The organism is Streptomyces sp. GbtcB6, from assembly GCF_019091475.1.
GTDB lineage: Bacteria > Actinomycetota > Actinomycetes > Streptomycetales > Streptomycetaceae > Streptomyces > Streptomyces hyaluromycini.
The window spans coordinates 460,042-517,712 of the sequence record NZ_JAGXJL010000002.1 but is presented as its reverse complement, the minus strand read 5'-3'; the positions used below and the strand labels follow the sequence as shown (position 1 = coordinate 517,712).

47 protein-coding genes and 2 pseudogenes (2 of these 49 only partly in view) are annotated in these 57,671 nt (G+C 70.8%); 23 read left to right on the top strand and 26 right to left on the bottom strand.

Going from position 1 to position 57,671, the window contains the following annotated elements:
- Nucleotides 1–150, top strand: the 3' end of a protein-coding gene (locus tag KVT45_RS05135; protein ID WP_217545253.1) for an aldehyde dehydrogenase family protein. It extends 1,287 nt beyond the left edge of the window; 150 of the gene's 1,437 nt are visible here — the last part of the coding sequence; its start codon lies beyond the left edge, outside the window; it ends in the stop codon at nt 148–150.
- 35 nt (nt 151–185) lie between these two features.
- On the opposite strand, the gene trxA is transcribed toward KVT45_RS05135, so the two are convergent.
- The gene (gene trxA, locus KVT45_RS05130; RefSeq protein WP_217545252.1) at nt 186–566 is read right to left on the bottom strand and encodes a thioredoxin; all 381 of its coding nucleotides are present in this window, start codon (nt 564–566) and stop codon (nt 186–188) included.
- Nucleotides 567–700: 134 nt separating this feature from the next.
- Between trxA and KVT45_RS05125 the strand changes: the two genes are divergently transcribed.
- Nucleotides 701–2,128, top strand: coding sequence for an NAD(P)/FAD-dependent oxidoreductase (locus KVT45_RS05125; RefSeq protein ID WP_217545251.1), 1,428 nt, complete (start codon nt 701–703; stop codon nt 2,126–2,128).
- 121 nt (nt 2,129–2,249) lie between these two features.
- On the opposite strand, the gene KVT45_RS05120 is transcribed toward KVT45_RS05125, so the two are convergent.
- Nucleotides 2,250–2,894 (bottom strand): peptide deformylase, encoded by a 645-nt coding sequence (locus KVT45_RS05120; RefSeq protein ID WP_217545250.1) that lies wholly within the window; start codon nt 2,892–2,894, stop codon nt 2,250–2,252.
- A 123-nt stretch (nt 2,895–3,017) separates the two neighbouring features.
- Here KVT45_RS05120 and KVT45_RS05115 point away from each other — a divergent pair, with 123 nt between their 5' ends.
- The 3 genes and pseudogenes from KVT45_RS05115 to KVT45_RS05105 all read left to right on the top strand — a co-directional run.
- Complete coding sequence (locus KVT45_RS05115) at nt 3,018–4,460, top strand: PepSY domain-containing protein (protein WP_217545249.1); 1,443 nt, start codon at nt 3,018–3,020, stop codon at nt 4,458–4,460.
- A 62-nt stretch (nt 4,461–4,522) separates the two neighbouring features.
- Nucleotides 4,523–4,939: a BlaI/MecI/CopY family transcriptional regulator gene (locus KVT45_RS05110; protein ID WP_217545248.1), complete on the top strand. Its 417-nt coding sequence runs from the start codon at nt 4,523–4,525 to the stop codon at nt 4,937–4,939.
- 48 nt (nt 4,940–4,987) lie between these two features.
- Nucleotides 4,988–5,122: pseudogene (locus tag KVT45_RS05105) on the top strand (M56 family peptidase); the annotation flags it as partial.
- 46 nt (nt 5,123–5,168) lie between these two features.
- Here KVT45_RS05105 and KVT45_RS05100 read toward each other — a convergent pair.
- On the bottom strand, nt 5,169–5,540 hold the full coding sequence (locus tag KVT45_RS05100) for a tetratricopeptide repeat protein (RefSeq protein ID WP_217545247.1): 372 nt from the start codon (nt 5,538–5,540) through the stop codon (nt 5,169–5,171).
- Between the two features lie 167 nt (nt 5,541–5,707).
- Between KVT45_RS05100 and KVT45_RS05095 the strand changes: the two genes are divergently transcribed.
- Complete coding sequence (locus tag KVT45_RS05095; RefSeq protein WP_217545246.1) at nt 5,708–6,280, top strand: dihydrofolate reductase family protein; 573 nt, start codon at nt 5,708–5,710, stop codon at nt 6,278–6,280.
- 18 nt (nt 6,281–6,298) lie between these two features.
- On the opposite strand, the gene KVT45_RS05090 is transcribed toward KVT45_RS05095, so the two are convergent.
- From KVT45_RS05090 to KVT45_RS05050, 9 genes are all read right to left on the bottom strand, one after another.
- Entirely contained in the window at nt 6,299–7,153 is an 855-nt protein-coding gene (locus KVT45_RS05090) for an endo alpha-1,4 polygalactosaminidase (protein ID WP_217545245.1), read from the bottom strand.
- Nucleotides 7,150–7,818, bottom strand: coding sequence for a spherulation-specific family 4 protein (locus tag KVT45_RS05085; RefSeq protein WP_217545244.1), 669 nt, complete (start codon nt 7,816–7,818; stop codon nt 7,150–7,152). Before KVT45_RS05085 ends, KVT45_RS05090 begins: the two co-directional genes overlap by 4 nt.
- Nucleotides 7,815–8,708, bottom strand: a complete 894-nt coding sequence (locus KVT45_RS05080; RefSeq protein ID WP_217545243.1) for an NAD(P)-dependent oxidoreductase — start codon at nt 8,706–8,708, stop codon at nt 7,815–7,817. The genes KVT45_RS05085 and KVT45_RS05080 overlap by 4 nt, the downstream gene beginning before the upstream one ends.
- A gap of 7 nt (nt 8,709–8,715) precedes the next feature.
- The gene (locus KVT45_RS05075) at nt 8,716–9,429 is read right to left on the bottom strand and encodes a nucleotidyltransferase family protein (protein ID WP_217545242.1); all 714 of its coding nucleotides are present in this window, start codon (nt 9,427–9,429) and stop codon (nt 8,716–8,718) included.
- Nucleotides 9,430–9,472: 43 nt separating this feature from the next.
- Nucleotides 9,473–10,474, bottom strand: a complete 1,002-nt coding sequence (locus KVT45_RS05070) for a GDP-mannose 4,6-dehydratase (protein ID WP_217545241.1) — start codon at nt 10,472–10,474, stop codon at nt 9,473–9,475.
- A 40-nt stretch (nt 10,475–10,514) separates the two neighbouring features.
- A complete protein-coding gene (locus KVT45_RS05065; RefSeq protein ID WP_217545240.1) occupies nt 10,515–11,942 on the bottom strand; it encodes a hypothetical protein in 1,428 nt (475 codons plus the stop codon).
- Complete coding sequence (pelF, locus tag KVT45_RS05060) at nt 11,939–13,453, bottom strand: GT4 family glycosyltransferase PelF (protein ID WP_217545239.1); 1,515 nt, start codon at nt 13,451–13,453, stop codon at nt 11,939–11,941. The genes KVT45_RS05065 and pelF overlap by 4 nt, the downstream gene beginning before the upstream one ends.
- Before the next feature lie 113 nt (nt 13,454–13,566).
- The gene (locus KVT45_RS05055; RefSeq protein ID WP_217545238.1) at nt 13,567–15,699 is read right to left on the bottom strand and encodes a hypothetical protein; all 2,133 of its coding nucleotides are present in this window, start codon (nt 15,697–15,699) and stop codon (nt 13,567–13,569) included.
- Nucleotides 15,700–16,015: 316 nt separating this feature from the next.
- Entirely contained in the window at nt 16,016–16,543 is a 528-nt protein-coding gene (locus KVT45_RS05050) for a hypothetical protein (protein WP_217545237.1), read from the bottom strand.
- Nucleotides 16,544–16,942: 399 nt separating this feature from the next.
- Here KVT45_RS05050 and KVT45_RS05045 point away from each other — a divergent pair, with 399 nt between their 5' ends.
- A complete protein-coding gene (locus tag KVT45_RS05045) occupies nt 16,943–17,158 on the top strand; it encodes a hypothetical protein (RefSeq protein ID WP_089106243.1) in 216 nt (71 codons plus the stop codon).
- A gap of 140 nt (nt 17,159–17,298) precedes the next feature.
- Nucleotides 17,299–18,156 carry a chitosanase gene (locus KVT45_RS05040; protein ID WP_217545236.1) on the top strand — a complete coding sequence of 286 codons (858 nt, stop codon included), beginning with the start codon at nt 17,299–17,301 and terminating at the stop codon, nt 18,154–18,156.
- A gap of 75 nt (nt 18,157–18,231) precedes the next feature.
- Here KVT45_RS05040 and KVT45_RS05035 read toward each other — a convergent pair whose 3' ends face one another.
- The 4 genes from KVT45_RS05035 to KVT45_RS05020 form a co-directional block, all read right to left on the bottom strand.
- Nucleotides 18,232–19,215, bottom strand: coding sequence for a GNAT family N-acetyltransferase (locus KVT45_RS05035; RefSeq protein ID WP_217545235.1), 984 nt, complete (start codon nt 19,213–19,215; stop codon nt 18,232–18,234).
- A gap of 212 nt (nt 19,216–19,427) precedes the next feature.
- Complete coding sequence (locus KVT45_RS05030; RefSeq protein WP_089106247.1) at nt 19,428–20,234, bottom strand: SAM-dependent methyltransferase; 807 nt, start codon at nt 20,232–20,234, stop codon at nt 19,428–19,430.
- Between the two features lie 35 nt (nt 20,235–20,269).
- Complete coding sequence (locus KVT45_RS05025; protein ID WP_217545234.1) at nt 20,270–20,542, bottom strand: DUF397 domain-containing protein; 273 nt, start codon at nt 20,540–20,542, stop codon at nt 20,270–20,272.
- Nucleotides 20,539–21,414 carry a helix-turn-helix transcriptional regulator gene (locus tag KVT45_RS05020; RefSeq protein WP_217545233.1) on the bottom strand — a complete coding sequence of 292 codons (876 nt, stop codon included), beginning with the start codon at nt 21,412–21,414 and terminating at the stop codon, nt 20,539–20,541. Before KVT45_RS05020 ends, KVT45_RS05025 begins: the two co-directional genes overlap by 4 nt.
- Before the next feature lie 268 nt (nt 21,415–21,682).
- On the opposite strand from KVT45_RS05020, the gene KVT45_RS05015 reads away from it, so the two are divergent.
- From KVT45_RS05015 to sbnA, 7 genes are all read left to right on the top strand, one after another.
- Nucleotides 21,683–22,123: an ATP-binding protein gene (locus KVT45_RS05015; protein WP_217545232.1), complete on the top strand. Its 441-nt coding sequence runs from the start codon at nt 21,683–21,685 to the stop codon at nt 22,121–22,123.
- Nucleotides 22,124–22,198: 75 nt separating this feature from the next.
- Nucleotides 22,199–22,477, top strand: coding sequence for a hypothetical protein (locus tag KVT45_RS05010; RefSeq protein WP_308310647.1), 279 nt, complete (start codon nt 22,199–22,201; stop codon nt 22,475–22,477).
- Nucleotides 22,478–22,765: 288 nt separating this feature from the next.
- Nucleotides 22,766–25,342, top strand: coding sequence for a Pls/PosA family non-ribosomal peptide synthetase (locus KVT45_RS05005; protein WP_217545230.1), 2,577 nt, complete (start codon nt 22,766–22,768; stop codon nt 25,340–25,342).
- 13 nt (nt 25,343–25,355) lie between these two features.
- Nucleotides 25,356–28,637, top strand: a complete 3,282-nt coding sequence (locus tag KVT45_RS05000; RefSeq protein ID WP_217545229.1) for an amino acid adenylation domain-containing protein — start codon at nt 25,356–25,358, stop codon at nt 28,635–28,637.
- A gap of 39 nt (nt 28,638–28,676) precedes the next feature.
- Nucleotides 28,677–29,681 carry a TauD/TfdA family dioxygenase gene (locus KVT45_RS04995; RefSeq protein ID WP_217545228.1) on the top strand — a complete coding sequence of 335 codons (1,005 nt, stop codon included), beginning with the start codon at nt 28,677–28,679 and terminating at the stop codon, nt 29,679–29,681.
- Complete coding sequence (gene sbnB / locus KVT45_RS04990) at nt 29,678–30,748, top strand: 2,3-diaminopropionate biosynthesis protein SbnB (protein WP_217545227.1); 1,071 nt, start codon at nt 29,678–29,680, stop codon at nt 30,746–30,748. Before KVT45_RS04995 ends, sbnB begins: the two co-directional genes overlap by 4 nt.
- A 36-nt stretch (nt 30,749–30,784) precedes the next feature.
- Nucleotides 30,785–31,876, top strand: coding sequence for a 2,3-diaminopropionate biosynthesis protein SbnA (sbnA, locus tag KVT45_RS04985; RefSeq protein ID WP_217545226.1), 1,092 nt, complete (start codon nt 30,785–30,787; stop codon nt 31,874–31,876).
- A gap of 88 nt (nt 31,877–31,964) precedes the next feature.
- Here the strand turns inward: sbnA and KVT45_RS04980 are convergent, their stop codons facing one another.
- From KVT45_RS04980 to KVT45_RS04955, 6 genes and pseudogenes are all read right to left on the bottom strand, one after another.
- Nucleotides 31,965–33,170, bottom strand: a complete 1,206-nt coding sequence (locus tag KVT45_RS04980; RefSeq protein WP_217545225.1) for a cytochrome P450 — start codon at nt 33,168–33,170, stop codon at nt 31,965–31,967.
- Nucleotides 33,171–33,209: 39 nt separating this feature from the next.
- Nucleotides 33,210–33,977, bottom strand: a complete 768-nt coding sequence (locus KVT45_RS04975) for a hypothetical protein (RefSeq protein ID WP_217545224.1) — start codon at nt 33,975–33,977, stop codon at nt 33,210–33,212.
- Between the two features lie 266 nt (nt 33,978–34,243).
- Nucleotides 34,244–34,663: pseudogene (locus tag KVT45_RS04970) on the bottom strand (aminoglycoside phosphotransferase family protein); the annotation flags it as partial.
- Nucleotides 34,664–34,761: 98 nt separating this feature from the next.
- Nucleotides 34,762–35,508, bottom strand: coding sequence for a sulfotransferase family protein (locus KVT45_RS04965; protein WP_217545223.1), 747 nt, complete (start codon nt 35,506–35,508; stop codon nt 34,762–34,764).
- A gap of 4 nt (nt 35,509–35,512) precedes the next feature.
- The gene (locus KVT45_RS04960) at nt 35,513–42,637 is read right to left on the bottom strand and encodes a non-ribosomal peptide synthetase (RefSeq protein ID WP_217545222.1); all 7,125 of its coding nucleotides are present in this window, start codon (nt 42,635–42,637) and stop codon (nt 35,513–35,515) included.
- 184 nt (nt 42,638–42,821) lie between these two features.
- Nucleotides 42,822–43,133: an anti-sigma factor gene (locus KVT45_RS04955; protein ID WP_217545221.1), complete on the bottom strand. Its 312-nt coding sequence runs from the start codon at nt 43,131–43,133 to the stop codon at nt 42,822–42,824.
- Nucleotides 43,134–43,340: 207 nt separating this feature from the next.
- Here KVT45_RS04955 and KVT45_RS04950 point away from each other — a divergent pair, with 207 nt between their 5' ends.
- Nucleotides 43,341–43,553, top strand: a complete 213-nt coding sequence (locus KVT45_RS04950) for an MbtH family NRPS accessory protein (protein ID WP_217545220.1) — start codon at nt 43,341–43,343, stop codon at nt 43,551–43,553.
- Nucleotides 43,554–43,726: 173 nt separating this feature from the next.
- Here KVT45_RS04950 and KVT45_RS04945 read toward each other — a convergent pair whose 3' ends face one another.
- A complete protein-coding gene (locus KVT45_RS04945; RefSeq protein ID WP_254646293.1) occupies nt 43,727–44,089 on the bottom strand; it encodes a helix-turn-helix domain-containing protein in 363 nt (120 codons plus the stop codon).
- Nucleotides 44,090–44,285: 196 nt separating this feature from the next.
- Here KVT45_RS04945 and KVT45_RS04940 point away from each other — a divergent pair, with 196 nt between their 5' ends.
- The 3 genes from KVT45_RS04940 (at nt 44,286) to KVT45_RS04930 (ending at nt 49,474) form a co-directional block, all read left to right on the top strand.
- Nucleotides 44,286–45,326, top strand: coding sequence for a zinc-binding alcohol dehydrogenase family protein (locus tag KVT45_RS04940; protein ID WP_254646292.1), 1,041 nt, complete (start codon nt 44,286–44,288; stop codon nt 45,324–45,326).
- Between the two features lie 141 nt (nt 45,327–45,467).
- Nucleotides 45,468–48,602 (top strand): BTAD domain-containing putative transcriptional regulator, encoded by a 3,135-nt coding sequence (locus KVT45_RS04935; protein ID WP_217545219.1) that lies wholly within the window; start codon nt 45,468–45,470, stop codon nt 48,600–48,602.
- A 296-nt stretch (nt 48,603–48,898) separates the two neighbouring features.
- Nucleotides 48,899–49,474, top strand: a complete 576-nt coding sequence (locus tag KVT45_RS04930) for a sigma-70 family RNA polymerase sigma factor (RefSeq protein ID WP_217545218.1) — start codon at nt 48,899–48,901, stop codon at nt 49,472–49,474.
- A gap of 38 nt (nt 49,475–49,512) precedes the next feature.
- On the opposite strand, the gene KVT45_RS04925 is transcribed toward KVT45_RS04930, so the two are convergent.
- A complete protein-coding gene (locus tag KVT45_RS04925; RefSeq protein WP_254646291.1) occupies nt 49,513–52,587 on the bottom strand; it encodes a BTAD domain-containing putative transcriptional regulator in 3,075 nt (1,024 codons plus the stop codon).
- Between the two features lie 354 nt (nt 52,588–52,941).
- Between KVT45_RS04925 and KVT45_RS04920 the strand changes: the two genes are divergently transcribed.
- The 4 genes from KVT45_RS04920 (at nt 52,942) to KVT45_RS04905 (ending at nt 56,604) form a co-directional block, all read left to right on the top strand.
- Nucleotides 52,942–53,874, top strand: a complete 933-nt coding sequence (locus tag KVT45_RS04920) for a catalase family peroxidase (RefSeq protein WP_217545216.1) — start codon at nt 52,942–52,944, stop codon at nt 53,872–53,874.
- 288 nt (nt 53,875–54,162) lie between these two features.
- Entirely contained in the window at nt 54,163–54,999 is an 837-nt protein-coding gene (locus KVT45_RS04915; RefSeq protein ID WP_217545321.1) for an SGNH/GDSL hydrolase family protein, read from the top strand.
- 83 nt (nt 55,000–55,082) lie between these two features.
- Nucleotides 55,083–55,328, top strand: a complete 246-nt coding sequence (locus KVT45_RS04910; protein ID WP_217545215.1) for a hypothetical protein — start codon at nt 55,083–55,085, stop codon at nt 55,326–55,328.
- A gap of 181 nt (nt 55,329–55,509) precedes the next feature.
- Complete coding sequence (locus tag KVT45_RS04905; RefSeq protein ID WP_217545214.1) at nt 55,510–56,604, top strand: MBL fold metallo-hydrolase; 1,095 nt, start codon at nt 55,510–55,512, stop codon at nt 56,602–56,604.
- Between the two features lie 23 nt (nt 56,605–56,627).
- Here the strand turns inward: KVT45_RS04905 and KVT45_RS04900 are convergent, their stop codons facing one another.
- A complete protein-coding gene (locus KVT45_RS04900) occupies nt 56,628–57,203 on the bottom strand; it encodes a helix-turn-helix domain-containing protein (RefSeq protein ID WP_089106273.1) in 576 nt (191 codons plus the stop codon).
- Nucleotides 57,200–57,671, bottom strand: the 3' portion of a protein-coding gene (locus KVT45_RS04895; RefSeq protein WP_217545213.1) for a metal-dependent hydrolase. It continues 239 nt past the right edge of the window; the window shows 472 of its 711 coding nt (coding positions 240–711); its start codon lies off the right edge, out of view; its stop codon occupies nt 57,200–57,202. The genes KVT45_RS04900 and KVT45_RS04895 overlap by 4 nt, the downstream gene beginning before the upstream one ends.

Genomic DNA, 57,671 nt, shown 5'->3' with positions numbered 1-57,671 from the left:
CAGACCGTGAACGACGAGGCCGTGGCCCCCTTCGGCGGAGTCGCCGCCTCCGGCACCGGAGCCCGGTTCGGCGGCGAGTCCAACCTGGAGGCGTTCACGGACGTGCGGTGGACGACCGTACGCGGGGACGTGGCCCCGTACCCCTTCTGACGTCTGTTGGGAACTCCGACTCCCGTCAGGGGGTCTCACTCGCCCTGGGCGCTGCCCTGCTGTGCGGCGATGCTCTTGCGGACCTCGTCCATGTCCAGCTTGCGGGCCTGGCCGATGACGTCCGTCAGGGCGGCCTCCGGCAGGGCACCCGGCTGGGCGAAGACGGCGACCTGGTCGCGCACGATCATCAGGGTCGGGATCGACTGGATGCCGAAGGCCTGGGCGAGCTCCGGCTGCGCCTCGGTGTCGACCTTCCCGAACACCAGGTCGGGGTTGTCCTGCGCGGCCTTCTCGTAGACCGGGGCGAACATCCGGCACGGGCCGCACCAGGACGCCCAGAAGTCGATGAGGACGAACTCGTTCTCGGTGACCGTCTGGTCGAAGTTCTCCTTGGTGAGCTCCACGGTGCTGCTCATGCCTGATTCCCTCTTCCTGATGTGGGGGCGTCCCGGTGTGGGGCGAAACCGATCCCCACAACATGTCCGGCCGGGCAGGTATTCCGCCCCCTACCCGTGTGGCCCGGGCGCACACCACCGGCAAGACTGGCCCCATGACGGAATCGGAATCCATCGCTTACGACGTCGTGGTGCTCGGGGCCGGGCCCGTGGGGGAGAACGTCGCCGACCGCACCCGTGCGGCCGGCCTCACCACCGCGGTCGTGGAGAGCGAACTCGTGGGCGGCGAATGCTCGTACTGGGCGTGCATGCCCAGCAAGGCCCTGCTGCGCCCGGTCATCGCCCAGGCCGACGCCCGGCGCCTGCCCGGCCTCGCCCAGGCGGTCCAGGGCCCCCTCGACACCGCGGCGGTCCTCGCCCGCCGCAACTACTTCACCTCGAACTGGAAGGACGACGGCCAGGTCGCCTGGCTGGACGGCATCAGCGCCGACCTCTACCGCGGCCACGGCCGCCTCGCCGGCCCCCGCACGGTCACCGTGACCGGCCCCGACGGCACCCTCACCACCCTCACCGCCCGGCACGCGGTCGCCGTGTCCACCGGCACCCGCGCCCAGCTCCCCGACCTGCCCGGCCTCGCCGAGGTGAAGCCCTGGACCAGCCGCGAGGCCACCAGCGCCCAGGAAGCACCCGGCCGGCTGATCGTCGTGGGCGGCGGTGTCGTCGCCACCGAGATGGCGACCGCCTGGCAGGCCCTCGGCTCCCGGGTCACCCTGCTGGTCCGGGGCAAGGGCCTGCTCAACCGCATGGAGCCGTTCGCCGGCGAACTCGTCGCCGAGGCGCTCACGGAGGCCGGCGTCGACGTCCGCATCGGCACCTCCGTCGAGTCGGTGACGCGTGAGAACGGCACAGTCGTGGCCGTGACCAACGCCGGTGACCGCATCGAGGCCGACGAGATCCTCTTCGCCACGGGGCGCGTCCCGCACACCGACGACATCGGCCTCGACACGGTCGGCCTGGAACCGGGCTCCTGGCTGTCGGCCGACGACACCCTTCTGGTCGAGGGCACCGACTGGCTCTACGCCGTCGGGGACGTCAACCACCGGGCGCTCCTCACCCACCAGGGCAAGTACCAGGCAAGGATCGCGGGCGCGGCGATCGCGGCCCGCGCGGCGGACACGCCGCTTCTGGACGGGCCGTGGGGTGCGCACGTGGCCACCGCCGACCACGGCGCCGTACCGCAGGTCGTCTTCACCGAGCCGGAGGCGGCGGCCGTCGGGCTCTCCCTCGCGGAGGCGGAGCAGGCGGGGCACCGGGTCCGCGCGGTCGACGTCGAGTTCTCCTCGGTCGCCGGGGCGGGGCTGTACGCCGACGGCTACAAGGGGCGCGCCCGGATGGTCGTCGACCTGGACGCGGAGATCCTGCGCGGCGTCACTTTCGTGGGGCCGGGGGTGGGCGAGCTGATCCACTCGGCGACGATCGCCGTCGCCGGGCAGGTGCCGATCAGCCGGCTGTGGCATGCGGTGCCGTCTTATCCGACGTTGAGTGAGGTGTGGTTGCGCTTGTTGGAGGCGTACAGGGGGTGAGGGGCGGAGGGGGCGGGTTCTGTCGTGGGTCGGCTGCGGCGCCGTCGTGGCCGGTCGCGCAGTTCCCCGCGCCCCTATCGGGGCGCTGATGGGTACCGCGCCCCCGTGAAGTGCTGTCGGCCTACGGCAGATCGAAGCCCAGCGCCTCCGCCGCCGTCGCCGGGGTCGGCTGGGTCCAGCGCTCTGCCATCGCCTCGTTCGACGACAGTGAACGCAGCTCCGCCCGGTCCAGGTACAGCATGCCGTCGAGGTGGTCGGTCTCGTGCTGGACGATGCGGGCCGGCCAGCCCGCGAACACCTCGTCGAGTGCGCGGCCGTGTTCGTCCTGGCCGCGCAGCCGTACCTCGGCGTGCCGGGCCACCACCGCCTGCCAGCCCGGCACGCTCAGGCAGCCCTCGAAGAACGCGGCGCGGGCGCTGCCGACAGGCTCGTAGACCGGGTTGACCAGCACCCGGAACGGCTGCGGGACCCGGCCCCGGGCCGCCGCGACCTCCGCCGGCACCGGTGCCGGGTCCTCGATCACGGCGATGCGGAGCGGGACGCCGACCTGCGGTGCGGCCAGGCCCACGCCCGGGGCCGCGTGCATGGTGACGCGCAGCGCCTCGACGAATCGGGCCAGCAGGGCCGGGGCCAACTGGCCGTCGTACGGCTCGGTTCCACGTCGCAGGACCGGGTCGCCGGCCGCCACGATGGGCAACGGGCCGCCCAGGCCGAGGAGTTCCTCGATCCGTTCGGCAAGGGGTGCGTGATCGCGGGGAGATGCCATCGCGCCAGCATGCCATGGAGCAGAGTGTGACGCGGGTCACCTTGCCTGCCGGGAACTCGGTCCACGCACTCCCCGACTACTGGACCGTCACCGCTCAGCCACGAGTCCCCGGAGAGCCCGCCGATGTCCACCGCTTCCTCGACCTCCCCCGATTTCGGCTCCGCTCGATCGGGAGGACCCCCATCGGACGAGGCCCCGCAACCCACCGTCCCGGCCGCCTCCCCGAGCCGCTGGGCCCCGCTGCGCCCCCTCGTCCTGCGCCTGCACTTCTACGCCGGCGTCCTGGTCGCCCCCTTCCTGCTCGTCGCCGCCACCACCGGCCTGCTGTACGCCTTCTCCTTCCAGGCCGAGAAGCTGGTGTACGCCCATGAGCTGATCGTCCCGGTGGGCGAGGCCAAGCTGCCGATCTCCGAGCAGGTCGCCGCCGCCCGCAAGGCCCACCCCGAGGGCACGGTCTCCGCGATACGGCCGTCGCCCGAGGCGGACGCGACCACCAGGGTGCTGCTCTCGGGCGTCGCGGGCGTGAACCCGGACCACACCCTCGCGGTGTTCGTCGACCCGTACACCGGCAAGGTGCGCGGCGCGCTGGAACAGTACGGATCGACGGGCGCGCTGCCGCTGCGCACCTGGATCGACGAACTCCACCGCGACCTCCACCTGGGCGACACCGGGCGGCTCTACAGCGAGTTCGCGGCGAGCTGGCTGTGGGTGATCGCGGGCGGCGGCCTGGTGCTGTGGTTCTCCCGCCGGCGGGCGCTGCGCAAGGTGCGCGGCACCAGCGGGCGACGGCGCACGCTGGGCCTGCACGGCACCGTCGGCGTGTGGGCCGCCGCCGGTTTCGTCTTCCTCTCGGCGACCGGCCTGACCTGGTCCACCTATGCCGGCGCCAACATCGACGAACTGCGCACCTCCCTGGGCCAGGCCACCCCGGCCGTCTCGGCGGCCGCGAGCGGCGGCGAGCACGCGGGACACGGTACGGCGGCCGGGACCGGCGGTGACGCCGAGCACGGCGTCGGCCTGGACAAGGTGCTCGCGGCCGCCCGCGCCGAGGGGCTCGGCGACCCCGTCGAGATCGTCCCGCCCGCCGACGCGAACAGCGCCTACGTGGTCAGGCAGGTCCAGCGCAGCTGGCCCGAGAAGCAGGACTCCGTCGCCGTGGACCCGGGCACCGGCGAGGTGACCGACGTCCTGCGCTTCGCCGACTATCCGGTCCTCGCCAAACTCACCCGCTGGGGCATCGACCTGCACACCGGGATCCTCTTCGGCCTCGTCAACCAGCTCGCGCTGGCCCTGCTCGCGCTCTCCCTGATCCTGCTGATCCTGTGGGGCTACCGCATGTGGTGGCAGCGCGGCCGCGGCTCCTCCTTCGGCCGGCCGATCCCGCGCGGGGCCTGGGCGGAGGTCCCGCCGTACCTCCTGGTCCCGGCGATGGCGGTGATCGCGGTCCTCGGCTACTTCGTGCCGCTGCTCGGCATCCCGCTGGCCGCCTTCCTCGCCGTGGACATCGTCCTCGGAGAGATCGCGCACCGTGGCGGGCGGCGACCGTACGGAGGGGCGCCGGCGTGAAGTAGCGTGGTCAGACACGCTGTCGCGCGTGTCACCACCGACGCCGGAGGGAGACGGGGACCATGGCGCGGGCCCGGCGGGGGCAGGGGGAGCTGGAGGGCCAGGTGCTGGGTGCTCTGCGCGAGGCCGACGGTCCCGTCACCGCCGCCTGGGTGCAGGAGCGGCTCGGCGGCGACCTCGCCTACACCACCGTCGTGACCATACTGACCCGGCTGCTCGCCAAGGACGTCGTCGCCCGCGAGCGGCACGGCCGCTCCTTCCTGTGGACGCCCACCGCCGACGTGGCCCGGCTCGCCGCCCTGCGGATGCGCCGGCTCCTCGACCTCGAACGGGACCGCGAGGCGGTGCTCGCCAGCTTCGTCAACGCCCTGCCGCCCGGTGACGAGGAGGTGCTGCGGGCCCTGCTGGAGGCCGCCGAGCCGGGCCGGGTGAACACTCGGAACACCTCGCCCACCGACCACGGCGGTACGGAGGACTGACCGTCCACGGGGGTCCTCGTCTTCCTGCCGCTGGTCCCGGTGGCCCACAGCCGGCCCGCCACGTTCACCGCGGCCGGCCTCGCCGTCCGGGGCGCCGCCGCGGGCACTCTCGTGTCGGCGATGTCCTCGGCGAACTCGGCGGTGACCCTGTTCCTGGTCCTGCACGCGGCCATCCCGCTGTGACGGCCGGAGGGCCCCCGGATATCCGGGGGCCCTCTTCGCTCGCCGCTCATTCCTCGGGGAAGTCCCCGGCCAGCGCCGAGGCGATCCGCAGATGCGGCTCCGCCTCCTCGTGCCTGGCCTGCCGCTGGAGCGTACGGCCCAGCATCATCCGGGCGTAGTGCTCCACCGGGTCGCGCTCGATGATCTCGCGCAACTCGGCCTCCGCGCGGCGCAGTTGGGCCGAGTGGTAGTAGGAGCGCGCCAGCAGCAGCCGGGGTCCGGTCTGCTCCGGGGCCTCCTCGACCAGCCCGGCGAGCACCCGGGCGGCGCCGGCGTAGTCCTTGGCGTCGAAGAACAGCCGGGCCCGGGCCCAGCGTTCGGCGGCGGTTCCCTGGTCGTAGTACGTCGTGTCCTGAGTCGTGTCGTACGTCGTGTCCACTCGTGACCTCCTTCGGCCCTGACAACAGGCGGAGGTAGTTGAAAATTCCACCAACTTGGCCAGGGGTTCATCGCCGACAAGTTGAGTTTCCTTGACAATTTTTGTTGTCGGTTGGAGGCTGGTACCGCGGAGAACCGCACCAGACCCGAGACAGCGAGGAAACCCGGATGCGTACCCTGATCAGCACTGCCTTCATCTCTCTCGACGGGGTCGTCGAGGGCCCGGGCGGCGAGCCCGGCTACCGGAACTCCGGGTGGACCTTCAAGGACGTCGAGTTCGTCCCCGAGGTGTTCGAGATCAAGGAGCGGGAGCAGAAGGAGTCGGCCGCGGTCCTGATGGGCCGGGCCAGCTACGAGGCGTTCAGCCCGGTGTGGCCGGACATGGCCGAGTTCTCGCACTACAAGACGCTGCCGAAGTACGTCGTCTCCACCACCCTCACCGCGGGCGACCTGGTGTCGAACTGGGGCGAGACCACGATCCTGCGCTCGCTCGACGAGGTCGCCGCCCTCAAGGAGACCGACGGCGGCCCGGTCATCGTCCACGGCAGCGCCGCGCTGAACCGCGCCCTGTCCGACGCGGGCCTGATCGACCGCTACCACCTGCTCGTCTACCCGCTCCTGCTCGGCGCGGGAAAGCGTCTGTTCAGCGCCTCGGACAAGGACACCCAGAAGCTGAAGCTGGTCGAGCACGAGGTCTACGCCAACGGCGTGCAGAAGAACGTCTTCGACGTCGTGCGCTGACCCGGCCCCGCGCCGCCGTCAGCAGGGCTTGCGCCACACCCCCAGTTCGAGTCTCTTCTGCATCGACGACAGACCCAGCCGCCGGGACTCGGCGCAGAAGGCGCTGGTCGGTTCCCTGTACTCCACGTGGAAGACCGCCTTGCCCGCCTTGATGAACGGGGTCAGGCGCGCACACTCGTCGTACTGGGCGCACTCCTCGTCGACCGCGAAATCGAAGTCGGCGAGCAGCTGCGGGATCTGCGGGAGGTCGTTCTTGAGGCCCACGGACAGGCCGCGTTCATGGGCCATGTCCGCGATCATGCGGTTGTAGCGGAGCTGGTCGGCGGCGGTGAGCCGGAAACCGGTGTCGTTGCCGTAGCCCTCCACCAGGTCGGGCTCGACCGCGTCGAAGCCCTTGTCGCGGCACATGTCGAAGCGCCGCTCCATGATCGGCCGCAGGACGGACAGCTTGCGGATGTCCAGCCAGCGTTCGCCCGCCCAGCCGTTGTTCTTCCCGAGCACCGAGCGCGGGAAGTCGTCCTTGTCGGGCCGGAAGTTCTCCCACGCGCCGACGTTGACGTAACAGATGACCTTGCGGCCGGCGCGGTGCAGCGCGGCCACGTCCGCCTTGGAGTTCTCGAAGCCGTCGATGTCGTAGACGGGCACGTCCACCGTCGGCTCGACCTCCCCGTCCAGCTGCCACTGCCAGGCCAGACCGGGCTTGGGTTTCCAGACGGCCTCGGCGGGGCCTGCCGTGGGGGAGTCCGCGCCCGTGGCCGGCGAGTGCGAGTGCGAGTGCGAGTCCGGGTGCGGGGAGCAGCCCGCCAGAAGCGCCGTCGCGGTCAGGGCGGCCGGCAGCAGGATGCGCGCCCGCGGCCGTGCGGGTGCCCTCATCGTTCCGCCTCCGCCCCGGTCAGCGCCGGTGTCAACTCGGCCCAGGGGTTGGGCGGTTCGCCCGTCACCGGGCCGCAGACCGCCGCGCCGCGCTGGTGCGCGGTGCGCACCGCGAGCGGGACCAGGGCCTCGGGCACGCCGTAGACGAGATGGCACAGCCGCTCCGGCGGCAGCCGGCCGGCCCACGCCGGCCGGGTGAACGCCGAGACGTACGTGGACCAGTGGCCCTCGAAGGTGACGGTCAGGTCGGCGAGCCGGAGGTATCCCGGCGCCGGGTGGACGCCCGGGTTGAGCACCACCCTCCCGGCGCCCGCCTTCCGTACGGCGCGCACCAGTTTGCGGCAGGCGGGCAGCCCCTGCGGGGTCGCCGTCACCCGGTCGAGGAAGCAGCCGTCGGCCGCATACCACTCCTCGTGCCGGCGCATGTCCTCGGTGACCTGGGCCTGTCCGCGCATGCCGTAGTCGGTGTCGACGTACCCCAGGAGGAGCGCCCCGGCCGTGCGCAGCGCGTCGGCCGCCGCGGCGAACGCCGGGTCGGGGCGGTCACCGGGGCCGTCGGCCGGGTTGAGGACCACGCCGTAGGTACGGTGCGCGGCGGTGATCAGGCGGTGCCAGGCACCCGGGTCCTCGGCCGGGTGCACATACAGCGGAATCAGCAGGCTCACCGGGTACCGTCGCTCTCCCACAGGGCGGTGAGCGCGTCGTCCAGGGTGTGGGCGGGGCGCCAGCCCAGGGCCCGCCCGGCGGCGGAGATGTCGGAGCACTGCCACGACACCTGCGCCGAGCGGACCGAGCCGGTCGTGCTCTCCTCGACCCGGCCCCGGAAGCCGGCCCGGCCGGCCAGGGCGTGCACCAGCTCGCGCACCGGAACGGCCCGGCCGCCGCCGATGTTGAGGACGGGCGGCAGCGATCCGGGTGCGGTGGCCGCCAGCACCACCGCACGGGCCACATCCCGTACGTCCACGAAGTCGCGGTACGCCGACAGGTCCCCGAGCCGCAGCACCGCCGCCGCGTCCGGGCCCGCCTCGCGGAGCATGGCGGTGATCCGGCCGGGCAGTGAGGCGGCCGGCGCCCCGGGCCCCACCGGGTTGCCCACCCGCAGCACCACCGCGTCCAGGCCGGCCGCGGTCACCGCGGCCGTGCCCGCGAGCTTGGTCGCACCGTACGGGCCCACCGGGCTGGTGGGCGCCGACTCGGTCACCGGGGCGTCCGGGGCGCCGGGGCCGTACTCGGCGGCCGAACCCAGGTGCACCAGGCGGGCCGCCGGGGCCGCGTCGCGCAGCGCGGCGCACAGCACCGCCGGGCCGCGGGCGTTGACCTCGGCGAGGGCGACCGCGTCGCCGCCGGTCGCGCCCGCGCAGTTGACCACAGCGTCGGGCGCGACCGCCGCCAGGATCTTGGCCAGTTGCTCGCGGCGGACGGTGGCGAGGTCGACGCGATGTTCCACGCCGGCCGAACGGCCGCCGCCGAGGACCTGCGCGCCGGGCACGGCCCGCAGCCCCGCGGCGACATGGGTGCCCAGATAGCCGGTGCGGCCCAGGACGAGAATGCGCATGACGTGCTCAGGCTCCCTTGAGCAGAAGCGGCTTGCGGGTGGTGAACTCGGCGTTGGCCCGGTCGTAGTCGTCCGGGCGGCCGATGTCCAGCCAGTACCCCTCGAACTCGTAGGCGTGCGGCGGAGTTTCGGCCTTCAGCAGATCGATCACCAACTCGTCGAAGCCGAGCGGGAGTCCGGGCGTGTAGCCGTCGAGGGTGGCGCGGGACAGCCCGTAGACACCCATCGAGACGCGGTAGTCCACGCTCGGCTTCTCGGTGAACGCGACGACCTTGCTGTCGTCGGTGGTCAGCACCCCGAAGTCGATGTGGACCTTGCGGGCGTAGGTGGCGATGGTCAGCGGGGCACCGGAGGCTCTGTGCCGGGCGAGGACGTCGGCGTAGTCGAGGTCGGTGAGGATGTCGCCGTTCATCACCAGGAACGTCTCGGGCAGCCGCTGACGCAGGTTGAGCAGCGGGCCCATGGTGCCCAGCGGGCTCTCCTCGGTGGCGTAGTCGACGGCCAGGCCCCACTGGGAGCCGTCGCCGACGTAGGCGCGGATGATCTCACCGAGATGGCCGATGGCGAGGGTGACGCTGGTGAAGCCGGCCGTGGAGAGCTGGCGCAGCACGATCTCCAGGATCGCGTGCTGGTCGCCGATGGGGACGAGCGGTTTGGGCAGCGCGGTCGTGTAGGGACGCAGCCGGACGCCCTTGCCTCCGGCCAGGATCACTGCGTGCATGGGGCTCCTCCTTCGTGTACGTGCGCAGACGTGCCGGACGAGGTCAGATGTTGTAGATGCCGGTCTTGTAGCGGGCGAGGTTGGCCGGGTCGCGGAAGAACCGGGCGGTCTGCGCGAGGCCCTCCTCCAGGGAGTGCGCGGGCCGCCAGCCGGTGGCCGCGGTGAGCCTGCTCGCGTCGGCGACCAGCCGCATCACCTCCGAGCCCGCCGGCCGGATCCGGGCCTCGTCCTCGCGGACGTCGACGGCGGTGTCCATGACCTTGCCGATCAGCGCGACCAGGTCGCCGACCGAGATCTCCGTGCCGGTACCGGCGTTGAAGGTGCGGCCCACCACCTGTCCGGCGGGCGCGGTGCCGACCGTCAGGAACGCCTGGGCGGTGTCCTTCACGAACATGAAGTCCCGGGTGGGCCGCAGATCGCCGAGGGTGATCGTCCGTTCCCCGGCGGCGAGTTGACCGATGACGGTGGGGATCACCGCGCGCATCGACTGGCGCGGCCCGAACGTGTTGAACGGCCGCAGCGTCACCACCGGGGTCTCGAAGCTGGCGTGGTAGCTGTCGGCGAGCCGGTCCCCGCCCGCCTTCGAAGCGGCGTACGGGGACTGGGTGTTGATCGGGTGGTCCTCGGTGATCGGCACGGTCTGGGCGGTGCCGTACGTCTCGCTGGTCGAGGTGTGCACCAGCCGGGGCGTGCCGAGCGCGCGGACCGCCTCCAGGACGTTCAGCGTGCCGGTGACGTTGGTGTCCACGTAGCTGTGCGGGGCCCGGTAGGAGTACGGGATCGCGATCAGCGCGGCCAGGTGGTAGGCGGTGTCGGCGCCGTCGAGCAGGCCGCGGACCGAGCCGGGGTCCCGGACGTCGCCGAGGACGATCTCCACCTGGTCCAGGGCGTCCGGGGCGAGGGTCTCCAGCCAGCCGTAGGAGGAGAAGGAGTTGTACTGGGCCATGGCCCGCACCCGGTGCCCGGAGGCGACCAGCGCCTCGGTGAGGTGCGAACCGATGAAACCCTCGGCCCCGGTGACGGCGGCGAGCGGTTGGGAGGTCAACTGCGGTGTCCTTCCGATTGGTTGTGCGTGGGGGGAGTGACTATCCGTGCGGGGCGGGGCGGCCGAGCAGCGCAAGGGCGCAGGCCGCGAGACAGAGCGCCGCGGCGCCGCAACACAGCGGCAGGGCGAGGCCGGCCCCGGGGAGACCGAGCAGGGTGACCGCGCCGGCGACGGCGGCGGCCGTGACACAGAGCGCGGCCGACGGCCAGGCCGCGCCGAACGCCTGGAGCAGCAGCGCGGTCCACAGGGTGGCCGCGAGCAGCAGCAGGGCGGCCGGGTCGGCACCCGTGACCAGGGCGGCGGGCAGCAGCGGCAGCAGGTACAGCAGCAGGCAGAGGGCGAGGATGCCGGCCGAGCGCAGCAGGAACGCGGCGGGGGTGGCGGTGGCGCGCAGCGCGGCGACCGACAGCCCCCGGTAGCGGTACAGCAGCCACTCCGCCGGGCCCATGCTCACCGTGAGCACGATCACCGCGTACGGTGCGCGCGGCTCCCGGAGCCCCTCCAGGAGCACCAGCACCCCCGCGGCCAGACCGAACAGGCCGTACGGCAGCGACCACAGCACCTTGGGCCGGCGCACCGCGGCGGCGGCCGGAACGGCCAGGGCGCGCCACAGGACCCAGCCGGTGACGGCGAGCGTGGCGGTCAGGGCGAGCAGCGGCAGTCCCGCCCGCAGCAGCCGGCCCGGCTCCCACCAGGGCAGCACGGCCGCACCGGCGACCAGGGGGCTCAGCGCGGCCAGCAGCAGCCGCTCCCGGGCCAGTACCAGGAGCACGCCCGCCCCGGCCAGGTAGCCCGACTGGGCCGCCGCGGCCAGGACGGCCGGGCCGCCCCCGGCGACCACGGCGGCCGCCGCCGTGGCCAGCACCGCCCCGGCCGGGGCGCCGAGCAGGAGGGTACGGCCGGCCTCGCGCCGTCCGCTCGCCATCCTCAGGTAGGCGCGGTGGCCGAGGGCCTGCCCCCACGCCCAGGACACCAGCCCCGCCACGATCAGGGCCGGGGCGTGCCCGGCCGCGTTCCACAGCGGCGCGGTCAGCAGATAGGCCAGTCCGGGCAGCGCGAACAGCACGCCCCGCAGCAGACAGCGCACGGTGTCCGGGCGCCACGGGTCGGCCGCGGGCGCCGGTTCCGGGAAGGTCCTGGGCACCCGTTCGTAGAGCGCGGAGGCGAGCGAGAACAGGTTCGGGTGGCCGTACCGCTCGTTGATCACGGCGGCCGACAGGCCCTCCGACTCCAGCAGGGCGGCCACCTCGTAGGGGTGGACGGCGGGGCCGACCCGGTCGGCGAGTTCGGCGGCGAGCTCGCTGACCGCGTCCTCGTCCGGGCCGCGCCGGGGCAGCCGGATGGTCAGCGTGGTGTCGTCGAGGGCCCAGCGCGGCCGGTGACGGCGCGGCGGCCGGGGCTCGGCCAGGCGCAGAGCCAGGGTCTCCTGTTCGGAGCCGCCGGGTTCGAGGGACATCGGTCCGCTCACCGGGCCACGCTCCCGGTGACGGACGCGGCAGACAGCTCGGCCGGAGCCGGCGCGGCAGCCGACTTCCGTGCTCGGTGGGGCAGTTCGAGGTAGATGGCACGGAAGGTGTCGATGGTCTGGCGGAGCGTGAACTGCTCGATCACCCGCCGCCGGGCCGCCTCGCCCATCGCCCGGCGGCGCGCCGGATCGCTCAGCAGATCGAGGGCGGCCGCGGCCATCGCCGCCGGATCCCGGGGCGCGACGACCAGCCCGGTGTCGCCGACCGCCTCCCGGACCCCGCCGACGTCGGTGGAGACGGTGGCCCGCCCGCAGGACATGGCCTCGATCAAGGTGAACGGGAAGCCCTCGCTGATGCTGGAGAGCATCACGACGTTGCCGGCCGCGTAGGCGTCCTTGATGTCGTCGACGCGGCCCTCGAAGGTGACGGCGTCGCCGTGCCCGAGTTCGGCGGCCAGCGCCTCGCAGCGCTCCCGGTAGGCCTCGCCGCCCCTGGGCGTGCCGCCGAACAACCGCAGCCGCGCCTCCGGGAGTTGAGCGCGGACCAGGGCGAAGGCCCGGATCAGGGTCTCCAGGTCCTTGATGGGGTCCACGCGGCCCGCCCAGCTGAGCGTGGGCACCTCCGGCTCCGGTCCGGCCGCCGGGAACGCGGCCGGGTCGACGCCGTTGTACACGGTGCGTATGGACTCCGGATCCGCGCCGCCCTCCTCCTCCCAGAGCCGGTTGTAGCGGTTGCCCGGGGTGATCAGGGCCGCCTGGCGGTAGGACTCGCGGGCCAGGAGGCGGAAGAAGCCGAGCACGACCGCCTTGACCGGCCAGCGGTAGGGCGCGGTGCGATAGCCGAGGTAGCGTTCCCGCAGGTAGACGCCGTGCTCGGTGAGCAGCAGCGGGACCCCGTGCTGGTCCAGCGCGGCCAGCCCCGGCAGCGCGGCTACGCCTCCGCTCACCGCGTGCGCGACGCCGGTCTCGGGCAGCGGAGCGGTCAGCGGACGCAGGGCGTGCTCCAGGAGCGCGGTCGCGGTGAGCGCGTCGTGCAGGGTGGGCCGGGCCTCGCGCACGGCGACGCCGGGCCGGTTCCACAGCGAGGTCAGGACGGTGATCGCCGGGTCGGCGCGCAGGAACGGGCTGAGCATGCCGTCCGCCGCGGCGCGCGCCAGGGCGTACAGGGCGGCCGGGAAGCCGTCCTCCTCCCGCGGGTCGAGCAGTGCGGCGAGGAACCGGCCGTAGGCGTCGGCGAGTTCACGGCGGGCCCGGCCCCGGGGCGCGCGGCCCTCGGGCGGGTCGCCCCACATCGGCACGGACCACACGTTCGAGACGTGTGGGGGCAGGTCCCAGACGACGGGCTCGCGTCCGGTGCCGGTGACGGCGATCACGTCGAAGTCGATGTCGGGCATGCCCTGCACCAGTTGGTCGCACCAGACGCTGACGCCGCCGTGACTGTGCGGGTAAGTGCCTTCGGTGAGCAGGGTGACGCGCGTAGTGCGGGTGGGCGGCGCGCCGTCGGGAAGGGACATCGGGTGCTCCACGGCCGAGTTGTGGGGGGTGGTCGTGCCGGTTCCGGCCGCCGGCGGGCGGCCGGAACCGCGGATCTGTTCTTGCGTCGGTCGTCGGTGCGGCGGAGCGCTGTTCAGTTGGTGACGGTGGCGGGGACCTGATCGGCCACCCCTGCCGGGACCCGGGTGTGGGGCGCGGGATCCGTGGCCGGGGCGGTGTCGTCGGCCGCCGTGACGGCCGGGGTCGCCGTGGTGGCGGGGAGGGTGAGGCTGATCGGGTCACCCGCCGACGGAGTCCAGCCGGAGACCGCGCCCGCGTACGCCGAGCCGAACGCGGCGCCGCCCACCGTGGTCCCGGTCGGCAGGGTCGCGGTGACCTCCAGGCCGGCCGGTGCCTCGACGGTCACGGCGTCGCCGATGCGGTAGGCGGTGACCTGGCCGGCCTGGAGCGCGGCCTGCCAGTCCGCCCGGCGCTTCAGCTCGGTGCCGATGTCCTTCAGCCGCAGGTTCACCACGGGGGTGTTGTCCGCGAACAGGGCCTGGTAGCCGTCGAGCACGCCGTTCAGCACCGGGTAGGCGATGCGGTCCTCGGTCAGGTTCGACTGGTGGATGTAGTGCGGCCGGGGATCGTTGGACAGCACGTGCCCGAGGTCGATCCGGGTCTCCAGCGGCACGATCTCGTCGGTGTAGCCGGTGCTGGTGTCCAGCGGTGCCGACAGACAGGTCGTGGTGGTCGGGTTGTCCTCGCAGATACCGCTGCCGCCCTGGGCGCGGCTGGTGTAGAGCCAGTTGTACTCGTCGACCTCCTCGGAGGCCTTGCCCGCGTTGTAGAAGATGTTCATCGGGTAGCGGGGCACCGTCTCGGCCGCACCGACCTGACGCTGCTGCGGGTCACGGGAGTTGTCGGAGCCGAGCCAGTCGACGCCGTTGGCGGCGAGGGCGGGCGACAGGTTCGGGTTGTCGTCGGGCTGCTGCGGCAGGATCCGCATCCCGGAGTGCTCGCCGGTGACCAACTCGTCGTTCTCCAGGGGGAGTCCGTTGGTCTCGGCCCAGACCCGGTTGTTCGCGATCTCGTCGGAGATGTCGTTCTGGCTGACCCACTGGGTGCTGCCGTCGGCGTTGGTATCGCAGACCCAGGGCACCACGGCGGTGTTCTGCACGCAGCCGAGGAAGGCGTGCGTGTAGGTGTGGTTGATCCAGCGGAAGTCGTTCTTGTCCGCGACCAGCTTGTCGGCGAGCTGGTCGACCCCGTCGTTGTCCGAGCGCTGGTCGACGCTGCCGGAGCCGTTGAAGGCGAGGTCGAAGGTGAAGTTCTTGCTCTGCTCCCAGGCCACCGCGTAGTCGACGTCGGCGGACGTCATCCGGATCGGGTCGGCCGTGGCGCCGGAGTCGGTGCAGTCGACGTCGCCGGGCGTGCAGTTGAGCTCGCTGTTCCAGCGGTCGTCCTCGGCGAACACATCGTCCACGTGCACGGCGAAGTAGTTGCGCGAGGCGCCGAGGTGCACCCCGCCGGTCATCCACTCGACGATGCCGCGGGCCAGCAGCCGGAACTGTTCCTGGTACTGGTTGTAGACGAAGGTCACGACGAGCTCACGCCGGTTGTCGTGCCGGTACTCGCCGACCAGGGAGCCCTTGGCTGACGACCCGGGGATCGTCGCCTCGACATAGGGCGTGAAGTCGGCGCCGGCCGCCGGCTGCGCGAGGTAGGCGTAACTCTCGCCGACGGAGGGGTCGTTGTCCTCGAAGGGGACGGTGCCGTCGAGGTAGCCGAAGGGGCCCGCCTGGCCGGCGGCGGTCACGTCGGCCTGGGTGCCGTCGATGCTGCCGGAGTAGCCCGCGCTGCCCACCGGGTACTGCAGACCGGCTTCCGGACGTGCATAGGTATAGGCATCGACCTGGGGGATCTGGTAAACCTGTTCGTACGCTGTGAGTGCCGCCATTTCACTTGAACCGCTCGCGAACGGATTGTCGTCGGGCAGCACCACGGCCTGGAACTTGGCGCGGGCCCGTCCGTCGACGGTGTCCGCGAGGAAACCGGCGTCGATGACCTGCCGTCCGGACTGGGTCAGGTCGATCTCGGTGAACGGCGTGCCGTCATCGGTCAGTTCGGCGGCGATGGCTGCGGTCGACGGTCCGCCGTCGCTGACCAGCAGTACCCGTAAGTCGATTCTGGGTGCGTCATCTGCATGGGCCGCGCCGGCCGGCAGGCCGAGCGCGGCGATGAGCGCACCGACCGTGAGCACGGTCGTGCGTATGGTCCGCTTCATGCGGTGAAGTTCCCTCCCCGGACGGGGGTGAGCACGGCTCCGCGGAGCGGACGCACCCCTTTGCCCCGACGCCGGCTTCCCCTGAGAGGCCAGTCGTCGACGCATCCGTCCCGTCACATAGTGGTGTCTGTGTGTAGCTTTCGCGGTCGTGTTGCGAAACGTGACGGAAAAGAGCAGGCGACCAACAGGCCTTGAATGGAACCGAGTTGGGCTTTTTTCCGTCCACGGTGCAGGCCGGGCCCTCTGTGGGGGCAAGAGTGCCCGGCCCCGGATCATCGGCTGATCGCAGACCTTTCAGGTCATCCCCGACAGGCCGTCAGGCGCACAGGACGCGCGTCTCGGGCGTGTAGACCGGGCCGCCGCTCGTGTTCGTGGAGTCGCTGAACTCGGCGTAGTAGTACGAGTAGAAGCCGATGTTGCCGTTGCAGCCGGAGTCGGCGGCCACGCTCAGCGTCAGGGTGACGGTGCGGCTCTGGCCGGGCGGGACGGTGGCGCCGTAGTCGGTGCCGAGGTTGGTGGGCCCGGTGCCGGAGCAGGCGGTGGCGGTGCCGTCGGACGCGGCCAGGCTGCAGCCGGTGAAGCTGTACTTCAGGTCGGGGCGCTGTGTGGTCAGGTAGGTCGGGTCGATCGTCTGGTACACGAACCAGATGTCGTAGGTGTTGTTGTTGGTGATCGTCATCGACAGGTGCACCGTGCCACCGGGCGTGGTGGTCGCGGCGTCGGTGGCGAAGGCCAGCCCGGCCGGCGCCGGGTCGGCGCTCGCGCTGGGGGCCAGTCCGAACAGGGCCAGAACGAGGGCGAGGACGGCGCCGAGGCCGAAGCGTCTCATCAGTGGTGATCGCATGGCGGGGAGGCTAGGCAGCCCCCTGCGCGGGCGTCTTCCCTGGGCGACAGGACCGACACGCCGAGTGACCAAAAGCACGCGTTCTGTGAAGACGCTGTAACCGACACGTGAAGGTGTAATCGACCGGCAAAACACGCAAGTGCCGGGCGATCCGTCCGGGCCGCCACCCGGACCCGGCGGCGGAAGCCGCTCCGCCGCCCCGGAGGGCGGTTATTGGCGTGTATCGGATGCACCGAACCGCCCTCCCGTCACTCCGCCCCCGAAACTCTCGGCCAACCACCGATTTCCGGCCCCACCCGCGAGAGCATCGCCTCCGAGGGCCTCGAACCTGCCGGCGGCCATCCGCCGGGTGGCCCTGTCCGCGGCATGAACCGTGCCGTCAGGGGGCATGCGGTCACTATGGAAGGCGCGCCTGTGATCGTGCAGCCGCCGGGCCCCGACGGTGGCCGGCGGGTCACCATCCGCGGAGAGTACGTCGGCATCGCGTACCACCTGCTCGACGTCGTGGAGTTCCTGCGCCGCGCGGGCCTGCCCGAGGCCAGTACGACGGTCGACGACCCCGAGCTGATCGAGTGGCGCGGCATCGGACCGAAGGCCTGGACCGCCACCGGCTGACCCGCCTCGGACGCCCCGGACCGCACCGGCGGACTTGTTCGACTCTACGAACTTTCTGTGTGACGGGTACACATCAGTGGTATCTACTGATAGGAAACCTTCCTATCGATGACCGACCGCAACCCCCCACTGGAGTCCCTGTGCGGAACCCGAACGACACGACCACGACGAACCCCGTCCTGACCTCCCGCCGCACCCTGCTCGCCCTGCTCGGCGCGTCCGCCGTAGGCGCCGGCGCCGTGCTGCTGCGCCCCGCGCACGCCTCCGCCGCCCCGACGGCCGCGAGCTGTGTGGGCCTCGACGACCCGGCGAAGAAGGAGATCGCCATGAAGCTGGTGTCGAGCGCGGAGAACTCCTCGCTCGACTGGAAGGCCCAGTACAAGTACATCGAGGACATCGGCGACGGCCGCGGCTACACCGCCGGGATCATCGGCTTCTGCTCCGGCACCGGCGACATGCTCGACCTCGTCCAGCTCTACACCGACCGCAAGCCCTCCAACGTGCTCGCCAAGTACCTGCCGGCGCTGCGCCGGGTCAACGGCACCGACTCGCACAGCGGCCTCGACCCGAACTTCCCCGCCGACTGGCGCAAGGCCGCCCAGGACACCGCCTTCCAGCAGGCCCAGAACGACGAACGCGACCGGGTGTACTTCAACCCGGCAGTGCAGCAGGGCAAGACGGACGGGCTGGGCACGCTGGGGCAGTTCACCTACTACGACGCCATCGTCATGCACGGCGACGGCGACGACGCCACCAGCTTCCGCAACATACGCAAGCGCGCCCTCGGCAAGGCCAAGCCGCCGGCCCAGGGCGGCAACGAGACGACGTACCTCAACGCCTTCCTCGACGCCCGGGTGTGGGCCATGCAGCAGGAGGAGGCGCACAGCGACACCACCAGGGTCGACACCGAGCAGCGGGTCTTCCTGCGCAACGGCAACCTGTGCCTGAACACCCCGCTGGACTGGAAGGTGTACGGCGACAGCTACCACATCGGCTGACACCGGTCCTGGAGACTGAGTGAGAGCGAGTCCTGCTGCCAGGACTCGCTCTCGGCCGAACGCCCCGAAAGGTGATCAAGCGAGCGGCTTGCGGTAGCGGACGTACTCGTGCTGTCGCTGGAACCCCACGCTCTCGTAAAGATCGTAGGACCGGTGCGGATTCGCCGTGCCCGTGAACAGCCGGGCGGTTGTCGCACCCTGCTCGCGGAGGCTGCGTAGCCCGTCCAGCAGCAGGGCCTGGCCGATTCCGAGACGTCGGCGGTCCGCGCGGACACTCAACTCCTCGACCTCGCCCACGGTGCGGTCGTGGCGGCGGATGGAACAGAGGGCGACGCCGACCATGTCCTCCCCCTGCCACGCGGCTCTCCAGCATGCAGGGTCGGCGGTGTCGATGAATTCCTGGAATGTCCACTTTGGAGTGGGACTGTTGTCCGCATACGAATCGACAACTGTCCGCCAAGCTGCCCGGTAGTGGCCGGTCAGAACGGGCCCCGTCCGTATCCCGGCCGGCAACTCGCGGACCAGCGCGGGCAGTTGCCGTAGTTCACCCAGCTCCAGCTCGACCAGGCTGAAGACACGCCGGTAGCCGTTGCCGAGGAGAAGCGCCGTGGCGTCCTGTTCGGAGGCCATGGCGTTCGCGCCGATCACTGCCGTCCGCGTCGTTCCATGCTGCCGGACGAGTTGGCGGATCCGCTCTTCGGCCCAGCTCAGCATGGCTGAGCCGATGCCCTGGCCGCGATGCTCGGGCAAGAGGTGGCCACGGTGCAGATACAGCCACGTATCGTCCCGCTCCTGCCACCACCGGATCGTCGCGTAGCCGACGACGCCTCTGCCCAGCACCACCAGGATCTGGTTCTTGGACGGTTCCTCCAACTTGGCGGAGGCTTCGGCGATCTCGGCCGCTGTCGGGAGCCCTTCCACAACCGAGTGGGCATCGACCCGGTCCCGCTCCGCACAGCCCAGCCGCACTGCGGCCATGGCGGCGTGGTCTTCGCTGCCGCGATACGGCCGGAAACCGAAGCCGACCGGAAGGTTCTGCCCTGGCACGCCATCCGACATGAGCGGATGATCTCGAACCTCGAGGCGGATTCGCCACCCTGTTCGACGAGATCGCCGCGTTGCGGACGAGTGCGACCAGGCGGGGTGCGTTCACGACCCGCCACCGCGGCGGAGCGTCCGGCGGACCCGTGTTCACAGCCCCCGGGCTGTCGTACCGCCGAGTCCCCGCGTGGTACGACAGCCCGGAGGCGGATCCCCCCTCGGAATGGTCCTTACGGCTTGATGCCCACCCCGGTCCACAGGCTGACCTCCGCGTCCGTGGCGGTCGGTTCCGCGTCCGGGCGCCAGCGGTGGCCGACGCAGACGCCGGGGTCGAGCAGTTCCAGCCCGTCGAAGAACCGCGCCACGTCCGCCCGGGAGCGGAACTGCACCGGGGTTCCGGCGTTGTTGTAGATGTCGGTGACCTTCTGCCAGGTGTCCGGGTCGAAGTCGGGCGTGCAGTGGCTCAGGGCGAGCGCGCTGCCCGAGGGAAGGACGTCGAGCAGCCGGCCGACGATGCCGTACGGGTCCTGCGCGTCCGTCACGAAGTGCATCAGGGCGTTCAGGGACAGTGCCACCGGGCGGTCGAGGTCCAGGATCTCGGCGAGCTCGGGGGCGTCGAGCAGTGTCTGCGGGTCGTTGACGTCCGCCTCTATGTAGGTGGTGCGGCCCTCCGCCCTGCTGCGCATCAGACGCTCGGCGTACTTGAGCACCAGCGGGTCGTTGTCGGCGTACACCACCCGGGCCTCGGGGACCACGGACTGGGCCACCTGGTGCAGGTTCGGCTCGGTGGGGATGCCGGTGCCGATGTCGAGCCACTGCCGGATGCCGTGCTCGCGCGCGAGAACGCGGGTGGCCCGGTGCATGAAGGCACGGTTCTCCCGCGCGCACACGAAGATGCCCGGGTAGGCGGACGCCACGCTCTCGGCCGCCTGCTTGTCGACCTCGAAGTGGTCCTTGCCGCCCAGGTAGTAGTCGTACATGCGGGCGGAGTGGGGCCTACTGGTGTCGATGTCCCGGGCCACGGGCGAGTTGGTCATCCTGAACCTTTCAGAGGGGGAGCGTGGGGGAGAGGTCAGCCGGTGGTCAGGTGGTCGGCGAGGCCGCGTTTGACCCCCGCGACGAACGCGGTGATCTCCTCCGGGGTGTAGATCAGCGCGGGACCGGCCGGATCAGTCGACTGCCGCAGCGCGATCCTGCCGTCGGCGAGCTGCTTCGTCTGCACGCACTGACCGCCGTTGGGGCCGCTCCAGGGCGACTCCCAGCCCTGTTCCCCCAGGTCCGACGCGGGCATGCCGTTGTACACGTCGTGGACACTGCCGTCGAAGGAGGTGTCGAAGGTGGTCATGAGTACTCCTTGCGCATGCGGTTCAGGAGCGCCCTGCTGTGCGCGTCGGAGGTCAGCAGGGACATGCGGTTGTGCGCCTCCAGGTGGGCGACGACATCGGAGCGCTGGTCCAGGTACATCGCACCGGAGAGGACCTCGGTGTAGACGACGTCCGGCAGCTCGGGCTCCGCGAACCGGAAGTAGGTGAACGGGGCGCACGCGCCCACATGGGCACCGGCGGTGAACGGGACGACGTCGACGCTGACGTGCTCCAGCTCCGAGGCCTCCAGCAGCCGTTCGATCTGCTCCCGCATCACCTCGGGCCCGCCGACCACCCGGTGCAGGACGGCCTCCTCCATCACCACCCACAGCGTCGGCGCGTCGGAGCGCTCCAGCAGGACCTGACGGCGCAGCCGCAGGTTCACCCGCCGCTCCAGGTCCGCGTCGCTGGCGTTCGGGAAGCCGCCGCTGAGCACATGACGCGCGTACTCCCGGGTCTGCAGCAGCCCCGTGGCGTAGTGCGGCTCGTACGTGCGCAGGGTCGTCGCGCCGGTCTCCAGGCTCACATAGGCGCTGAACCAGGTGGGCAGCACATCCCGGTACGTGTGCCACCAGCCGGGCTCGTTGGCCCGCTCGGCGAAGGCGACGAACTCCTCCCGCTCCTGCCGGTCGGCACCGTAGGTCTCAAGGAGTTTCTCCACGTAGAGGGGCTTGAGCGTCACCTCCGCCTTCTCCAGCCGGCGGATGGTCAGGGGTGTGACCCGAAGCGCCCGCGCCGCGTCCTCCAGTGACACGCCCGCGCCCTGCCGCCGCTCCTGGAGCCTGCGGCCCAGGATCATCCGCAGAACGGTGGGCGCACTGGTGCTGCCCGCGTTCGAACGGCCTTCGCTCACGCCCTACCTCCTGAGGGACTGTCACCCGGACGAGTGTGACAGGGACTTGCTGAAGCGACCAGACCGATACCGGCATCCTGAAATTATCAGGGAGCCGGTTGCAGCCTGAACTTGCCTGCGCGCATGATTACTTGAGTAAATCGCGGTCACGATCACGGGCGATGCCCCGCTCCCCGTGCGGCCGTTGCTCTGTTCTGCCTGCCCTGTTCCGCCCGCTCCGCCTGTCCCGCCCGCTCTCCGCCGCGCCCGCCTTACGGAAGGCAGCCTCGTGTCCCCCCACGCGACCTCCCCACGCGATCTGTTAGACGTCGACGCGCCCGACCGTGCGCACTGGATCGAACTGCCCTCGCACCGCTCCAGCGTCAGAGTCGCCCGCCGCTCCGTGAGAGCCCGGCTCGGTGAGTGGGGCCTCTCCCGCGAACTGTGCGAGGACGCGGTGCTGCTCGTGTCCGAGCTGGCCACCAACGCCGTCATCCACACGCTGAGCGTGCGGATCCTGTGCGGCATGGGACTGATCGCGGACGGATGCCTGCGGCTCGAGGTCCACGACCACGACTACTCCGGCCGCGGCCTGCCCCGGCGCGAGGCGGGCCCCGACGACGAAGGCGGCCGGGGGCTGCTGCTCGTCGAGCAGCTCGCCGAATCCTGGGGCGTCGACCGGTCGAGGCTCACCAGCGGCCACGCGGTGTGGGCGACGCTGACCGCCTGAGGTTTCGAACAGGGCCTCGGGCGGGCGGAGTTGCCGATTTCGCGCGGGTGCACAGGGCTGCATATGATCTTGGTCGTGACTGTGCAGAACTCTGACAAAACGCTTTCTCGCAAGCAGCGACTCCAGGAGAAGCAGCGCCGCCAGCTGGCGGTGGTCGACACGGTGGACAAGGCCGAGGTCAAGGTCCGCAAGGCGGAAGCCGAACTGGCGGTGGCCGTCGCCGAGGCGGTACAGGTGTTCGGTGACGAGCGCGCCGCCTCCGAGGGGCTCGACATGCCCGTGGAGGCCGTACGCCGTTTCGTCGGCATCGCGGCACACGAGTCCGCCGCGGCGGCGGACGGCGCCGACGACTGACCTGCCCCGAGGTTCCGGGCCCCCGCGCCGCCGGTGAGGACTCCCGCCGGCGCGGGGCGGATCCGGATGCGGCCGCCGTGCCGGGATGCGGGCTGCCGGCCGGGGGGCCGCCGTTCGGGTGATTCGCGCACTCCCCCTCCTGGCGTGAAACCAAGGGAATACGGGCCTGACGGCTCATGACGGGCGCTCGGCCCCATCGATGGGACAAGTGGCAGGTAGCGCTCTTATCCGGACAAACTGAATCCGCCGGTTCGTGATCAGGAACATCCACGTTCTCCAGGAGATCGCATGGTGGAACAGTCCTCCGAGGTCGTGTCGGAGCCGGATGAACCTGCCGTCGCCCTGACCGGCGCCGACCCCAGGGGGGCGGAGACGGAGCGGAGGCTCGCGCAGGCACTGGCCGATCTCCTCGACGCCGAGTCCGTCCCGGTCGACGGCCACTTCTTCGCCGACCTCGGCGCCAACTCCCTGGTCATGGCCCAGTTCTGCGCACGAATACGCAAGACGGCCGATCTGCCGTCGCCGTCCATGCGGGACGTCTACCGGCACCCCACGATCCAGAGTCTGGCGGCGGCTCTCGGCGAGACCGCCCCCGCTCCCGCCGATCCGGCGCACGCCCCGCAGCCCGCGCCGACGCCGGCACCGGAACCGCGCGTGAACCGGCGGAACCATCTGCTCTGCGGAACCCTCCAGTTGCTGGTCTTCCTGGGCTATTCCCTGGTCTCCGGGTTCGTCACCGCCGCGGGATACGAGTGGATCGCCTCCGGCAAGGGGCTGGCCGACGTCTATCTGCGGTCGTTGCTCTTCGGAAGCGCCGCGTTCGTGGCGCTGTGCGTGTTCCCCGTCGTCGCGAAATGGGTGCTCGTCGGACGCTGGCGACCCCGCGAGTTTCCCGTCTGGGGCCTGACGTATCTGCGCTTCTGGCTCGTCAAGGTGCTGCTGCACGCGAACCCGATGGTCTTCCTCACCGGGACCCCGCTGTACGTGCTCTACCTGCGGGCCCTCGGCGCACGGATCGGCAAGGGAGTCACGATCCTCTCCCACTCCGTCCCCGTCTGCACCGACCTGCTGACGATCGGCGCGGGCGCGGTGATCCGCAAGGACTCCTTCTTCCTCGGCTACCGGGCGTGCGCCGGCCACATCCAGACCGGCCGGATCACCCTCGGCGCGGACGCCTTCGTCGGCGAGAAGACCGTCCTGGACATCGACACCTCCCTGGGGCACGGCGCCCAGCTCGGCCACTCCTCCGCCCTGCACCGAGGCCAGGCGGTCCCGGACGGCGAGCGCTGGCACGGATCCCCGGCGGAGCCCACCCGGACCGACTACATCCGGGTCGCCCCGGCGAACTGCGGCACCCTGCGCCGCGCCTGGTTCGGCCTCGGTACCCTGCTCCAGCTGATCTTCCTGTACGTCCCGCTGGTCGTCGGCGGCGTCTACATGCTCTTCACCGAGGTACCGGCGATCGGCAAGCGACTCGACCCGGCCACGGCCTCGCTCGGCTGGTCGCAACTGCTCCCCGACGCGCTGCTGCTCTCCCTCGTGCTGTTCTTCGGGTTCCTCGTCCTGGGACTGGCGGCCCTGTGCACCCTTCCGCGCCTGGTGGGCCTCGTGGTCAAGCCCGACAAGGTGTATCCGCTCTACGGGTTCCACTACGCGCTGCAGCGGACCACGGCCCGCATGACGAACGTCAAGTTCTTCGCCTGGCTCTTCGGCGACAGCTCCTACATCGTGGGCTACCTCCGCGGTATCGGATACGACCTGTCGAAGGTGGAGCAGACCGGGTCGAACTTCGGCACCGAAGTGCAGCACGAGACACCGCTGTTGGTCACCGTCGGCAGCGGGACGATGGTGGCCGACGGCCTCTCCGTCCTCAACGCCGACTTCTCCAGCACGTCCTTCCGGCTGTCCCGGGCCACCATCGGGTCGCACAACTTCCTGGGCAACAACATCGCCTATCCGGCCGGCGCCAGGACCGGGGAGAACTGCCTGCTCGCGACGAAGGTGATGGTCCCCCTCGACGGCGAGATCCGGGAAGGCGTGGGGCTCCTCGGCTCACCGTGCTTCGAGATCCCCCGCTCGGTGGACCGCGATGCCCGGTTCGACCATCTCCGGACCGGAGAAACGTTTCACCATCGGCTGGCCGCGAAGAACCGCTACAACCTCCGCTCCATGGCACTCATGCTGCTCGTGCGATGGCTGCACACCTTCGCGCTCACCCTCTTCGGCCTCGCCTCCGTGGACCTGTACGGCGTGCTCGGACAGGTGGTGATCGCCGGCTACCTGGCGTTCACCCTCGCCTTCTCCGCCGCGTACTTCATCCTCGTGGAGCGCTGCCTCGCCTCCTTCCGCGCGCTGCGCCCCCGGCTGTGCTCCATCTACGACCCGTACTTCTGGTGGCACGAACGGCTGTGGAAGGTGCCGGACCACTTCCTCAACATCTTCAACGGAACCCCGTTCAAGAGCCTGGTCTGGCGGCTGCTGGGGGTACGCATCGGCCGCAGGGTGTTCGACGACGGCTGCTACCTGACCGAGCGGACCCTCGGCGTCATCGGCGACGACTGCACCCTCAACGCCGGCAGCAAGATCCAGTGCCACTCGCAGGAGGACGGCACCTTCAAGTCCGACGTCACCACGCTCGGCGCCGGCTGCACGCTGGGCATCGCCGCCCATGTGCACTACGGCGTGACCATGGGCGACGGCTCCGTGCTGGCGCCCGACTCCTTCCTCATGAAGGGCGAGGAAGTCCCCCCGAACGCCCAGTGGGGCGGCAACCCCGCGGTGGACATACCGGACCGCGACAGCCGGTCCGCCGGCGTCGGCCGGGTCGCGACCGCAGTTGACGCCGCCACGGCCAAGGCGAGTTGAGGAAGGCCATTCGATGGGAACGCGCGTGGAGACGGACCGGGAGTTCTGGACCCGGACACTGACCGCCGGCGGTGCCACCACCGTGCCCCGGTGGGTCCGGGAACCGGTGCCGGGAACCGCCGGACACGAGACACCGGTGCCGGACGACGTGACGCGGGCGGTGCGGGAACTGGCCGCGCGGCAGGGCCTGCCGGCCGGCGCGCTGCTGCTGGCCGCCCACCTCAAGGTGCTGGCCGTGCTCTCCGGCGAGCCGGAGGTGGTCACGGGCCTCGCAACCGGCGCGGCCGACGAGCCGCTGCCGTGCCGGGTACCCGTCCCCCCGGGGAGTTGGGCCGCCCTGCTCACGTCCGCCGGGTACGCCGAGGCGCAGCTGCGGGCGCACCGGGACCACCCGGTGGGGGAGCTGCGGAGCGAACTCGGGCTGACTGAGCCGTCGTACGAGGTCGTCTGGGGTCCCCTCGGAGCCGAGGAGGCCGGGGAGGTCCACGCCGGCGACGGCGTCCTGCAGGTGCGCTGGTCCGACCGGGACGGCCGGCTGACACTGCACCTGCGGTACCGCGCGGACGTCCTGGACGCCGGGGCCGCTGCCCGCGTCGGCGGCTACCACCTGACCGCGCTGCGGCTGATGACGGCGGACCCCGACGCCGACCACAGCCGGCAGAGCCTGCTGTCGGCCGAGGAACAGCGCGAGCAGCTGGAAGACCTCGCCGGGCCGCACCGCCCGCTGCCGGACGGCCGTGCGCACGAACTGTTCGAACAGCGGGTGCGGGCCCATCCGCAGGCCGTGGCGGCCGTACACGGCACGCGGGAGTGGACGTACGACGAACTCAACCGGCACGCCAACAGGCTGGCGCGCGCCCTGCTGGCCCGGGGACTGCACCGGGAGGACGTGGTCGCCGTCGTCTCCGAGCGCACCCTCGACTGGCTGGCCGCGATGCTGGCGGTGTTCAAGGCGGGCGGCGTGTACCTGCCGATCGAGCCGCACTTCCCGGCCGGCCGCATCGAGGCGACCCTGTCCCGGGCCGGCTGCCGGCTGGCCCTGACCGAGCCCGGCAGCACGGACACCCTGGACCAGGCGCTGGCCGTCCTGCCGGACGTCGAGAAGCTGCCGTTCGACACGGCGTACGCCGAACCGCACGCCGACGACGATCCCGGGATCCGCGTCGACCCCGGCCAGCTCGCCTACATCTACTTCACCTCCGGCTCCACCGGCGAGCCGAAGGGCGCGATGTGCGAGCACGCGGGCATGCTCAACCACCTCCACGCCAAGATCGACGACCTGGCGATCGGCGAGGCGACCGTGGTGGCGCAGACCGCCCCGCAGTGCTTCGACATCTCCCTGTGGCAGCTCGTCGCCCCGCTGCTGGTGGGCGGGCGGACCCTGCTGATCGAGCAGGACGTGATCACGGACGTGGCACGGTTCACCGACACCCTGGAGCGCGCCCGGGTCGGCGTGGCCCAGCTCGTGCCGTCGTACCTGGAGGTCGTGGTCTCCTACCTGGAGCAGCACCCGCGCACCCTGCCGGACCTGCGCTGCGTGTCGGTGACCGGCGAGGCGTTGAAACGGGAGCTGACGCAGCGCTGGTTCGCGGTCCAGCCGGGCATCGCGCTGCTCAACGCCTACGGACTGACCGAGACGTCGGACGACACCAACCACGAACTCCTCCGGGAGGTGCCCGACCGGGTCCTGCTCGGCCGGGCCGTCAACAACGTCCGCGTCCACGTGGTCGACGAGCACCTGTCTCTGGTACCGCTGGGCGCCCCCGGACTGATCGCCTTCTCCGGCGTCTGCGTGGGCCGGGGCTACGTCAACGATCCCGAGCGCACCCGGGAGGCGTACCGCACCGACCCGTACCGGCCCGGCGAACGGCTCTACCTGGGCGGCGACTGGGGGCGCTGGCACCCCGGCGGCAGGCTGGAGTTCCTCGGCCGCCGGGACAGCCAGGTCAAGATCCGCGGTTTCCGGATCGAGATCGGCGAGATCGAGAACTGCCTGCTGCGGGTGGCCGGTGTACGGGACGGCGCGGTGGTCGTCGCCGAGCGGTCTGGCGGCGGCAAGCAGCTCATCGCCTTCTACTCCGGTGGGCGGCGGCGGCCGGAGGCCCTGCGCGAGGCGCTCGGCGCGGCGCTGCCCGCCTACATGGTCCCGTCCGCCTTCCACTGGCAGGACAGCCTTCCGCTGACCGCCAACGGCAAGATCGACAAGAAGGCCCTGACCAAGCTGGCCGAGACCGCGCCGGCCGGCGACCCGCACCGGGCGGCCGACGGCGCCCGCCGGGCGGGCGGCGACCGACTCGGCCCGGCCGAGCGGAGGGTGGCCGCGGCCTGGGCCGAACTGCTGGGGGTGCCCGAGGAGCGGATCGGCCGCACGGACCACTTCTTCGACTCCGGCGGCACCTCCCTGACCGCGGTCAAACTCAGCCTCGCCCTCGACCGCGCGGTGTCCCTGAAGGACATCACCCGGCACCCGGTCCTCGCCGACCTGGCCGCTCTCCTCGACGGCCCGGCCCCGCAGCGCCCGGAGCTGCTGCTGACCCTGGCGGACGGGAGCGGCACGCCCGAGTGCGCCCTGGTCTGCTTCCCCTACGCGGGCGGCAACGCTGTCAACTACCAGCCGATGGCGAGCGCCCTGGCGGGCGGCGGCCTCACCGTCCTCGCCGTGGACCCGCCCGGCCACAACCTGGCCGCGCCCCCCGAGCCGTTCGCACCCGTCGAGGAGGTGGCCGAGCAGGTCGCCGCCGAGATCACGGCACGCGGACTGACCCGGGTCATGCTGTGGGGCCACTCCTCGGGAGCCGCACCGGCCGTCGAGACGGCCAGGAGGCTCCAGCGGCGCGGCGTACGCGTGGAACGGCTCTTCCTCGGCGCGCAACTGCTCGGCACCGCGCCCGAACGGCACACCGCCGTCACCGAACTGACGCACCTGAGCGATGCCGACATCGTGGCACGGCTGACCGCCGACGGCGGCCACACCGAACTCGCCGAGCTGAACCCGCGGCACGCCGCCCACATCGCCGCCGCCTACCGGCACGACTGCGTCGCGGCACACCGCTACTTCGCCGCGGCCCTGGAAGCCCCGCCGCCCGGCAAGGTGTCCGCGCCGGTCTCCGTGGTCGTCGCCGCCGACGACCCGCACACCGCCGGGCACGCCCGCCGCCACCGGGACTGGCTGCTCCTGGCCGACCGCGTCGAGCTGCACGAACTCCCCGACGGCGGCCACCACTTCCTGCGCACCCGCCCGGCCGAGGCGGCGCAGGCCGTCCTGACCACCGTCCTCCCCCTCGCCTCCTCCTGATCCGTCACACCCCAGGCGGTCGACCGAAAGGAACCCGAGATGCCGTTCTCATTCCTGGCATCACCGCTCGACGTGGAGCTGCGCCCGGACAAGCCGGCACTGCTGCACGTCGATCCCCCCGACGACCCACCGAAGTGGGCGGCCGAGCACCGCGAGGCGCTGCGTGCGCAGGTCACCGAGCACGGGGCACTGGTCGTCCGCGGCCTCGGACTGCGCGACCCCGACCAGGTCGGCGCCGTCTTCGGACAGCTGGCCGGGGAACTCATGACGGAGCAGGAGGTCTTCGCGCCCCGCGAGACCCACCGCCCCGGCGTGTACGCGTCCACGCCCTGGCCGGCCAACCAGCCCATGTGCATGCACCACGAGCTGAGTTACCGGCTCCAGGTGCCCGGCCTGATGCTGTTCGCCTGCCTCACCGCGTCCGAGCAGGGCGGGGCGACCGCGGTGGCCGACGCCGAAGAGGTGCTGCGGGCACTGCCCGCCGGGCTCACCGAACGGTTCGAGCGGGAGGGCTGGATCCTGACCCGCACCTACAACGACGAGATCGGCGCGAGCCTCACCGAGTCCTTCGGCACCGGCGACCGCGCCGAGATCGAGAGCTACTGCCGGGCCAACGCCATCGACTTCACCTGGCAGCCCGACGGCTCCCTGCGCACCGAACAGCGCCGCAACGCCGTCGTCCGGCACCCGCTCACCGGCCGGCGCTGCTGGTTCAACCAGATCGCCTTCCTCAACGAGTGGACCCTCACACCCGAGGTGCGCGAGTACCTGGTGGACGTCTACGGCGCGGACGGACTGCCGTTCAACACCCGCCACGGCGACGGCAGCCCGATCGGCGAGGACGTCGTCCAGCTGATCAACAGCACTTACGAGGCACACACCCGGCGCGAACCCTGGCAGCGCGGCGACCTGCTGCTGGTGGACAACATCCGCACCGCGCACAGCAGAGAGGCGTTCACCGGCGAACGGCAGGTGCTGGTCGGCATGGGCGTACCCGTCCGGCCGGCCGAGGACTGCCCGGCCCTGGAGGCGAGCGAGCGATGACCGATGTACTGTCGTCGGCCGCCAGGGCGGCCGTGCCCGAGCGGGGATCCGTACCGACCTTCGCGGTGATCACCGGTGCGCAGGTGCAACGAGCGCTGAGCGGGCGCGAGAAGGACCTCGTGGAGCTGGTCGAGGCCGTCTACCGGATGCACGACGCCGGGGACTCGGTCAACCCGCCGTCGTACTTCCTGCGCTTCGCCGACCGCCCGACCTCGCGGATCATCGCGCTTCCGGCCTCCCTCGGCGGGACGGTCCAGGTGGACGGCCTGAAGTGGGTCTCCAGCTTCCCGGAGAACGTGAGCGCCGGGCTGCCGCGGGCCTCCGCGGTGCTGGTCCTCAACGACCACGACACCGGCTACCCGTTCGCCTGCCTGGAGAGCTCGATCATCAGCGCCACCAGGACCGCGGCCTCCGCGGCACTGGCCGCCGACTGGCTCAGCCGCGGCCGTACCCGCCCCACCCGGGTCGGCTTCTTCGGGACGGGCCTGATCGCCCGCTACATCCACACCTTCCTGGCCGGCACCGGCTGGGACTTCGACGAGATCGGCGTGCACGACCTGTCCGCCGACAGCTCCGGCGGCTTCCGCGGCTATCTGGAGCAGACCGGCACCGGCGCGCGGATCACCGTCCACGACCACGCCGAGGACCTGGTCCGCGACAGCGACCTCGTGGTCTTCGCCACCATCGCCGGCCGGCCCCATGTCACGGACCCGGCCTGGTTCACCCACAACCCGTTGGTCCTGCACGTGTCCCTGCGCGACCTCGCCCCCGAGGTCCTGCTGGGTGCGGCCAACTTCGTCGACGACGTCGACCACTGCCTCAAGGCCGACACGTCACCCCATCTGGTCGAACAGCTCACCGGCAGCCGCGACTTCCTCAACGGAACCCTCGGCGACGTCATGTCGGGCCGGGCCGCACCACCGCCCGACCGCCCGGTGATCTTCTCGCCCTTCGGACTCGGCGTCCTCGACCTCGCCGTCGGCAAGTACGTCTACGACGAGGTGTCCCGGGCCGGGGACCTCTGTCTCATCGATGACTTCTTCCACGAACTGCGCCGGTACGGCTGAGGCCGTCGTCCTCGGCCCGGCACCAGGAGGCCCGCCGTGCCTGTCATCTCCGCTCCCTACGCCTTCAACGAGGGCGACCTCTATGTCGACCTGGAGTCGATCTGCGGACACCCGCTCTATCTGAAGTGCGAGGCCTTCAACTTCGCCGGATCCATCAAGCTGAAGGCCGCCAACGAGATGGTGGAGAACGCCGAGCGGGACGGAATCCTGAAAGCGGACTCCGTCCTCGTCGAGTCCTCCTCCGGCAACCTCGGCGTCGCGCTCAGCATGATCGCCGCGAGCAAGGGTTACCGGTTCCTGTGTGTGACGGACTCCCGTTGCAACCTGTCGACCAGACTCCTGATGGAGGCGCTCGGCAGCGAGGTGCACATCGTGGCCGACCAGGACTCCAACGGCGGCTTCCTGGGCACCCGGATCGAGTACGTCCGCTCGCTGTGCGCGTCGGACGACCGGTACGTCTGGCTCAGCCAGTACACCAACGCGGGCAACTGGACGGCGCACTACCGTACGACCGCCCCGGAGATCGCCCGCCGGTTCCCCGAACTGGACGTCCTGTTCGTCGGCGCGGGCACCACCGGAACGCTCATGGGCTGCGCCCGCTACTTCCGCGAGTGGGACCGGCCGGTGCGGATCGTCGCCGTGGACGCGGCGGGCTCGGTGGCGTTCGGCGGCGAACCGGGCCGCCGGATGATCCCGGGACTCGGCATGAGCATGCGCCCGCCGCTGCTCGACGAGTCCTTCGTCGACGAGGTGATCCGGGTGGAGGAGCCGGACACCATCCGGATGTGTCACCGCATGGCCCGGCACGGCTTCCTGTTCGGCGGCTCCACCGGGACCGTGGTGAGCGGCGCGACGGACTGGCTGGCCCGGCACGACACCGGTGACCTCACCGCGGTGGCCGTCGCGCCGGACCTCGGCGAGCGCTACCTCGACACCATCTACCAGACCAACTGGCTGCAGGACCTGTACGGCGACCAGGTGCTCGCAGCCGAGGATGGCGACCGGGTGCCCGGCACCGGGGACGAGGCCCAGGTGCCCGACACCAGGGACACCGCACCGCCGAAGCCGCTGCCCCGGGAGCCCAAGCCCGCCTCCCGCGCACCGGCCCGCCGGCGCAGCAGCACCTGACGGCAGGCCACGCCGAAGCGCAGCCCCCCGGAGACGCCCGCGCGGCAGCACCCGGGGGGCCACGGCATGCCCGCCGCCCCGGCGCCCCTCAGTAGCGCACGGGCAGGGCGAGCAGCCCGCGGGTGCGCATCGACGGACGCCACTCCAACCGGTCCACCGGCACGTCGAGTTCGAGTCGGGGGAAGCGTTCGACGAGCGCGCCGAGGGCGATCTCGGTCTCCAGCCGGGCCAGCGGTGCGCCGAGGCAGTAGTGGATGCCGTGGCCGAGGGCCAGGTGCCCGGTGGCGTCGCGGCCGAGGTCGAGCCGGTCGGGCTCGGGGAAGCGGCGCGGGTCGCGGTGGGCCGCCGCCAGGGACAGCAGCACCGTCTCGCCCGCCGGGACGGTGACCCCGCCGATGGTGACGTCCGCGGTCGGGAAACGGCGGATGGCGAGCGGCGCGGGCCCGTCGTAGCGGGCCAGTTCCTCCACGGCCGGGCCCAGCCGGTCCGGCTCCGCGCGCAGCGCGGCCAACTGGGCCGGGTTCTGGAGCAGGGCCAGAGTGGCGTTGCCGATCAGATGAACGGTGTTCTCGTACCCGGCGAACAGGATGAGGAAGGCCAGCGACATCAACTCGTCCTCGCTGAGCCGGTCCTCCTCGTCCCGTACCGCGATCATGGCGGAGAGCAGGTCGTCGGCGGGCTCGGCACGCTTGCGGGCGAGCAGCCGCGCGAAGAAGGCCAGCAGCGCCCCGACGGCCTCCTTCGCCCGCTCGGGCCGTGCGGGGTCCGGGACGACGAGCGCGTCGGTCCAGGACCGGAAGTCCGGCCGGTCCTCCTCGGCCACGCCGAGCAGTTCGCAGATCACGGCGATGGGCAGTGGTGCCGCGTAGGCGGCGACCAGATCGGTACGGCCGAGGGGCGCCATGGCGTCGAGCAGCGCGTCGGCGGTCCGCCGGACCGGTTCGCGCAGCAGGGCGATACGGCGGGGCGTGAACGCCCGGGACACCAGGCGCCGGACGCGGGTGTGGTCCGGCGGGTCCATGTTCAGCAGGTTGGCGTCGAGCGCGGGCGGCAGCGCGAGCCCGCGGTAGCCGCCGGGCTTGGCGTTGGCCTTGTCGAGGGAGAACCGCGGGTCGGCCAGGGCCTGCCGCACGTCCTCGTACCGCGTGACCAGCCAGGCCGGCAGCCCGTCGGTCCCGGCGACCCGGTGCACGGGCCCGGCCTCCCGCAGCGCGGCGTACCCGGCGTACGGGTCGGCGAGCAGCTCCGCGGGGTCAACGGCGGCCGGGGCGGGGGGTGTTGTACTGGCGTCCATGCCTCAACCCTAGACAGTGCATGAGGGAACGGCGGCCGGTCACCCGGAGGCCGGGGTGCCGTCCGGTGCGTCGGTGGTGTGCAGCAGCCGCAGGAATGCCTTGACGCCCGCGATGATCTCCTGGCTGTCGGTGAGGCGGTTCACCGTGGACTCGAACTGCCTGCCCAGCGCCGCGATCCTGCGGTCCGCCTCCTCGGCCCGCTCGTAGGAGCTCATGGCCAGCGCGTCCACGGTGCGGCGCAGTTCGGCGAGGGCCCGGTACTGTTCCTCCGCCTTCTCCTCCAGGACCCGGGTCCCGGCCTCGGCGCGGTTCAGCCGGGCCTGCAGCTCGACGACGTCGTCCCGCGGATACGTGACGTCCTTGAGGAGGGTGCCCAGGCGCCTGCGGAGCTGGCCGAAGTACGCGCCGGCCGGCCGGAAGAAGGTGCTCAGCAGGAAGAACGCGGCGAACCAGTACCCCGTGAACCCGCCCGTCGCCCAGGTGACCGCGACGACGACCGCCGCCGTCAGGACGTGCCCCGCGACCGCCGCCCGGAGCATCGCGCGGGCGATGCGCGAGGCCTCGGTGTCCCGGGCCGCCGGGACCTGTATGCCCTTTTCCCGGCTGACCGCGATCTCGGCGAGTACCGCATGCGCCCGGAAGTACAGGTTCCAGGGCAGGGTGAGCAGGAGCATCAGCCACAGCAGGCTCAGTACTCCCGCCCCCACGGCGAACACCACCGCGGGCGGCGCCCCCGCCACATAAGCGAAGACCAACGCCGCGGCCGCCGCCACGACGGCCGCCACCGCTCCGAGAAATCTGCCCATGCCCCCGTCTCCTGTCCGCACGCCGCCGACACGGCCCATCGTCCCTGCCCCGGCGCGGGGCGGCATGAGTAGCCGTACTCAGTGGAGGGCGCGGTGTCCCCGCCCGGGGCCGACCGAACCGGGTCGGCGTTGGCAGTTGACTCAGACACGCAAACCCGGCGAAGGGTTGCGCTCGGCTTCCCGAACACCCCTGACGGGCCGGTCTGTTAGAGCGCTGCTCGGATCTGGCTGAGCCACTCTGTGGCAAGCCGGCGCCCGTTGGGGAGCTGGTCGCCTCGATCCGTGAAGTGCGGCGTCGGGATGTCGAGCTTGCGCATGCCGGCGTGCAGCCGCTCGAGCGCATGGGCGTAGTCGGCTGGCGGGACCTCTCGACGTGGCGTCACCGGTTCGTAGTAGGTCCACAGTGTGACCGCGAAGCCGTCACGCTCGTGGACGCGTTGTTCCACTCGGGGTTCCAGAGCGGCCACGGGGCACCCGGATCCGGCGAGCTGCCGGGCAAGGTCGATTTCGAACTGTGCGACCTGATCGGCCACTGGTGCCACCCGGGCCAGGACGTCACAAGGCAGCAGGCGCAGAGTGAGCTTGTTCGAGTCATGAAGAACGACCGCGTCGTCGACCGCCAGACCGAGTGACGAGGCGGTCGACAGGGCCGCGGCCACCGCACGCGGGACCTCCGACGCCTGCATCGTCGCACCCTACCAAGGTGCCGGCAGACAGGCGGAGGCCGAGGAGCGGGCAGGCCGGGCAACGGCACCGGCCTGCCCACTCAGCCGTCAGCGGCGCACTACCGGTAGCCCCAGATGGGCTCCGCATTCGTTTCGGTGGTGAATGCGTGAGACCGCAGGATTTCATAGAAGGGCATGTGGTGAGAATGGTATCCCGCCAGCATCCTGTTGTTTTCGATGCTTACCGGATAGGTGCTCTCCGACGAGTGGAATCCGGTACTCCGGGCGACGGCCTGGTGCCATTCGCTTGTCCGACTCCAGGCCTGCTGCTCGCCGGGCTCCCAGGTGAGGGCGGACCCCCGGAACGGGATTCCGATTTCCAGGCAGAAACGTCGGATCACATGATCGGGTTCCTTGACGAGCTTTTCCGCCTCCATCACCAACGGTGTGCGGCCGGTGGATCTCCTGACCAGATCGAATATCTCGACCTGGTGTTCGTACCCGACTTCACCGCATGTGAACTGTGGGTTCATGGCGAAGTGGGAAGCCAGGGTGGGCCCGGGGTCCCGAATGATGAACGTGTGTTCACCCAGGTGCGGCAGCCGGGGATCGTCGAGGATGTCGTATCGGTACTCCGTGGTTTCCTTGATGAAGACCGGGCTTTTCTCTGCCGCGACCTCCAGCAGGCCGAGGAGTTCTGTGGCGCTTGTTACGCTTTCCTCTGCCATGTGTGCATGCCCTTGCACGGTGATGCTGGAAAATGGCTCGTGAAGTACCAGGAAGTCTCCGCGTTCCAGCATCATACGAAGGAATGCGGTGGACCGGGACCGCGGGTGGGCCCAGAGGAAGATGATGGGGTGGGTCATGGACTCAGTTCTCTCCCCGGAGGATGTCCCGGATTTCTGTCGCCATCGCGCCGAGCGGGCCGGGCTGCATCATCTCGTGATGGTGGCAGGAGATCGGGTGCTCGGTGATATGCCCGCGTACATAGGGGGCCCATGTCCTGACCGCGGATTCGCGTCGGTCGGATGCGGCGGTGAAGGCAAGCACATCTCCGCGGAATTGCGGAGGGACATAGGTGTGCCGTGACGTCCGGGCCGTCTCATAGTCCTGGTACATGGCCAGGATCGTTGACTCGTCGAGGTCTCGCAGCGGGTGGTCGGATGCCTTGAGGGCATTGAGCAATTCCCGCGGATCGTGGTGGTCGACCTCTGCGAGATCCAGCTGCACACCGATCGCGCCTGCCAGGTCCGGCAGGTGGTCGGGTTCGGGGTCGACCTCGTCGGGCCGGGCGGTCGGATGCGCGTCGATCAGCACCAGGAAGTCGACGGACTGGCCCTCCTGCTGAAGCAGTGCCGCCGTCGCGTGTGCGAGGACACCACCGGACGACCAGCCGAGGAGGCGGTAGGGGCCGTGCGGCTGCACCGACCGGATCTCGTTCACGTAGTCTGCGGCGATCTCCTCAACGGTGGCCGGGACGTCCCGGAGTTGGGTGAGTCCGCGTGTCTGGAGGCCGTAGAGCCGCTGGTCCGCGGGTAGGTGCTGGATGAGGCGTGCGTAGACCCATGCCAGTCCGCCGGCCGGATGGAAGCAGAACAGGGGCGGCCCGTCGCCACGGAGGTTGAGAGGCAGCAGGACCTCCAGCGCGCTGCCGGAGGACTCCGCTTCGAGCCTGCCGGCCAGCGCGGCCACGGTGGGTGCTTCGAAGAGGTCCCGTAGCGGCAGGTCGCGCCCGAGCGTCGCGCGGATGCGGCTCACCAGCCGGGTGGCGGTCAGCGAGTGGCCGCCGAGCTCGAAGAACGAGTCGTCGATACCGACCTGTTCGAGACCGAGTACGTCCGCGAACAACCCGCACAGCACCTCTTCGTCCGCGGTTCGGGGCGGGCGGAAGGGCATCGGGGCTGCCGTGAAGTCCGGCTGCGGCAACAACCGGCGATCCCTCTTGCCGTTCGGCGTGAGCGGCAACGCGTCGAGCGCCACGACCTTGTCGGGCACCATGTGGCTCGGCAGGGTCCCGGCCGCGTAGGACCTGAGCGCGGCTGCGTCGAGGTGGCCTTCGGCGGTCGGTACGGCATACGCGACCAGCCGCGGGTCGCCGGCGGGGTCCTCGTGCACGGCGGCGGCCACACTGCTGACGGAGGGGTGCCGGGCCAGTACGGACTCGACTTCGCCGAGTTCGATGCGGTAGCCCCTGACCTTCACCTGGCTGTCGGCCCGACCGACGAACTCCAGCTGCCCCGCGGAGTTCCACCGCACCAAGTCTCCTGTGCGGTACATGCGTTCGCCCTCGGTGCCGTAGGGGCAGGCGACGAACCGCTCCGCCGTCAGACCGGGGCGGCGCAGATAGCCACGGGCCAGACCGACGCCCGCCAGGTACAGCTCGCCCACGACACCGGGCGGGACAGGATTGAGTCCCGGGTCAAGAACATAAGTACGGGTGTTGTGGATGGGGCGGCCGATCGGCAGCGAGGGGCGCGGCGCGTCCACATCGTCGGGATGTACCTGGTGGTACGTGGCGGCGATGGTGGTTTCGGTGGGGCCGTAGCCGTTGAGCATGCGACGGCCGGCCGACCACGGCCGTGCGAGCGACGTTGCGCCGGCCTCGCCACCGACGGTCAGGGTACGCACGCCGTGCAGAGCACCGTCGGGAAGCACCGCGAGGACGGCCGGGGGAACGAAGCAGTGGGTGATGCCCTGCTCGCAGACGATGCCGGCCAGTTCATGGGGGGCCGGGGCGGTCGACGGCACGACGAGGCAGGCGCCGGCGACCAGTGCCCGGTGTATCTCCCCGCCGGCCGCGTCGAAGCTCAGCGATGCGAACTGCAGCACCTTGCTGTGCCGGTCGACGGCCAGACGCTCGATCTGGTACCGCACCACCGCGCCGAGTGCGGCGTGGGTTACCTGAACTCCCGCGGGCCGGCCGGTCGAACCGGAGGTGAATATGACGTAGGCGGGGTGATCCGGCTCCAGCGGTGTGGTCCGCTCCTCATCGGTGAGGTCGGTCTCGTCCTGCCGGGCCAGCGCCGCACGTGTCCTGGCGTCGTCGAGCACCATGCGGGGAGTCCGGGCCGTGTCGGGCAGGGAGTCCGCGACCGCACCGGTGGTGAGGACGACGGACGGCTGCGCGTCGGCGAGCATGAGTGCGATGCGTTCGGAAGGATAGGCGGTGTCGATCGGCAGGTAGGCCGCGCCGCTCTTGACGACGGCCAGGAGCGCGACGATCATCTCGGCCGACCGGGGGACCGCCAGGGCGACGATCCCTTCCGGCCCGACCCCCGATGCGACGAGCATCCGTGCCAGGGCGTTGGCTCGCGCGTTCAGCTCGGCGTAGGTGAGGCTGCCGTGCTCGTGAACCACCGCGGTCGCCGAAGGCTGCTCGCGTACCCGGTGCCGGAACAGGTCTGCCGGCGTCGTGGGCGTGGTGTCGGCGGAGGTGTCGTTCCACTCGGTCAGGACCCGGTGTTCCTCGGCGGGGCCGAGAAGCCGGAGCCGGTCGATCGGTGTCCGCGGCGCGGCGGAGCCCGAGTCGAGGATTCTGGTCAGCATGTCGGCGAAGCAGGCGACCGTCGACTCGTCGAAGAGGTCGGTCGCGAAGTTGATCAGTCCGGTGAGGCCGATCGGTGTGCCGTCGGCATCGCGCTGCTCGGTCAGATTGATGGACAGGTCGAACCTGGGGGGCCGGGGAGTACCCGGCAGACGGCGCACGGTCAGTCCGGGCAGGCGGAGTTCCGGGCGCCCGCTGTCGACAGCGAGCATCACCTGGAAGAGCGGATGATGCGAGGTGGACCTGGTCGGTGAGAGCTCTTCAACGAGCCGCTCGAACGGCACCTCCTGGTGGGCGTACGCGGAGAGGCAGGTCTCGCGCACCCGCGCCAGGAGGTCTGCGAAAGTGGGGTTGCCGGCGGTGTCGGTGCGCAGCACGAGGGTGTTCGCGAAGAACCCGATCAGAGGGGTCAACGCCTCGTCGTCGCGTCCGGCCATCGGTGAGCCGACCGGGATGTCGGTCTGCCCGCTGATACGGCTCAACAGGACCGTCAGGGCCGTGTAGAGCACCATGAAGGTGCTGACATCGTGCCGGAGTGCGGTCTGTACGAGCCGCTGGTGCAACGCGGCGTCGATCGACACCGGCACGGTCGCCCCGGTGCGGCCGGGCCGGGCCGGACGCGGCCGGTCCGTCGGCAGCTCCAGCCGATTCGGCAGGTCGGCCAGCTCGCGCCGCCAGAAGTCCAACTGACGTGAAAGCAAGCTGTCCTGGTGCTCTGCCGAGCCCAGCAGTTCCCGCTGCCACATGGTGAAGTCGGCGTACTGGACCGGTAGAGGCGCCCATGCCGGTTCGCGACCCGATCGACGTGCCTCGTACGCGGTCGACAACTCCTGTGCGAGGACGCCCAGTGACAGGCCGTCGCCTGCTATGTGATGGAGTACCAGGCTCAGGACGTGCTCCTCGTCCGCCACGGTGAACAGAGCGCAGCGCAGGGGCGGTTCCGTGGCGAGGTCGAAGGGCCGATCCGCCTCGACGGCCAGCGCGGTGGCCATGTCCGACTCAAGTCCGGAGATCCGTAGCGCAGTTGTGTGCTCCATCGGCATCACGACCTGCTCGGGTTCACCGTCGGTGGAGGGGAAGACCGTTCGCAGCGCCTCGTGACGGTTTGTCACATCGAGCAGCGCCTGACCCAGGGCAGCCGGGTCCAGAGGGCCCGAGAGGTGTACTGCCATCGGGATGTTGTGCGTGGCGTTCGGCCCCTCGAGCTCGTTCAGGAACCAGAGTCTGTGCTGAGCCGCCGACAAGGGCACCCGGTGCGGTCGTGGACGGACACCCAGCTCAGGCCGGGATGCCGATGGCTCGCCCAGGTGCCGGGCCAGCGTCGCGGGTGTGGAATTGTCGAACAGGGTGCGAAGGGTGAGGTCGACGCCCAGGACGCTCCGCACCCGGTTGACGAGACGGATGGCTGTCAGCGAGTGACCGCCGAGCGAGAAGAAGTCATCGTCGACGCCGACTCGCGGCAGCGCGAGTGTCTCGGCGTACAGCCCGCAGAGCAGCTCCTCACGGTGGTTGCGGGGCGGGCGGGAGGAGACGGCGGAGGGCAGTGGCGCGGGCAGCGCCTTGCGGTCGGCCTTTCCGTTCGGGGTCAGAGGGATGCGGTCCAGCACCGTGACCGAGCCGGGCACCATGTAAGGGGGCAGCTGGGCGGACACATGTGAGACGAGCTCGGCGGAGCCGACCTCGAACCCGGAGCGTGGGGTGACGTAGGCGGCCAGCCGCCGGTCGCCGGGGCCGGACTCGTGGACCGTCACCACGGCCTGTGCGACATGAGGATGCTGCGAGAGGGTGTGCTCGATCTCGGCCGGCTCGATCCGGTATCCGCGCAGCTTGACCTGATGGTCCGTACGCCCGGTGTACTGCAATGTGCCATCGGGGTTCCACCGGGCGGTGTCGCCGGTTCGGTACATCCGGCTGCCAGGAGGGCCGTAGGGGTTGGCGACGAACCGGCCCGCGGTGAGAACCGGCTGACCGTGGTAACCGCGGGCCAGACCGGCGCCGGCGATGTACAGCTCTCCCCTGACGCCCGGGGGGACCGGTTGCAGGTTTTTGTCCAGGACGTAGACGGAGGTGTTGCCTATCGGGACCCCGATCGGTGGCGAGTCAGGGCATGCTTCGTCCAGCGACGCGCATGTCGACCAGATCGTCGTCTCGGTCGGGCCGTAGACATTGGTGACTTCCGCACCCGATTCATGCAGGTGGCGGGCCAGGTTCGCGGAGAGCGGCTCCCCTCCGACAAGCAGCTTCCGCAGCTTCCGCGGCGCCTGGGGAGCAGCCATGGCGAGCGCCTGCCAGGCGGACGGTGTCGCCTGCATGACCGATGCACCGGAGCGGTCGACGAGTCCGGCGAGTTGGTTCGGATCGCGCACACTGCCGGAGTCGGCGAGCACGACTCGTGCGCCGACGATCAGCGGTGCGTACAGCTCGAGGGCCGAGATGTCGAAAGCGACCGTGGTCACGGCCAGCAGGCGGTCGTCACTGGTGAGCGGCAGGAAACTCCGGCTGCACATGAGCAGGTTGGCAAGGGCCTCGTGCGTGACGACCACGCCCTTGGGCCTGCCCGTGGATCCGGAGGTGTAGATCAGATACGCCGGATGCGACGGGTGCAGGGCTGCCCCCCGGTCGCTGTCGGACAGGTCGCCGCCGGCCTGTGCTGCGATCTCTGCGGCCTCCGCGGGGGCGTCCGGTCTCAGTGTCCTGACCCCTTGAAGCTGCCCCACGAGCTCTGGGGGCAGGGTCTGATCCGTGATCAGCAGGGCCGATTCGGCGTCTGTGATCACGTGGGCGAGCCGGGCCGGCGGATGCTCGGGATCGAGGGGCACATACGCCGCCCCCGATTTCGCGACGGCCAGGAGGGTGACGACGAGATCGCAGGTGCGGCCCATGAGCACGGTGACGGGCTTCTCGACGCCGGCGCCCTGCGCCAGGAGATGCCGGGCCAACCGGTTGGCCCGCCGGTTCAGTTCCCCGTAGCTGATCTGGACGGGATCGGGACCGGCGCCGTACTGGGTGACGGCAACGGCATCGGGGGTGGCCCGCGCCTGCCGCTCGAACAACTCGGCCAGGCACGCCGGTGCCGTACTCGTCGCCGTGTCGTTCCACTTCACCAGTACGCGGTGCTCTTCGTCCGGACCGAGGAGCCTGATGCGGCCGATCGGGGTGTCCGGAGCCGATGGGTCTGCGATCGAGTCGAGCAGCGTCTGGTACCGGCGGGCATGGGCGCGGTTGGCATCCTCGGCATACAGTTCCGGGTTGGCGTCGAACGCGACTTGCATGCTGCCGTCCGCCGCCCGGTCGTACACCGAGATCGTGAGGTCGTCGACCGGCCCGTTCGAGAGGTTGTACGGGACCACGGGAGTGCCGCCGAAATCCGCGTCGAAGTCGAACGACATGACATTGATCGACGGGCCGAAGAGCGTCCCGGAGTTGACCAGCTTCAGGTCACGGCTGATGTCCTCGTACCGGTACCGGTGATGGCGCAGCGCCTCACGCAGCACGCCCGAACTGTGCCGCACCAACTCGGTGAGAGTCATCTCCGGCTGAACCGTGAGGCGGATCGGGAGGATATTGGCCATCATCGCGGGAATCCGGCGCTGTACCACGCCCGTGCGGCCCAGGGACGGGACACCGAGAACGATGTCCTCTTCACCCGTCATCCGGTGGAGGAAGAGCGCGGTGGCGGAGATCAACAGGCTTGCCAGACTCGCGTCTGTCCGGTTCGCCGCCTCCCGGAGGAGATCCGCCCGCTGTGCGGAAACCACCTCCAGATGGCGGCGGAACCATTTCGGCTTGCTCTGCGCTGCGGAGCCGCCACTCAGACTCACAGGCCGGGGCCGGTCCGCGAAAGTCTCCGACCAGAACCGCTGGTCGGCCGTGAACGAGGCGGAAGCGCGGTAGGCGGCCTCGGCTTTGATCAGCACGTCGACCGGCTTCAGTGTTCCCTCGTCGGGGGACTGCCCTCGAAGCAGCGCGTTGTAGACGGCAGAGGTGCGCGCAAGCAGCAGGGGACTGCTGAATCCGTCCAGCGCGATGTGATGGCAGCGCGAATACCAGAGGAACCGGCCGGGAGCGGTGGTGAAAAGCGCGTGAGTGAAGAGCGGGCCCTTGAGCAGGTCCACCGGACGCCTCATGTCCGACCACATCCAGTGCTCGGCCGCGGCCCGCGGATCCCGCTCGCTGCTCACGTCGATCCGATACAGGTTCCAGTCCACCAGCCCGTCGAACACCTGCCGTACGGAGCCGCCGTCCAGGACGAAGCGCGCGTGGACCGCCTGGACCTCGCTCACGGTGCGTCTGAGTGCGGTCTCGAAGGCCGGTACGTCCAGCTCGCCACAGAATTCAACATATTCACCGGCATTGAAGATGGTGTTCTCGGGGTCCAGTTGCTGGGCGTACCAAATCCCGAGTTGTCCCTCCATCAACGGCCGAGAGGCGGGCTCGTCGTTTTTCGACACGCTAAAGACTCCTTGGTGGTCAATCGGATCGGCGAAGGGACCTGCGAATCACGCCGTGTGAATTACGCTCGACAAGCAAGCCACACACCTGGTTCGGCGGGAGTCGCGCATCTTTGCCCTGCGTCTCTACGTACCTGACCGGACGAAGGTTCACCGAGGCAGGGCGACGGGTCTGCAGCGCGGGCTAGGGCCGGCTCCGGCGGGTCTTCGAACGCTGCCGGTCCGCAGCCGGGGGGAGCGGAGGCATCGCGGCGGCCTCCGCCAGTACGGCGCGGACCGCGGCCTCCCGAAGTTCGGGAATCTTGCCGGACCAGTCACCGAGCAGCTCTTCCTCGGGCAGGTCTCGGAGACCGGACAACGTCGCGAGGATGTCGCCGGCTTCGGTCGCGCAGGCCGGGCATGCGCGCAGATGTCTGCCGACGCCTTCGGACTCCTCGGAATCGAGGGCTGCCATGACATAGGCAGCCAGTTGTGACTTCTCCTGTTCGCATTTCACGCTGCGATCTCCTGGAATGGTCTCCGTTCCCCCGGCGACTCGTTTGGTCTACGACGAGCGGGCCCGAACGGTTCACGACGGAGCCGAACACCCCGGCCGCGGCAGACCGGCCGATCCGTGAACCTCGCCCGGCTGGCCGCCGTAGACGACGAGGGTGGGCACCTGTGAGGCCACTGACATCGCGTGATCGACTAGGAAGGAAGTCCCATGACCAATCCGTTCGAGGACCCGGATGCCGAATACCTGGTACTGCGAAATGCCGAGCACCAGTATTCGCTCTGGCCGGTATTCGTGGACCTGCCCGGCGGCTGGGACGTCGTCTTCGGCGCGGCTCCCCGCGACGACTGTGACGCGTACATCGAGGCCACGTGGACCGACATGCGCCCGAAGAGCCTGACCGACGCGATGAACGACGAGTGAAGGAGAAGATCCGGACCCGGCGTGCGCCGGGGGAAGACAGGCCGGGTCCGGAGCGGCCGGGAACGAGGGGGGAAGTGTCCCAGCCGCTAGGGATACGGGCGGGCGGCGGGGGTGGTTCACCGCGGCGGGCCTTTGCGGGCACGGTGCGGTGTGACGGCCGTGGAGCCGCCGTGTCAGTGGGACGCCGGGAACCGTTCGATGTTCTCCTCCACCCAGGTGCGCAGGTGGGCCAGCGGCCGGCAGGCGTCCTCACCGAGCGGGGTCAGGCTGTATTCGACGCGGGGCGGGACTTCCGGGTAGATCTCGCGGTCGACCAGGCCGTGATCCTCCAGGCGGCGCAGCGTCTGGGTGAGCACCTTGGGGCTCACCCCTTGCAGACGTGCACGCAGTGCCCCGAACCGCTGGGGCCCGTCCTCCAGAGCACCCAGGGCGAGGGCGCTCCACTTGTTGGCGAGCAGATCCAGCATGTCACGGCAGGGGCAGGCGGCCAGGTAGACGCTCTTCGGGTCGTCGCACAGGTGTGCTGTCGTCGTCATACAGCGATAGTACCCAATGGGAACTATAGGTCCTTGCGGGTAACCACTATCCATTTCGTACTGTCGCTGACGTGGTCGAAGTCGCGGACCCCCGCGCGTGTCCTGTCGGCGCGACCACGTCCTCTCGATGTATCTGAAGCGGAGCGGCACCGTCCGCAGCTCTCGGATCACGCACACGTGGAAAGGCCCGACCACCATGAACGACACGTACGACATCCCCGCGACGATGCCCGCGGTCGCGTACCGCAAGTCGCTGCCCGCCGACGATGCCGAGAGCCTGGTCGACGTCACGCTGCCCACCCCGAAGCCGGGCCCCCGTGACGTGCTGGTGCGGGTCGAGGCGATCGCCGTCAACCCGGTGGACTACAAGATCCGGCAGAACGTCGACCCGGGCGGGGAGGCGAAGGTGCTCGGCTGGGACGCCGCCGGGACCGTCGTCGCCGTCGGCGGCGAGGTGGAACTCTTCTCCGTGGGCGACGAGGTGTACTACGCCGGTGCGCTGGACCGCCCCGGCGCCAACTCCCGCTACCACGTGGTCGACGAGCGCATCGTCGCCCGCAAGCCGGCCACCCTCTCCTTCGCCGAGGCCGCCGCGCTGCCGCTGACCTCGCTCACGGCATGGGAGGGGCTCTTCGAGCGGCTGGGGCTGCGCACGGGTGCCCTGGAGCAGACCGGCGCCCTGCTGATCACCGCGGCCGCCGGCGGCGTGGGCTCGATCACCGCGCAGCTGGCCCGCGCCCTCACCAGCCTCACCGTCATCGGTACGGCGTCGCGGCCCGAGAGCGTCGACTTCGCGCGCCGGATGGGTGTCCACCACGTCGTCGACCACCGCCGGCCCCTTGTGGCGCAGCTGGCCGAAGTGGCCCCGGACGGCATCGACTTCGTGTTCGGCACCATTGCGACCGACCGCAATCTGGCCGCGTACGCCGAGGCGCTCACCCCCTTCGGCCGGATCGTCGCCATCGACGACTTCGACTCGCTGCCCCTCGGAGTGCTCAAGGCGAAGAGCATCTCCTTCCACTGGGAGTTCATGTACACGCGGTCGATGTTCCGTACGGCCGACCAGAGCATGCAGCACCACATCCTCACCCAGGTCGCCCGCCTCGTCGACGCCGGCATCCTCACCACCACGGCCACCCGCGACCTGGGCCCGGTCAACGCCGCCAACCTCCGTGAGGCCCACCGCGTCCAGGAGACCGGCGCAGCCATCGGCAAGACCACTCTCACCGGATTCTGATCGGCCGAGGTACGGGGTTCTGTGCCGCCGCGGGCCGCGAGCCGTCTCCGGGACACTCCCCGGAGCGACTAGCCTGACCGCCCGCGGCGCCGGCCCCGTGGCACATCCTGGTTCACAGGCCGGAAGACGAAGGAGGACGTCATGCGCTTCCGGCTCCTCGGTCCCCTTGAACTGCTTACCGACCGTGGTGCCGTCGTGCTTCCCGGAGTCCTCTCCCGTGCGATCGTCGCGCGGCTGCTCCTGGCCCGGGGAGCGGTCGTCCAGCGGGACACGCTCATCGACGACCTGTGGGCGGAGCGTGAGGCGAAGGATCCGGTCAATGCCCTGCAGGTCCAGGTGACCAAACTCCGCTCGGCCTTCGCGGCGCAGGGCGAGGGCGAGCGCCTGCTGTCGCGTCACGGGGGCTACCAGGTCGACCTCAGGCCGGAGGACGAACTCGACACGCTCCGCTTCGAGACCGCGGTCCGACGGGGGCACGACTGCCTGAAGGCCGGTGCCTACCGGGAGGCGGAGACCGCCCTGCGGGAGGGGCTGTCGTTGTGGCGTGGGCGGGTTCTGGACGATCTGGAGGGCCGGGCGTTCGGGTCGGAGAGGTCGCGTCTCGAGGATCTCCGGCTGGGCGCGCTGGAGGATGTCGCGGCGGCGGGGCTGGAGTTGGGGCGTGCGGAACAGCTGGTGCCGGAGCTGAAGGCGCTGGTGGCCGTCTCGCCGTTGCGTGAACGGTTGCGTGAGCGGCTGATGCTGGCGCTCTACCGTTCCGGGCGGCTGGCCGATGCGCTGGAGGTGTACGAGGAGGGGCGCCGGCTGCTCCGGGCGGAGCTGGGGGTCGTTCCGTCGCTGGAGCTGCGGTCGTTGCACGCGGCGCTCGTGCGGCACGATCCGTCGGTCCGGGCTCCGGGAGCGGTCAACGCCGTCACCGTGGATGTCGCGTCGCCGGCGAAGAAGGGCAATCTGGGCCGTCCGCTGGGCCCGTTCGTGGGCCGGCGGGGGGACCTGGAGGGGCTCTGCGAGGCGGTCGGCAGGGAGCGGCTGGTCACCGTGGTGGGGCCCGGGGGAGTGGGCAAGACGCGGCTGGTGCTGGAGGCCGGCCCGGTTCTGGAGTCCTCGTGCGACGGCGTGTGGTGGGTGGATCTGGCCTCGACCGAGGAAGCGGGTGTGCTGCCCGCGGTCGCAGGCGCCCTGGGCCTGTCGGACGCGTCGGTACGGCCGGACCAGCCGCCGCACGACTACGCGCACCGGCGGCTGGCCTCGTTCTTCGCGGGACGGGACGCGGTTCTCGCCCTCGACAACTGCGAGCATGTGCTCGACGCGGTCGCTCCACTGGCGGGCACGCTGCTGGGCAGCTGCCCCTCGCTGAGGGTCGTGACCACGAGCCGGGCGCCGCTGGGGACTCGGGGCGAGGTGCTCTACCAGCTCGCGCCGATGCCGGAGACGGAGGCCGCGGACCTGTTCGCCGCGCGTGCCGTGATGATCGACCCGTCGTTCCTCGCGGACGAGGCGGGGGTGCGGGACATCCGTTCGCTGTGCCGCCGGCTGGACGGCCTGCCGCTGGCGGTCGAACTGGCCGCCGCCCACGTGCGGTTGCTGTCGGTGCGGGAGATCGAGGCCCGGCTGGACAACCGTTTCGCGCTGCTGACGAAGGGGGAACGGACGGCACCGGCCCGTCACCGCACGTTGCGTGCGGTGCTGGACTGGAGTTACGCACTGCTCGACGTGACCGAGCAGCGGGTGCTGACGGAACTCGCCCTGTACGTCGGAGGGTGCTCCGTCGAGGTCGCGGAGACCGCGGTCGCACTGGACGCGGAGTGCAGGCACGAGTTGCTGCCCGTGCTGGCGCAACTGGTCGACAAGTCCCTCCTCTTCTCCGTGCCCACGCCCCACGGCAACCGGCTGCGCATGCTGGAGACGGTCCGTGAGTACGCCCTGGCCCGGCTCCTCGACGAGGGGAGGGCGGCCGAGGCGGAGGAACGCCTCATGGCGTGGGCCCTGGACTTCGTGCGCGAGGGCGGCGACGGGATCGCGTCCGGCGACCAGGGGGAGTGGGTCCGACGGCTCACCGCGGAGTCCGCCAACATCAGGGCCGCCTCGGATCTGATGCTGGACAGGTCGAGGACGGCCCAGGTCCTTTGGCTGGAAGCACGGCTGGGCTACTACTGGCACATCAGCGGCCGTGAAGAAGAGGGAATCGAGCGTCTGCAGCGCGGCCTCCAGGCCTTCGACTCCGCACAGGGAATGCAGGCCGCGGCACCCACCGCGGAGGACGAGCGGGCGCTCTTCTACACCCTTGCCTGGCTCGTCTGGCTCAACCACGTGGTCGGCCGGCACGCGGAGGCCCGCACCCTCATCGACCGGTTCAGAACGGAATGGCGGCAGGCGAAGAACCCCGACCTCGCGGTCCTGGGGCCCTGCTTCGAGCCGATGCACGCCATGCTGAACGGGCAGGACGACGTGGCAGAGCTCTTCACCCTGGCGGAGAAGGGCGTCGAGGGCACCGACTTCCACTGGGACCGGACGGTCCTCTACGCGAACTGGTCGTTCCACTGCCTTCAGCACGGGGACGTCGAGGGCGCCCGCAGCCGCGGCCTGGCCGCCGTCTCGGCGGCACGCGCCGCGTCCGACGACTTCGCGCGGGCGTTCTCCCTCGTCCCCTGCGGCGACGCGGAGGAAAGCGGCGGACTCCGTGACCGGGCCCGCGAGCACTGGACCGAAGCGGCACGCATTCTGCGCCGCATCGGCGCGCGGGCCCTGTACGCGTACACCGCGCTCAGGATCGCCTGCCTGGACATCGCGGAAGGAGCCTTCGACGCGGCCGGAGCACGGCTGGCGGAGCTGGACCGGCTCGCGGACGAACTGAGTGCGGACGACCTGCGGGCCGCGACCGCCATCCTGCGCGCGGTGCTCGCGCTCCACGACCGTCGCCTCTCCGACGCGCGGAGGATCTTCAGCAGCGTCTGGAACAGCCCCATGGCGCCGCTCGACCGCAGAGCGGTCTCCGCCGTCGGCCTGGCCGTCGTGGCGACGTCGGGCCTGTCCGCTCCCTCCGCGTCGGACGACGTCCGGATGTGGCTGGAGCGCGCACACCGGGCCCACGCCCGGGTTCTCGAACCGCTGGCCCACCGCGCGGTGGCCGTCCTGCTGGACGAGGTGGACGCCTGCCACCGGTCCGGTCCGGGCCACGAGACCGCGGCGGACCGGGTCCATGAATGGCTCTCCGGCAACCCCTTCGTCATGGTCTGCTTCAGCGGAGTACTGAACGGCCCCGGCCGGCACCGCTGATCCGGGCCCACCGACCGGGGCGGACCCACCGTACGAACTCCGCCCTCGGCGCGGCAGGCTGTGAACCTCCTCGTGGTGCTCCCCGTAACAGCAGCGGACGGCATGCGACATCAGGCGACCTGCGCGACGCCCGGTCATGGGTGCTGATTCCCCTTTCGCGCGGCTGTCCTCGCAGCTGGGTGCCGGTTAAGCGGACGGCAAGCGGTTGGCAAGCAGTCCCCTCAAGGGTTGGCCCGTTCAGCTTTCAACGAGTTTGCGCGCCCTCCGTTCTCTGTCGGCGCGCGGGGAACGCGGGCATGAGACACAGCACAGGCAACCGGGGCACGGACCAGAAACGACCGACCGGCCGTACCCGGGACAGGGCAGGGGACGAGGCGTTCGTGCGTGCCCTCTACGACAAGCACGGGATGTTCATGGCGAGAGTGGCGACCGGGCTGCTGTGCGGTGACACCCATCAGGCCCAGGACATGGTGCAGGAGACCGTCCTGCGGGCCTGGCGGCACGCCGGTGTCCTCGACCCCGAGGCGGAGGGGGTGCGGCCCTGGCTCGTCACCGTCCTGCGCAACCTCGTCATCGACGGCCACCGCGCCCGCCGGGCCCGCCCCCCGGAGACCGACGACACCACCCTCGCCGACCTGCCCGGCCCCGAAGGCCTGGAACGCGCCCTCAGCAAGAAGATCGTCCGCGAAGCCCTGGCGGACCTCTCCCTCCAGCACCGCGAGATCCTCGTCCACGCCCACTTCCTCGACCACTCGGTGGAACGGACCTCCCAGCTCCTCGGCATACCCCGCGGCACCGTCAAGTCCCGCACCCACCTCGCCCTCAGAGCCCTGCGGACCGCATTGGCCGAGCGCGGCTACACCCACTCCTGAGCGGGAACCTCGTTCCGCTGCGGCCGCTGCCCCCACACTCACCAGAAGGCGGCCAACACGGACGGCGAGCCCGACAGGCGCTCGTGGAGGGGATGTCCCCGGGTCGGCACTGCGTGTCGCCCCTCCGTGATGTCGGCGAGAAGACAGCCGACCGCCTTCCGGGTGAGGGGCTCCATGAGCAGATCGGTCAGGCGCCCGGCCTCGAGAAGGATTTCCTGCGGGTCCGCGCCCCCGGCAGGTTCCGGGCGCGACGGCGGCACACAGGTGGCGAGCGCAAGACCCGCCACCGCCTTGCGGTTACGAGGGGAGGTCGGTGACGACCAGACCTCCCGGAAGACGGCCTCGGCCTCGTCGAAGCGTGACTGGCCGGCCAGGACCACCCCGCGCAGATTGGCGACGGCCGCCCTGAGGTCGTACGAGACGAGCTCGGAGGCGACCTTCTCCACTTCGGACAGTCTCCTGTCCGCCGAGTCGATGTGTCCTTCTCCCACATCGAGGAAGGCGAGCCGCAACGCTCGGTAGGCCCACCGCGACCGCGCGCCTATGGACCGGAAGACACCGCAGGCCTCGCTCCACGACTCCCGGGCCGCGTCCCTCCTGCCGACGCTCTCCTCGGCGTCGCCGCGGGCCGTGAGGCAGACCGACAGGGTGACGGGGTCGTCGATGGCCTTGGACACCTCGATGCCGGTCAGCGCGTGCTCCCGTGCCGCGTCCGCGTCTCCCGCGTGCAGGCAGTAGGTGGACCAGGCGTAGTGCAGGGCGACCCGGTCCCAGCCGAACTCCGTACCGGCGATCCCCGCGTCGGCCGCCGCGAACCGGGCCTCCCAGCCCTCCTCGGCGGCAAGCCGCGCGTGCAGGGCCTCCCAGACAGGACCCACGACGGCCAGATCCGGATTCCTCGCACTCCGCCAGGTGTCGCTGTAGCGCTCCTCGTACTTCAGCGCGCTGTCATGCCGTCCGGAGACATGGTTGAGCCAGGCCAGCCAGACGAAGACGTAGCAGAGGGCCCACTCCTCCTCGGGTGCCGGACGCCGGTGACCGGGGGCGGTCCGCATGGCCGTGTCGTAGGCGTCCAGGGTGCGGGTCAGCCGGTCGATTCCCTCTTCTTCACGGCCGAGGATGTACCAGAAGTATCCGAGAGACGATTCGAGACGAAGCGCGTCGGCGACCCGTGCCGTGCGCGTCATGAGTTCCGAGGCGACTCTGAGATTCGCGGACTCCTCGGTGACACGGCGGGACCAGTAGGCCTGCTCCCGCGACGGCATGCCCTTGTGGCCCTCTCTGACGAACCCCAGCGACCACGCGACGAAGCGGTCCTGGGCCGGCGCCAGCTCTCCCTTTTCCGCAAGCTTCGCCAGCGCGTACTCGCGTACCGTCTCCAGCATCTGGAAACGGGTCCCGCCGGCGGTGCGGACAGTGAAGATCAGTGACTTGTCGACCAGTTGACCCAGGACGTGAAGAACGCCGGCGGTGTCCCCCGAGGCGGGCTCCGAAGGCGGCGGTCCGCCCTTCTCCGCGTCCTCGACGGAGCAGCCGGCCACGCGCAGGGCGAGTTCGCCCAGCACCAGTTGCTCGGAGCCGCTGAGCAGGGCGTAACTCCAGTCGAGAACCGCGCGGAGGGTCCGGTGCCGGCGGGGGGCGGTGCGTGCTCCCTTGACCAGCAGGGCGAACCGGTCGTCCAGCCGTTCGGCGATTTCCGCGACGGACAGCAGTCTCACGTGCGCGGCGGCGAGTTCGACGGCGAGCGGAAGTCCGTCCAGCCGACGGCACAGTTCGACGACCCCGTGGTCCCTCGCCGTGTCCTGGTCGAACGACGGGTCGATCATCGAGGCTCGGAGGGCGAAGAGCCGGGCGGCTTCCTCCGCGGCCATCGGGTCCACCGGGAAGAGCACTTCGCCGGAGGTGCTCAGCGGTTCTCTGCTGGTGGCCACGATCGTGACCGACGGACAGGTGTCGAGCAGCTTCTGCACGAGAAGCGCCGTTTCGTCCAGGACGTGTTCGCAATTGTCGAAGGCCAGGATCGCCGTGTGTTCCTGCAGATAGGAGACGATCCGCTCGAGAGGGCCGAGTGGATACTGGTCCGCCGTGACCGAGCTCTCGGACAGACCGAGTGCGGAGGCAAGGGCCGACAGCACACCGTCCTTTCCGGCGGCCACGAGGTCGATCCACCAGACGGCCGCGCCGGCGTCGCCCCGTCGCGACAGCGCCTCCAGCATGAGCCGGGTCTTGCCCACACCTCCTGGGCCGACGGCCGTGACGAGGCGCTGACGGCCGATCTCCGCCCGCAGACTCCGCAGCATGCCGACGCGTCCCACGAACGCGCCAGGAGGAAACATCAGGTTCCCTTCCGCCGTCGCGTGATGCGGACGATCCCTGGAAGCCTCCGGGGTGCCTGATGCACCGCCGGGTCCCCGGAGGGCAGGGTCGTGCGAAAGGATCGCCCTGTGCAGCGCCTCCAGATCGGGAGACGGGGCGAGTCCGAGCTCGGAGTCCAGCAGACGCCGTCCGTCGCGGAAGAGCGCGAGCGCCTCGGCCTGCCGTCCGCAGCGGTAGAGCGCCAGCATCAACTGAGCGCGAGGCTTTTCCCGCAGGGGATGCGCGGCCACCAGATGCGCCAGTTCCACGACGAGTTCGCGGGACTTTCCCAGTGCCATGCCGGCGGTGACGGCATCCTCGTTGGCCGTGAGCCGGAGCTCCTCCAGCCGGGCGCGCTCCGCGTCGAAGAAGAAGCCGGTCAGGTCCTTGAGGGCGGGAGCCCGCCACAGTGCCAGCGCCTCCCGCAGCAGTGCTTCCGCCTCCGTGTGATTCCCTTCGCGGAGATCCTTCCGGCCGCGGAGAATCCGGTCCTCGAATTCGGTGACATCGACACGGTCGTGCTCCGAAAGGATCAACCGGTAGCCGCCGGACCGCATGACGATCCGCCCCTCTTCGCCTCGGGCGGCAAAGGAAGTACGCAGTTTTGTCATCTGCACCTGCAGAGCGTTGACGGGATTCTTCGCCGTCCGCTCACCCCACAGTTCGTCGACGAGGGTCTCGCTCTGCACCGGACGCCCCTCGGCCAGGATCAGCCTCGCGATGACGGCACGCCCCAGGGAACCCGGGAAATCAATCAAGGACCCGTCGGAGGCGACCGCTTCAAGGTGTCCGAGCAATCGAAAACGCATGTGCTTTTCTAGCACGGGTGAGTGGCCGGCCCTGGTCCCGTCATGTGCCGTCGGACGCGGGGCCACGAACCGACCTGCCTCCCGAGGTGGGTGAACCGGCTCCCGATGCGGCTCGTACCCCGCAATGAGACGAGTCCGGCGAACGGCTCGTCCGGGGGCGGTCCGCCCCCGTCTGCCCTGGGCCCGTCCGCCCGTCCGCCCGTCGGCGGTGCGCCGGTGCGGCCGGTGACGCGGAGAGCACCCGCAGGACGTGGGTCCCCCCAGGCCAAGGCTTCTTACCTGTTTCGTTTTCGGAGGATTGACATGTCGAGCAGTTCCACTGATCACACCCTGGCCGTCGAGGTGGTCGACAGCATGGAGCGCATGAGCGGGAGGTACCCGGGACAGCGCCGGTCGAGCGCCCGGGGAGCCGCCTTCCGGGCCACCTTCGCACCCACCGGGGCCGCGGCGGCCCTGACCACGGCCGCACATCTGCAGACGCGGCCGGTTCCGGCCACCGTACGGTTCTCGAACTCCGAGGGGAATCCGCACACTCCCGACACCGCCCCGGTCACCCGCGGCATGGCCACCCGCTTCCATCTGCACGACGGAAGTGACACCGACCTGATCGCCCTCACCGTCCCCCGGTTCGTCGCCGCCACCCCTCGGGAGTTCCTCGAACTGACCGAGGCCCTGCGCCCCGACCTCGTCACCCACCAGCCCGATCTGGCCCGGGTGCACGCGTTCGTCGGGGCCCACCCCCATCTGGCCGAAGCCGTCGCGCAGCAGCCGCCCGTCCCCGTCAGCTATGCCTCCGCCGCCTACTGGGCCATCCATGCCTTCGTCTGGGTCGACGCGGCCGGTACCAGGCAGCCGGTGCGGTACCGCTGGGAACCGGAGGCCGGACGCCTCGGCCTGACCGCGGACGAGGCGGCCTCCCGTACCGCCCACTACCTGACCGACGAACTCCACCAGCGCCTGGAGCAGGGGCCGGTGGCGTTCGTGCTGCGGGTCCAGCTCGCCGATCCCGACGACCCGACCCACGATCCCAGCACCGTCTGGCCCGACCACCGCAGGGAGATCATCGCCGGGCGCCTGGAGATCACCGCACCCGCAGACGACCAGGACCACTGGGACAAGCAGGCTTTCAACCCCACCCGGGTCACCACCAGCATCCAGCTCTCCGACGACCCCGTCCTCGCCTTCCGCGCACACGCCTACGCCGAGTCCCACCTCCGGCGCAGTCACAACCGGTAGAGCCTCCCCTGTTCGCCCGAACCGCTCGCGCGGGCCGACGCGCGGATCCCCTTCCGCGCCGCGCCGCATCCGTGGGTGCACCACCTCGGCGCGCCGTCGAGTGAACCTCCCTGGTACGGGCGTCGTTTGATGTCACGTCAGCACATCGCCCCACGGCTGACGACTGTTGTCGGAGCGGCTCGACGAGCGCTCCAGGGGCCTGACGAATGGATGGACTTGAACAACCAGACCAAGAGATTCCCCGGGCGGCGGGGCCTGCTGCGAGGCGCCGTGGTGGCGTGCTGCGCGATGGCCCTGTCCACCGCGGGCGCGATATCGGCGAGCGCCGCGACACCCACCGCGCGCACCGTGGACTACGTCGCGCTCGGCGACTCGTACGCCTCCGGCCCCGGCATCCCGGCCCAGGTCGACACCGCGTGCGCGCGCTCCGACCAGAACTATCCGTCCCTCCTCGCGGCAGCGACGCACGCGCAGCTGACCGACGTCAGCTGCGCGGGCGCGACGACGACCGCCCTGGCCGGACCCCAGGGTGCGCAGCAGCCTCAGCTGGACGCGCTGGGCGCGGACACGGACGTGGTCACCCTGACCATCGGCGGCAACGACATCGGCTTCTCCAGCGACCTGGCCACCTGTGCCGGGCTCGCGGCCAAGGACCCGACGGGCAACCCGTGCCAGACCTTCTTCACGAGCGACGGCACCGACCGGCTGGAGCAGCGCGTCGACGACACCGCCCCCAAGATCGCCGCGGCGCTGGACGCCGTACGGCAGCGGGCGCCCCGCGCCAAGGTCCTGGTGGTCGGGTACCCCGACCTGTTCCCGGACGACGGGGTCGGCTGCACCAGCTCCGTGATGCCGCTGGCCGCCGGTGACTTCGGCTATCTGCGGGACACCGAGAAGAAGCTCAACGCGATGCTCGCCGGCCAGGCGTCCGCGCACGGCGCGCGCTACGTCGACACCTACACCCCGACCGTAGGACACGACATGTGCCGGCCGGCCGGAGAGCGCTGGATCGAACCCCTGGTCGCGGTGGCTCCGGCCGCGCCCGCCCACCCCAACGCCCAGGGTCAGCAGGCCATGGCGGCAGCGGTGGAGCAAGTCCTCCGCTGCGGCGCGCACCGCCGCTGACCCCGGTGGAAAGACGGGGCGCCGGCTGTCCTGACGGATCGCCGGCGCCCCGGCCCGTGAGCAAAGGCAGACGGACGGCGATCATGTCGATCTCGAAGTTCACGTCGGACCAGAAAATCCACCATCTGGTCACCTGGGCCACGGAATGGAAAGGAGAACGGACAGGGCGGAGCATGTGGGCCTATTCCCTGAGCCTGGGCGGATCCCATGCCCTCATGAACGACTGGTTCAAGAACGAGAAGTTGCTCCGGCTGCTCACCCAGGAAGAGAAGGACCTGATCCGGGAGGCGCGTGAACGGGCGGCACGCGCCTGGTCGGGGAGGGCCTGACTGATGGGAACCGGCTTGTGCCCTCCGCGGTGACGGACGCCCCGCAGAGTGGTTTACGGTTCAATCAGAGTCGTTTATGGTTCAACCAAGTTGGTCGCGGTCTCCGAGCCTGAGGCGGCGTGGCGCACATGCCGCGCCATGCCCTCGCCGTGCTTCAACTCCCTTTTCCCAAGGAGGACCTATGACGTCCGAGCCCACCGCTTCCGGTTCCACCGCCGCGAACCGGCGTACCTTCCTGAGGCGTGCCTCTGCCGTTGCGGCAGTCCCGGTCGGCGCCGGCGTGTTCGGTTTGCCGGCCGGTACCGCGCACGCGGCCGACACGGCCGGGCTGCCCGGTTTCGAGCCGGTGCCCGCGGGGTCCATGGGGCCGGCGCTCAACGCGGACGGCTACTACGTCGGCCGGATCGAGGGGAACCTGTACTGGGTGACCGACGCCTACTACCAGGCCATGTTCCTCAGTACCCGGCACGGCGTGGTGCTCGTCGACGCCCCGCCGACCATCGGGACCAACCTCCTGCGTGCCATCGAGGACGTCACCAGGGCCAACGGGAGGCCGGGCAAGGTGACACACCTCGTCCACTCGCACGCGCACGCCGACCACATAGGCGCGTCGGTCCTGTTCGGGAACGACGTCGTACGCATCGGGCACAAGGTGAACCGCGAGCTGCTGCTGCGTGCCGACGACCCCAACAGGCCGGCGCCGAAGGTGACTTTCGACAGCCGGTACACCCTCTCCGTCGGCGGAGAGCACCTGGAGCTGGCGTACCACGGGCCGAATCACGCGCCGGACAACATCTACGTCTACGCCCCCGCCTACCGGACCCTGATGCTCGTCGACGTGCTCTTCCCCGGATGGGTCCCGTTCAAGAGCCTCGCCGTCTCCCAGGACATTCCCGCCTGGATCAAGGCGCACGACGTGGCGCTGTCCTATCCCTGGACCACCTTGGTCGCAGGCCACCTCGGACGCCTCGGGGTCCGGGCCGACGGCGAGCTGCAGAAGGAGTACATGGCCGACCTGGAGGCCGGCGTCCGAGCCGCCATCAAGTCGGTGGATCCCACGCCGTACTTCCAGGAGTACGGGCCGGGCGGGAACGCCTGGGCCATATTCAGGACGTACCTCGACGCGGTGGCGCGGACGGCGGCCGACCCGGTCGCCGGCAAGTACCTCGGCAAGCTGGCGGCCGCCGACGTCTTCACCTTCGACAACGCGGCCACCCTGCTGGAGTCGCTGCGCATCGACTCCGGCGTACTGGGGCCCTTCGGTATCCGGCCGTGACGCACCGGGAGCCCGGATCCTCGTCAGCTGAGCAGGGGTGAGGCGAAGACGACGGTGACGTCGGCACCTTCGTCTCCGGTCCGGTAGACGTGGGGCGCGTCGCCGGCGAACGCGAGCATGTCGCCGGGGCCGAGGGACTGGGGGTTGTCGGTCGACCCGGCGGTGAGCCGGCCGGAGGACATGAGGAGGTGTTCCACGGTTCCGGTGGCATGGGGCAGGCCGTTGATCTCGCTGTTCGGCGGGATCCGCATGCGCCAGATCTCCAGGCTGTGGCCTCCGCTGATGCGGCGCAGCAGTTCACGGGTCACTTCGCCGGGCTTGGCCTCCGTGGCCTGGATGTAGATGGGGCCGGGGTCGGTGTCGCGGGCCATGAGGTCGGTGATCGGGATGCGCAGGGCGATGGCGAGCGCGTCGATGGTGCCGATGGTGGGGTTGCCGGTGCCGGCCTCCAGATTGGAGAGGGTGGCCTTGCTGATGCCGGCCCGTCGGGCGAGTTCGGCGCTGGTCATACCGCGCTGGGTACGGCGCAGGCGGATCTGCGCGCCGATCGCGGCCGACATGCTGCTGGCCGGGGTCCGTTCCGCGGCGGGCCCGGTCATGAGGCCGCCCGGTGCTCGGCGGAGTACGAGACCTTGATGCGGCCCTTCTTCACACGCAAGGCCGGAAGGGCGACGTCGGCGAGTTCGCCCAGACTCCGTACGTGGGTGCCGCCGCAGGGCGCCGTGTGGATGTCGCCGAGGCGGATCAGGCGGCGGCCGTCGCCGTCGTGGCCGGCGCCGACGGGCAGGTCGGCCTCGATGGCGCGGGCGATGGCCTCGCGCAGTTCGCCGGTGACGGCCTCCCGGCCCTTCGGGTCGGTGAGCCGCGGGTCGGGCGACTCGGTCTGGAACTCGACCCGGGCCTGGCCGGGAAAGTGGTTGTTGCCGACGGTCGTCCAGCCGCGCGGCCGGACGACCGCCTCCACCAGATGGCCGGCGGTGTGCAGGGCGGCGTGCCGCAGACGGAGGCCGAGGTCGATGCGGGCCACGACCGTGTCGCCGTCCGCCAGGGCGGGCAGCGCCGTGCCG

What these genes read in the sequence shown, in the direction of transcription:
- KVT45_RS04930 (WP_217545218.1), top strand. Translation starts at nt 48,899, where the DNA reads ATGAGACACAGCACAGGCAACCGGGGCACGGACCAGAAACGACCGACC.
- KVT45_RS04945 (WP_254646293.1), bottom strand. Translation starts at nt 44,089, where the DNA reads ATGACGACGACAGCACACCTGTGCGACGACCCGAAGAGCGTCTACCTG.
- KVT45_RS04900 (WP_089106273.1), bottom strand. Translation starts at nt 57,203, where the DNA reads ATGACCGGGCCCGCCGCGGAACGGACCCCGGCCAGCAGCATGTCGGCC.
- KVT45_RS05030 (WP_089106247.1), bottom strand. Translation starts at nt 20,234, where the DNA reads ATGACCAACTCGCCCGTGGCCCGGGACATCGACACCAGTAGGCCCCAC.
- KVT45_RS05005 (WP_217545230.1), top strand. Translation starts at nt 22,766, where the DNA reads ATGGTGGAACAGTCCTCCGAGGTCGTGTCGGAGCCGGATGAACCTGCC.
- KVT45_RS04910 (WP_217545215.1), top strand. Translation starts at nt 55,083, where the DNA reads ATGTCGATCTCGAAGTTCACGTCGGACCAGAAAATCCACCATCTGGTC.
- KVT45_RS04950 (WP_217545220.1), top strand. Translation starts at nt 43,341, where the DNA reads ATGACCAATCCGTTCGAGGACCCGGATGCCGAATACCTGGTACTGCGA.
- KVT45_RS05035 (WP_217545235.1), bottom strand. Translation starts at nt 19,215, where the DNA reads ATGTCGGATGGCGTGCCAGGGCAGAACCTTCCGGTCGGCTTCGGTTTC.
- KVT45_RS04940 (WP_254646292.1), top strand. Translation starts at nt 44,286, where the DNA reads ATGAACGACACGTACGACATCCCCGCGACGATGCCCGCGGTCGCGTAC.
- KVT45_RS05115 (WP_217545249.1), top strand. Translation starts at nt 3,018, where the DNA reads ATGTCCACCGCTTCCTCGACCTCCCCCGATTTCGGCTCCGCTCGATCG.
- KVT45_RS04975 (WP_217545224.1), bottom strand. Translation starts at nt 33,977, where the DNA reads ATGGGCAGATTTCTCGGAGCGGTGGCGGCCGTCGTGGCGGCGGCCGCG.
- KVT45_RS05125 (WP_217545251.1), top strand. Translation starts at nt 701, where the DNA reads ATGACGGAATCGGAATCCATCGCTTACGACGTCGTGGTGCTCGGGGCC.
- KVT45_RS05120 (WP_217545250.1), bottom strand. Translation starts at nt 2,894, where the DNA reads ATGGCATCTCCCCGCGATCACGCACCCCTTGCCGAACGGATCGAGGAA.
- KVT45_RS04905 (WP_217545214.1), top strand. Translation starts at nt 55,510, where the DNA reads ATGACGTCCGAGCCCACCGCTTCCGGTTCCACCGCCGCGAACCGGCGT.
- trxA (WP_217545252.1), bottom strand. Translation starts at nt 566, where the DNA reads ATGAGCAGCACCGTGGAGCTCACCAAGGAGAACTTCGACCAGACGGTC.
- KVT45_RS05095 (WP_217545246.1), top strand. Translation starts at nt 5,708, where the DNA reads ATGCGTACCCTGATCAGCACTGCCTTCATCTCTCTCGACGGGGTCGTC.
- KVT45_RS04980 (WP_217545225.1), bottom strand. Translation starts at nt 33,170, where the DNA reads ATGGACGCCAGTACAACACCCCCCGCCCCGGCCGCCGTTGACCCCGCG.
- KVT45_RS05000 (WP_217545229.1), top strand. Translation starts at nt 25,356, where the DNA reads ATGGGAACGCGCGTGGAGACGGACCGGGAGTTCTGGACCCGGACACTG.
- KVT45_RS05045 (WP_089106243.1), top strand. Translation starts at nt 16,943, where the DNA reads ATGGAAGGCGCGCCTGTGATCGTGCAGCCGCCGGGCCCCGACGGTGGC.
- KVT45_RS05075 (WP_217545242.1), bottom strand. Translation starts at nt 9,429, where the DNA reads ATGCACGCAGTGATCCTGGCCGGAGGCAAGGGCGTCCGGCTGCGTCCC.
- KVT45_RS05025 (WP_217545234.1), bottom strand. Translation starts at nt 20,542, where the DNA reads ATGACCACCTTCGACACCTCCTTCGACGGCAGTGTCCACGACGTGTAC.
- KVT45_RS05050 (WP_217545237.1), bottom strand. Translation starts at nt 16,543, where the DNA reads ATGCGATCACCACTGATGAGACGCTTCGGCCTCGGCGCCGTCCTCGCC.
- KVT45_RS04920 (WP_217545216.1), top strand. Translation starts at nt 52,942, where the DNA reads ATGTCGAGCAGTTCCACTGATCACACCCTGGCCGTCGAGGTGGTCGAC.
- sbnB (WP_217545227.1), top strand. Translation starts at nt 29,678, where the DNA reads ATGACCGATGTACTGTCGTCGGCCGCCAGGGCGGCCGTGCCCGAGCGG.
- KVT45_RS05110 (WP_217545248.1), top strand. Translation starts at nt 4,523, where the DNA reads ATGGCGCGGGCCCGGCGGGGGCAGGGGGAGCTGGAGGGCCAGGTGCTG.
- KVT45_RS04915 (WP_217545321.1), top strand. Translation starts at nt 54,163, where the DNA reads ATGGCCCTGTCCACCGCGGGCGCGATATCGGCGAGCGCCGCGACACCC.
- KVT45_RS04995 (WP_217545228.1), top strand. Translation starts at nt 28,677, where the DNA reads ATGCCGTTCTCATTCCTGGCATCACCGCTCGACGTGGAGCTGCGCCCG.
- pelF (WP_217545239.1), bottom strand. Translation starts at nt 13,453, where the DNA reads ATGTCCCTTCCCGACGGCGCGCCGCCCACCCGCACTACGCGCGTCACC.
- KVT45_RS05080 (WP_217545243.1), bottom strand. Translation starts at nt 8,708, where the DNA reads ATGCGCATTCTCGTCCTGGGCCGCACCGGCTATCTGGGCACCCATGTC.
- KVT45_RS04965 (WP_217545223.1), bottom strand. Translation starts at nt 35,508, where the DNA reads ATGACCCACCCCATCATCTTCCTCTGGGCCCACCCGCGGTCCCGGTCC.
- KVT45_RS05055 (WP_217545238.1), bottom strand. Translation starts at nt 15,699, where the DNA reads ATGAAGCGGACCATACGCACGACCGTGCTCACGGTCGGTGCGCTCATC.
- KVT45_RS04935 (WP_217545219.1), top strand. Translation starts at nt 45,468, where the DNA reads ATGCGCTTCCGGCTCCTCGGTCCCCTTGAACTGCTTACCGACCGTGGT.
- KVT45_RS05090 (WP_217545245.1), bottom strand. Translation starts at nt 7,153, where the DNA reads ATGAGGGCACCCGCACGGCCGCGGGCGCGCATCCTGCTGCCGGCCGCC.